Genomic DNA, 56623 nt, shown 5'->3' on the forward strand with positions numbered 1-56623 from the left:
CCGGCCGGCGGGGGCGGGAGCACGTTCGGCGCACCGGCCGGCGGGGGCGGGAGCACGTTCATGGACGCCTTCTTCGCCGAGTTCCCGCCGGCCCAGGCCGAGGCCGTACGCCGCGCGCTGCGCCTGGTCGCGGAGCGGGCCCGGTGACGCGGGTGAAGCGCCTGCTCAGAGGCGTCGCCTGGCTCGTCCTGCCCGCTGAACTGGCGCTCGTGGTCTGTCTGATGGCGGGGCTCCGGCCGCCCGCGCCGGTGATGGCCGCCGCCGAGGCGGCCGTCCTGCTCCTGCTGCTGGCCGAGGCCGCCGTGTTCCTCAGGCTGTGGCGCGGGGAGGGGCTGACACCGCGCGAGGCAGTCGGCGAACTGGTGCCGGAGCCGGTGCTCCGGCTGGCCGGGCACGAACTGCGGCTCATGTGGAGCCTGTTGCTCTGGGCGGCCCGGCGACGCGCCGGGGTCGGGCCGGGCGACCAGGTCTTCGGGCACGCCCGTGACCAGGCCGCGCTCCTCTTCGGCTTCGGCTTCGTCTGCGTCGTCGAGACCGTCGGGATGTCGTACCTGCTCGGTCCCTGGCCGGTGCTGCACGCCGTGGTGCTGGTCCTCGACGTCTACACCGTCCTCTTCGTCGTCGGTCTGCACGCGGCGTCCGTGACCCGGCCGCACACGCTGTCAGAGGACGTGCTGCGGCTGCGCCAGGCCGCCCACGTCGATGTGCGGATCCCGCTGGAGCGGATCGCGTCCGCCTCCTACGAGTTGATGTTCACGCACGACAAGAAGGAGGACGGCGTGCTCAACCTGCCCGTCGGTTCGCAGACTTCGCTCACCCTCGCGCTGACGGAACCCGTCGTGTCGGTGGGACTGCTGGGCGGGACGCGCGAGGTGCACACCGTGCGCTGCCACGCCGATGACGCCCGTTCGATGCTGCGGGCGGTCACGCGGGCGCGAACCGCACTTTCGCCGCCCCCGGGTCGGCCAGCGTGAGCCGTACCCGCAGTGCCTCGCCGAGCGGGAGTTCCGACCCGTCGCCGTCGACCGGGGCGACGACCGCGGGCTCGTCCAACTGGACCGTGCCGACGTCCGGTTCGCGCTCCCGCACGTCGACCACGAACCCGTCGAAGACATCGCCGATCCGGCCCGTCAGCAGCGCCGCCTCGACGGTGTCGACGCTCTGGCGCTCGACGTTGTTCGCGCGACGCGTCCCCTCGGCCATCTCCTTCGGTACGACGTCCAGGGACTCCCGTACCCATTCCGGGGGCTCCCGGCCCTCCACGGCGGCCAGGCACAGCTCGCCCGTGTAGCGGTCGACGAGTCTGCGCAGCGGTGCGGTGCAGTGCGTGTACACGTCGGCGACGGCGGCGTGCACGGACGGGTCGGGCAGGTGTCCGCCGCTGAACGCGCTGTAGCCCGCGCCGCGCAGCAGCGTCGTGCACTCCTGGAGGAACGCGGCGTGGCGGCGGTTCGACGGGTCGAGCGACCGGACGACCCGGGCGTAGGGGACATGGTGCGGCCAGGGGATGCGCAGGGCCCGGGCCGTCCTGCGCAGCCGGGCGACGGCTCCGCCCGGCGCGGTCGGCAGGGTCCGCAGGATGCCGGTCCCCGCGGTCACCATCAGCCCGGCCGCTGCCATGCCGGTGAGCAGGGAGATCTGGGCGTTCCAGCGCTCCACGGGGTACGGGGCGCGGAACTCCAGTGCGTACGAGTGGTCCTGGGCGACGATCTCCTGCTCGGGCAGGTTGAGCGAGATCCCGCCCCGCTCCACTTCCAGCTCCTCGCGCAGCAGCCCGATCTCCTTGAGCAGGGCCACCGGCTCCTCCGCCGCGCCCGAGTCGATCTGCCGCTGTACCCCTGCGTAGTCCAGCTTGGCGCAGCTGCGGACCAGGGCCCGCCGTACGCCGGTGGCGACGGTCCGGCCGTCCGCGTCCAGGTCGATGGTCCACAGCAGCGCGGGCGCGGTCTGCCCGGGCAGCAGACTCGCCGCACCCTCGGAGAGCACCGGCGGGTGCAGCGGCACCTTCTCGTCCGGGAAGTACAGCGTCTGCGTCCGCCGGTGCGCCTCGGCGTCGACAGCGCCGCCCGGCGGTACGAACGCGGCCATGTCGGCGATGGCGTAGCGCACCCGGTAGCCGCCGCCCGGCCGCCGTTCGAGATGCATCGCCTGGTCCAGGTCGGCGGCGGCCGGCGGGTCGACGGTGAAGAACGGGACGTCCGTCTCGTCCCGTTCCGGCAGCCGCGGGTCGCGTGCCGTCCGTTCCGCCTCGACCAGCACCTTGACGGGGAACCTCACGGGCACGCCGAGCCGGAGGCGCAGCGCGCACAGGCAGGCCAGCAGCGGGTCGTCGGCCGCGCAGGTCACATGCATACGACGGCGTGGCATGTGCCGAGCGTATGGCGGCGGCGACGGGGGTGCGACCGGGGCGCTGCCCGGCCCCGCGCCCCGGGTCCCGACTGCCCGCCTGCCCACCGGGCCGCCTGCCGCGGGCCCGGGCGGGGGCGGGCCCACGCCCAGGTGCCGCCGGATCGGCCCGGGCGGCGGGTCGTTGCGGCCGACTACGCTGGCGACGCGGGGCCGCACCCCCATTTCCGTACGTACGCAGAGGAGAAACGCCGTGCTCGTGCTGTTGCCGCCGTCCGAGGGCAAGGCCACTTCGGGGCGCGGGGCGCCGCTCAAGCCGGAGGCGCTGTCGCTCCCGGCTCTGGCCGCGGCGCGCACGCAGGTGCTCGACGAGCTCGTCGAGCTGTGCCTGGGGGACGAGGAGAAGGCCCGTGACGTCCTCGGGCTCAGCGAGGGCCTGCGCGACGAGGTGGCGAAGAACGCGGGGCTGCGCACCGCCGGGGCACGCCCGGCCGGCGAGATCTACACGGGTGTGCTGTACGACGCGCTCGGACTGGCCACCCTCGACGCCGCCGCGCGCCGGCGGGCCCGGAAGTCGCTGCTGGTGTTCTCCGGGCTCTGGGGTGCGGTCCGCGTCGACGACCGGATCCCCTCGTACCGCTGCTCGGTGGGCGTGAAGCTGCCCGGACTCGGGGCGCTGGGCGCGCACTGGCGGGCGCCGATGGCGTCCGCGCTGCCCGAGGCGGCCGGGGACGGGCTGGTCCTGGACCTGCGGTCGTCGGCGTACGCGGCGGCCTGGCGTCCGAAGGGCGAGGTCGCGGGCCGGACGGCGACCGTGCGGGTGCTGCACTCGCAGATCGTCGACGGGGTCGAGAAGCGTTCCGTGGTCTCCCACTTCAACAAGGCGACCAAGGGCCGGATCGTCCGCAGCCTGCTGGAGGCCGGCGCCGTGCCGAAGGGGCCGGGCGAGCTGGTGGAGGCGCTGCGCGACCTCGGGTACGCGGTCGAGGCGGAGGCCCCGGGAAGGCCCGGGAAGCCGTGGGCGCTCGACGTGGTGGTGACCGAGATCCACTGACGAGTCGGGGCGCATTGCACTGAGTGCAACGCTCGTTGCACGGGGCGTTGGGCGCGGGCAGGATGACGGCATGACCTCCGTGCTCGACCTGGCCCCCGTCGTCCCTGTCGTCGTCCTGGACGACGCCGCCGACGCCGTACCGCTCGCCCGTGCGCTCGTGGCGGGCGGACTGCCCGCGATCGAGGTGACGCTGCGGACCCCGGCCGCGCTCGACGCGATCCGCGCGATCGCGGAGGAGGTGCCGGGGGCGGTCGTCGGCGCGGGCACGGTCATCACGCCGGGGGCCGTGGCCGACGCGGCCGCGGCCGGGGCGCGCTTCCTGGTCAGCCCCGGCTGGACGGACGCGCTTCTGGACGCGATGGCGTCGTCGGGAGTGCCGTTCCTGCCGGGCGTGTCGACGGCGTCGGAGGTCGTGGGGCTGCTGGAGCGCGGCGTGCACGAGATGAAGTTCTTCCCCGCGGAGGCCTCCGGCGGCACGCCCTACCTCACGTCCCTCGCGGGCCCGCTCCCCCAGGCCCGCTTCTGCCCCACGGGCGGCATCACGCGCGCGTCCGCCGGCTCGTACCTGACGCTGCCCAACGTGGGCTGCGTCGGGGGTACGTGGATGCTGCCGCCGGACGCGGTCGCCACACGTGACTGGCACCGCGTCGAGACCCTGGCCCGCGAGGCGTCGGCGCTGCGTACGCCGGGGGCGTGACCGGCCGGCGCGGGCGGGCTCGGCACGCAGGCGTTTCGGTACGCGGCGGTCGCGGGGGCGTGATCGCCCCGGCGTTCCGCCGGCGCGGTCGGACGTGCATCGCGAGTTCGCGCCGCGGGTCTTCGCGCCGCGCGGCCATCCCGCCACGAGGGGCTTCCGCCGCGCTTGCCGACGTCGGGCGGGCCCGGGTCGCGCGGGGCGGGCGCGGGTCGCGAGCGTGAGCGCGGCGCGTCCGGGGCCTCACCTCATGCTCGGGCGTCCGATCACGCGCCCGGCGCGCCGCGACGTGTTCCACGGACCCTGCGGACGGCCCCTGCGCGCCGCGCGTGTGCCGCCGCGCCCTGCGCGGCCCGGCGGGAAGGGCTGAGGTCCCCGCCTGCGGCCGCGCGGCGACCGATCAGCGCAAGTGGCCCGTGTCGTTCAGCAGCCGCAGCGACGCGTTGCCGTCCGCGTAGTACGCCACCGCCGACACCGACGCCGCCGAGAGCTCCATGCGGAACAGGGACTCCGGGGGCGCGCCGATGGCCAGCCGGACCAGGGTCTTGATCGGGGTGACGTGCGTGACGACGAGCACCGTGCGCCCCTGGTACTCCCGCACCAGCCGGTCCCGCGTCGCCGCGACCCGCCGCGCCACCGTCGCGAAGCTCTCGCCGCCGCCCGTGGGTTCCGCCTTCGGGGACGCGAGCCAGGCGTCGAGGTCGTCGCCGTAACGCTCCCGGACCTCGGCGAACGTCAGGCCCTCCCAGGCGCCGAAGTCCGTCTCGCGCAGCCCGTCGTCGATCCGTACGTCGAGCCCGACGCGGGCCGCGACCGCCTCTGCGGTCTGCCGGCAGCGCTTGAGCGGCGAGGAGACGATCGCCTGGATCGTGCCGCGCGCCGCCAGAGCCGCCGCCACGGCCTCGGCCTGGCGCCGGCCGACCTCGGACAGTTCGTGGTCGCCGCTGCCGGAGAATCGCTTCTCCGGGGTCAGCGCGGTCTCACCGTGCCGCAGCAGGACGAACGTCGCCGGCGGCCCGAGGTCCGGGCCCCATCCGGCGCCCTCCACCTCGGTGGTCTTGGGCAGCGTCGCCTGTGCGGCCGCCGCACCGTCCGGCGTACGGGAACCGCCCGCCTCGGACAGGCCCGCGTTCCCGGTGCCGGACGCCAGTGCCGCCCGCGCCTTCGCCGCACCGGCCGCCGCGTCGCCGACGACCCGGGCGGCCCGGACGTCCTCGGCGGAGGTCGACAGCGCCGCCGAGGACGCCGACGGCTCCCACTGCCCGCCGCGCTTCCCCGCGTCCATGGCCTCGTTTGCCAGCCGGTCCGCGTGCTTGTTGCGCTCGCGCGGGATCCACTCGTACGTGACCTGCCCGAGCGGGAAGACCCGCGCCGCCTCAGCCGCGAGCGGCTTCATGTCCGGGTGCTTGATCTTCCAGCGGCCCGACATCTGCTCCACGACGAGCTTGGAGTCCATGCGGACGCGGACCCGCGCGTCGGGGTCGAGTTCCCTCGCCGCCTTCAGACCCGCGATCAGGCCCCGGTACTCGGCGACGTTGTTCGTGGCGACGCCGATGTACTCGGCCCGTTCCAGGAGCGGTTCCCCGCTTGCCGGGTCGAGGACGACCGCCCCGTACCCCGCCGGCCCGGGGTTGCCCCGCGAACCCCCGTCGGCCTCGACGACCAGCTCGCGCATCAGAGACCGGACTCCGACGTGCGGACGAGGATGCGGCGGCAGTTCTCGCAGCGCACGACCGTGTCCGGGGCGGCCGCGCGGACGTCGTTCAGCTCGGTGATGTTGAGCTCGATGTGGCAGCCCTCGCAACGGCGCTGGTACAGCCGGGCGGCGCCCACGCCGCCCTGCTGCTCGCGGAGCTTCTCGTACAGCTTCATCAGATCCGCGGGCACGGAGCCGGAGACGACCTCGCGCTCCTTGCCGACCGACGCGGACTCGCCGTCGAGCTCCTCGTACGCCGCGTCCCGGCGGGCCGTCGCGTCGTCGACCTTCGCCTCGACGGAGGAGACGCGCTCGGTCAGTTCGGCTACGCGTTCCTGTGCGGACTCGCGGCGCTCCATGACCTCGAGGACGACGTCCTCCAGGTCGCCCTGGCGCTTGGCGAGCGAGGCGATCTCCCTCTGGAGGTTCTCGAGGTCCTTCGGGGAGGTGATGGCGCCGGAGTCGAGGCGCTGCTGGTCCCGCACGGAGCGCTGGCGGACCTGGTCGACGTCCTGCTCGGCCTTGGTCTGCTCGCGGGCGCAGTCGCTCTCCTCCGTCTGCGCGGCGACGAGCAGGTCGCGCAGCTGCGTGAGGTCCTTGTTCAGCGACTCCAGTTCGGCGTGCTCGGGCAGCGACCTGCGCTTGTGCGCGAGCTGCGACAAACGCACGTCCAGGGCCTGGACGTCGAGGAGTCGGATCTGGTCGGCGGGCGCGGCGTTCAGTTGGGGGCTCCAGAGGTGTGGTGGGAGGACCAGGGGTCGGTGACCGTCTTCGAGACATGGACCCGCAGGTTCCAGCCGTGACGGTCGGAGATCTCGTCGAGCTGGGCGGCGGCCTGCTCGCACCAGGGCCATTCGGTGGCCCAGTGGGCGGCGTCGACCAGACCGAGCGGTGTCTGCTGCACGGCCTCGGACACCGGGTGGTGCCGCAGGTCCGCGGTGAGGAACGCGTCGACGCCGGCGGCGCGGGCGGCACCGAAGAGGCTGTCGCCGGATCCGCCGCTGACGGCGACCCGGCGGACGGTCGCCTCGGGGTCTCCGGCGACCCGGATGCCCTGCGCGGTGGCCGGCAGTCGCGCCGCGGCGCGGGCCGCGAACTCGCGCAGCGTCTCGGGGCGGTCGAGTTCGCAGATCCGGCCCAGGCCGTTCTCGGGCACGAGCGGGCCGGTGACGCGGAGGTCGAGGGCGCCGGCGAGGGCGTCGGAGACACCGGGATCGGCGGTGTCGGCGTTGGTGTGCGCGACGTGCAGGGCGACGTCGTGCTTGATGAGGGTGTGGACGACCCGCCCCTTGAAGTGGGAGGCGGCGACGGTCGTGGTCCCGCGCAGATAGAGCGGGTGGTGGGTGACGATCAGGTCCGCGCCGAGTGCGACGGCCTCCTCGGCGATCTCCAGGACGGGATCGACGGCGAACAGGACGCGGGTGACCTCGGCGTCGGGCTCACCGCAGACCGTGCCGACGGCGTCCCATTCCTCGGCCCGCTCGGGGGGCCAGAGGGCGTCGAGCTCGGCGATGACTTCAGACAGACGGGGCACGGAGGCAAGGCTACCTGCCCTCCGTGCCCCGCCGTCCGGCGCCGGGTGGCCCGGGACCTACTCGACCAGGTGGCCCCTGAGGTCGGCGAGGACCTCCTCGGCGGCGGTGACCCCGAGGCCGAGGTACCAGGTCTCGTCCGGGACGTCCTTGGCCCGGCCGCTCCCGACCGCCTTCAGGTTCTTCCAGAGCGGGTTGGACCGGGCGGTGTCGCGCTTGGTCTTGGCCGGGTCGCCGTAGACGCCGGTGAAGATCCAGTCGGCGTCGGCCTCGTCGATCTTCTCCGGACTGATCTCCGTGGCCAGGTCCTCGATCTGCTGGTTCGCGGGCCGCGGCAGACCGGCGTCGTCGAGGATCGTGCCGATGAAGGAGGCCTTGGCGTACAGGCGGATCCGGTCCGGCATGTAGCGGACCATCGAGACGGTCGGCTTGTCCGCGCCGATGTCGGTCCCGAGACGTACGGCGTTCTTCTCGTACGCGTCGAGCTTGGCCTCGGCGGCCGCCGTGCGGTCCAGGGCGGCCGCGTTGAGGAGGTAGTTCTCCTTCCACGTGAAGCCGGGGCGGATGGAGAAGACGGTCGGAGCGATCTGCGAGAGCTCCTTGTACTTGTCGGCGGCGCGGAGCCGGCTGCCGAGGATCAGATCGGGCTTGAGCTGCGCGATGGCCTCGAGGTTGAGGTTGTTGATGGTGCCGACGCTCCTGGGGCTTCCGGCGTCCTTCTTCAGGTACGAGGGGATGCCGTCGTCGCCCTCGGCCGGGGCGTAGCCGACAGGCTCGACGCCGAGGGAAACAACGTTGTCAAGCTCACCGACGTCGAGGACGACAACGCGCTTGGGGGCGGCCTTCAGTTCGGTGGTGCCCATGGCGTGGGTGAGCGTGCGCGGGAACTCGCCGGCGTTCGCGTCCGTGCCCATCGCCGCGGTCTTCGCCGCGGCGTCCCCGAAGTCCTTGCCGCCCTGCGCGACGGACTTCTTGCCGCTGTCGTCGGCCTTGGTCTTCCCGGCGCCGTCCCCGCCGCTTCCGCAGGCCGCGAGGGTGAGCGCGGCGGCGAGGGAGACGGCGGCGACGGTGCCGCGGCGGCGTGGGGACATCGGTGCTCCTGCGGTTTCGGAGAGGGACACGAGAACTACGAGAAGGGGACACAAGCGGACTGGGACAGTCCGACTTAGGTCCGCCTTACCTTAGCCCCCGCCCCCTGGAGCACAACGGCCACCCCTCCCTCAGGCAAATACGGATTCGGCCACCCTTATGTGTGAAGTGGGCCGACTCGCAGTGTTCGGCTGGAAGTGCGAAAACTAGCTTCGGTGGCCGGAGGTGACCATCCGATGACAGCGTGTGCCATCGAGGAAGCAGCGGAGCACGAGGCCGTACGGCCCGCCCCGCGGGCGGCGCTCACGGTCGGCGCGGGCGGCAGCTACGCTGCGCGGCTCGCAGGCGAGGGGGACGCCCTCTTCGCCGAGCGGTGGACGCTCGACGGTCCCGAGCCGTACGCGGTGCCGCTGCCGCTCGGCCAGCCCGAGGAGCCCGACACGGAACTGGTCCCGCTGGACGACGGCCGGGTGCTGGTCCACCGGCGGGTCGCGGGGCTCCGCTCGTTCTCCCTGCTCTATCCGACGGGCCCGGGCACGGGCGAACTGCCCCTGGGTTCCGTGGAGTCGGCGGAGCTGCGGCTGCTGCCGCCGCCGCCGGACGGCACCTGCGCCTATGCGCTGGCGCCGGGCGGGAGCTCGACCGCCGTGTGGCTGGTGGCGGGCGGGGCGTTCGGGCCCGAGCGGGTGGCGGAGGTGCCCGGCCGCTGTTCGGGCGGGGTGTGGCTGGACCGCACGGGCCGGATGCTGGCGCTGGACCGCGAACTGGACGGGATCACCAAGGCGGTGGTGGTCGATCTGGAGCGGGGCGGCGAGGTGGCCCCGCTGCTGCAGATCACGGACGAGAGCAACGACCGGCTGCTGCTCGCCGACGCGGAGAGCGGGCTGCTGATGATCCGCTCGGACGCGGCGGGCCACGACCGGCTGGGCTGGGGGGTGCTCGGGAGCCTGCAGCCCGCGCGGTTCCCGGAGTGCCTGAGGCTGCCCGACGCGGCGGTGACGCCCTTCGCGATCCAGCCGGGGCGGGTGCTGATACCGGAGAGCTGCGCGGTGGCGCTGCGGATCGACGCGGCGGCCGGCACATGGGTCGGGGTCTGGCGGCCGGCCGGGCGCCGCCTGCACCAACTCCCCGCCCCCGAAGGGTGGCTGGCGGGATCGGGGCAGTGGACCCGGGAGGGGGTGCTTCAACTGCCGTGCACGACGCCGGCGGTGGCGTGCGCGGTGGCCCGGTTGGAGCCTCCCGCGGACCCCCTTCCGCCCGGGCCTGCCACAGAACCGGCACAACCGGAATGCGCAGGTGGGGAACCGTACGGCGGTGCGGGAAGTCCTGCCATGTGCAGACCCGTGCCGTTGCAGCAGGCGCCTCTCACGGTGCGTGCGGCACGCGGTTAGACTCTGCGGCCGGGGGCTACGCAGCCGCACCGTACGGATGCCGACGGTGACGGCTCCCCCGGTGACACCACATTGGCGATGGAACAACGGGGTGAATTTCCCACATGTCTGAGGCCCGAACCGACACGACCCAGGCGCGTCCGCAGGGAGCGGCCGCGAACCAGGCCGAGGCCGTCGGCTCCGGCAAGCACCGGGGCGGTGCCGCTGCTTCGGAGGACACGACGTCTGCGGCACACGGCCGGCACCGCCGCCCGACGAAGGGCGAGGCGGCGTAGCAGCGCCGCGAGGCGCCATCGGGTGCGGGAGGGCCGCCACGGGAGCTCCGTGGCGGCCCTCCCGCACGTCCGCGTCGGGCCTGCCCGCGTAGGGCCGGGGCGGCACACCGGCGCGGCCGGCGGGCCGGCCGCCGGGCTGGGACGGGTCGCGCTGGGCCGGGGCCAGGCGTGTCCGCGCCGGGCTGGGCCGGGTCGCGCTGGGCTCGGCATGGTCGGCCTGCACGCGGCCGGTTCGAGCCAGGCCTGTCCGCGCGGCCTGCGCGCGCGGCCGGGGTCGGCCAGGTGGCTACGCCCGCTTCAGCGACAGCACCTCCGTGGCGGCGAAGGTCTCGTCCGGCGCCCGGTCCGCGTAGTACGGGCCGAGGACCCCGTCCAACTCCTCGTACGAGAAGGTCTCCTTGGCCGAGTCGAACTGCGCCGCGACCCTCGGGCGGTCGACGACCGCGACCATGCCGCCGTGGACGACGAGGAGCTGTCCCGTGATACGGGACGCGGCCGGCGACGCCAGATAGCCGACGAGCGGGGCGACGTGTTCCGGGGCGAGCGGGTCGAGTTCGCCGTGCGCCGGTTCGCCGAATCCCGCGAAGACGTCCTCGGTCATGCGCGTACGGGCCCGGGGGCAGATCGCGTTCGCGGTGACCCCGTACTTCCGCAGCGCCAGCGCCGTCGAGGTGGTCAGGCCGACGATGCCGCCCTTGGCCGCGGCGTAGTTGGGCTGACCGGCGGAGCCCGCGAGGAACGCCTCGGAGGAGGTGTTGACGACCCGGCCGTAGACCGGGCCGCCCGACGCCTTGGAGCGTTCGCGCCAGTGCGCCGAGGCGAAGTGGGTGGTGTTGAAGTGGCCCTTGAGGTGGACCCGGATCACCGAGTCCCACTCGTCCTCGCTCATCGAGAAGACCATCCGGTCCCGCAGGATGCCCGCGTTGTTCACGAGGACGTCGAGCTTGCCGTACGTGTCGGTGGCCAGCGCGACGAGGCCGCGAGCCGCCTCGAAGTCCGAGACGTCGCCGGTGTGGGCGACCGCCCGGCCGCCCGCCGCCCGGATCTCCTCCGCGACCCGCTCGGCGGGCGCGGTGGACGCCTCGCCCGATCCGTCTCGCCCCGGCTGCCCGTAGTCATTGACGACGACCGCCGCGCCGAGCCGGGCGAGTTCGAGAGCCTCGGCCCGGCCGAGGCCGCGGCCCGCACCCGTGACGACCGCGGACAGGCCCTGGAGTGGGAGTGGCATCGGGTTCCCCTCAGATCTCGATGCAGGTGCGCAGCGCCTCGCCCGTACGCATCTGGTTCAGGGCCTCGTTGATCTCCGCGAGCTGCACCCGGTGGGTGATGAGCGATTCCAGGTCGATCCGGCCGGCGCGCCAGAGCGCGATGGCCCGTTCGTAGGAGCGGAGTACATCGCCGCCGCCGTACATCGACGGCAGGATCCGCTTCTCGTCGAAGAACAGCTCGAACATGTTGAGCTGGAGGAAGTCGTCCATCGCCCCGGCGCCGACGATGCACAGGGTCCCGCCGCGCCGGGTCGTCTCGTACGCCGTCCTCGCGGTGGCCGACTTGCCGACGACCTCGAAGACGCAGTCGAAGCCCTCGCCGCCGGTGATCCGCTGCTTGGCGTCGGTGAGCGCGTCCGGCGAGACGGCCTCGGTGGCGCCGAAGGCCAGCGCCGCCTCGCGCCGTGAGGCCACCGGGTCGACGGCGACGATCTGGGCCGCTCCCTGCACCCGGGCGCCCTGGATCGTGGAGATGCCGACGCCGCCGCAGCCGATCACGGCGACCGACGAACCGGCCTCCACCCTGGCGGTGTTGATGGCCGCGCCGAGCCCGGTGGTGACGCCGCAGCCGATGAGCGCCGCGATCTCGTACGGGACGTCGTCGGGGATCTGCACGGCGCAGCCGGCGTCGACGACGACCTCCTCCACGAAGGTGCCGGTCCCTGCGAAGCCGAAGACGTCGCCGCCGGGGCGCCTGAAGTTGGGCGTCCCGGCGTTCATGAATCCGGCGAGACAGAGCTGCGTCTGACCGCGCCGGCAGGCCGGGCAGCTCCCGCAGGCGGGCAGCCAGCACATCAGCACCCGGTCGCCCGGCTTGACGGCGGTCACGCCGTCACCGACGTCGAGCACCTCCCCGGCGCCCTCGTGGCCGGGGATGAACGGCGCCGGCTGCGGCAGCACACCGCTCATCGCGGAGACGTCCGAATGGCACAGCCCGGTCGCCCTGACCCGGATCCTCACCTTGCCGGGGCCGAAGCCCACCGCCTCGACGTCGTCGAGGACGTCGAGCTTGTCCTGGCCGATCTCGTGCAGTACGGCAGCGCGCATGGTGCGCCCCCTTCGGGAGTCGGGCTTCGGTTCGGGCCTCGGGATCGGGCTGCGGGTCCGGGCTTCGGGTTCGGACTGGTGATCGGGGCCTCGTGATCGGGGCCTCGGAATCGGGCTGGGGGGTCGGAGACCTCGGGATCGGACCTCGCTGTTCAGGCGGCCGGGGTGCGCGTGCGTCAGGTGTGGTCGACGACGGTGTCCGCGAGCACCGGTGCGTCGTCCCGCTCCACGGCCGTCACCGTCGCCTGGACGCGGCCCTCGCCGCCCCACATGCGGATGCGCAGGGTCTCGCCGGGGAACACCACTCCCGCGAAGCGGGTGGAGTACGAGCGGACGCGGGTGACGTCCCCGCCGAGGAGCGTGTCGACGATCGCCTTGAGCGTCATGCCGTACGTGCACAGGCCGTGCAGGATGGGCCGGTCGAAGCCCGCGAGCTTCGCGAACTCCGGGTCGGCGTGCAGCGGGTTCCAGTCACCGGAGAGCCGGTAGAGCAGGGCCTGGTCCTCGCGTACGGGCCGTTCGACGGTCCGGTCGGGTTCACGGTCCGGCTGCCCGGTGCCGACGGAGGGGCCGCGTTCGCCGCCGAAGCCGCCCTCCCCGCGCACGAAGATCTGAGCGTCGCTCGTCCACAGGGGCCCGTCCTCGTCCGCCGCTTCGGAACGCAGCACGAGGACCGCGGCCTTGCCCTTGTCGTAGACGGCGGCGACGCGGGAGGTGCTGGTGGCCCGGCCCCCGACGGGGATGGGGCGGTGGAGGGTGATCGACTGGCCGCCGTGCAGCACGGCGGCGAGGTCGACGTCGATGCCCGGGGCGGAGAGCCCGCCGACCACGCCCATTCCCGCTCCGGCGACGGTGGCGAAGCTGGGCAGCACGTGCAGCCGGGACTCGAGGGTGTAGCGCAGTTCGTCGGGATCGGTTGCCGGTATGCCGGCGCCGAGACCGAGGTGGTAGAGCTGGATGTCCTTGTGGTCCCAGCTGATCTCGGCGCTGCGGGGCTCCGCGGCGATCGCCTTGGCGGCATCGATGGGCATGTGGATGCTGCTCCTTGGTTCCTTGGCTCCCGGAGGGAGTGGAAGACCTCGGTGCGGCCGTCCGCACCGTCGGCCGCACCGAGGCCGTACGGGGCCGGCCGCTTCCACGAGCCTGTTCTAGAACGCGTTCTAGGCCGGTTGGCCCCTATGTATAACGCACCCCCCATCACTTGTGAAGGCTACTGACGCAACGTCAGATCGGTGTGTCCGGGAGCCCTCCGGAGCCGGCGGGGACGCCGCCCAGGGGCCCGAGGGCGACCCCGGCGAGCGCCCGCACGGCGACGCCTCCACGAGGCCCTTCCGGAGCGCCACCCGCATCCACCCGCATCCACCCCGACCCGAACGCACACACCCGGCGCTCGGCAGGCACTTCGGCCATATCCTGATGTGATGGACGAAATGCCCCACGATCGACGGTCCGGCAAGTCCGTCCGGGTTCTGCTCGCGGAGGACCAGGGGATGAGCGGCCCGCTCGCGATGCTGCTCGGGATGGAAGAGGACATGGACGTCGTCGCGCAGGTGGCCGCGGGCGATGCCGTCGTCGACTCGGCGCTCGTCACCCGGCCGGACGTCGCCGTGCTGGACGTCGAACTGCCCGGTCTCAGCGGGCTGGACGCGGCAGCGCTCCTCCGGGACGAGGTGCCGGGCTGCCGGGTGCTGGTCATGACGACGTTCGCGAGGCCCGGCGCCCTGCGGCGCGCGCTGGAGGCCGGGGCGGCGGGGTTCGTCGTCAAGGACGCGCCGGTGGCGGAACTGGCCGACTCGATCCGCCGGGTGCTGCGCGGGGAGACGGTCGTCGACCCGGCACTGGCGGCGGCCGAGTCGGGAGCGACATGAGCCTCAGGCGCGCCGGGCACGTCCGGTGCGTCGGGCGCACCACGCGCAGTCGGTGCGTCGGGCGCAGCCGACGCGTTGGGCGGGGAGCCGAGTCCGCCGACGCCGCGGGAGCGGGATGTGCGCGGCTGCACCTGAGGGCCCGCGCCACATCTGAACCGGTCTCGGCGAGCGGCCGGCGCCGGGCCGGAGCCGGAGCCCGAACGGACCGGCGCCGGACCCCGTGCGGGCGTGGTCCCCGCGCCCGCGGCCCGTGTTCAGGCCTGGCGCACACGGTCCTTCGGCAGCCACAGCAGCATCATCAGCACGCCGCCCAACAGGATGCCCGTCCCGGTCCGGAAGGCCAGGGCGTACCCGGCCGTGAGCGCCTCGGGGGTCGTCGAGCCGCCGGTACGTGCCGCCGCCACCGTGGCGAGCACGGAGAGACCGAGCGCTCCGCCCATCACCCGTGAGGTGTTGATCAGGCCGGAGACGAGGCCCGCGTCGCCCGGTGCGGCGCCCGAGGTGGCCAGGGAGGCGAGCGGCGTGCCGGCGAGGCCCGCACCGGCCATCATCACGATACCCGGGAGCATGATCGCGGTCACGTACGAGCCGTGCGCGTCCATGGTGGACTGCCATCCGAAGCCGGCCGCGGACACCAGCACCCCGAGCACGGCGACTTGGCGCGCACCGGCGACCCGCATCAGCCGCGGGGCGAACTTGGAGCCGAGGATGACCGCGAGCGAGCTGGGCATCAGGGCGAGCCCGGCGGCCAGGGGGCTGTAGTGCAGCACGTTCTGGGCGTAGAGCGTCATGAAGTACCACATGCAGAACATCGCCGCCCCACAGCTGAACATCGCGGCGTTCGCGGCGGACACGCCCCGCATCCGGAACAGCTTCAGCGGCATCAGGGGCGCCTTCGTGCGGGCCTCGACCGCGAGGAAGGCGCCGAGCAGGACGGGTCCTGCGGTCAGCGGCAGCAGGGTCGAGGGAGCGGTCCAGCCGTCCTGTTCGGTCTGGACGATGCCGTAGGCGAGCGTCGCGAGCCCGGCCGTGACGAGGACGGCCCCCGGCAGGTCGAGCCGGCGCCGCTCCCCCGCGCGGCTCTCGCTGAGCCAGCATGCGCCGAGGCCGACGACGGCCGCGCCGATGGGCACGTTGATCAGCAGCGTCCAGCGCCAGGACAGGGTCTCGGTGAGCACTCCGCCGACGAGTCCGCCCGCCGCCCCGCCGCCCGCGCCGACGGCGGTCCAGGTGGCGATGGCCCGGGCACGGGCGGGGCCCTCCGTGACGGCCGAGGTGAGCAGCGTGAGCGTCGAGGGGGCGAGGACGGCCGCGCCCAGGCCCTGGCCGGCGCGCGCGGCGAGGAGTTGCCAGCCCTCCTGCGCGAGCCCGCCCGCCAGCGACGCGAAGGTGAACACCCCGAGCCCCACCAGGAACATCCGCTTGCGGCCGTACAGATCCCCCGCACGCCCGCCGAACAGCATGAAGCCGGCGACGACGATCGAGTACGCGTTGACGACCCACTGCAGCCCGGCGCTGCTCAGACCCAGGTCGGTCCGCATCGACGGCAGCGCAGTGTTGACGACGGACACGTCCAGCACGACGAGGAACTGCCCGGCGCAGGCCGCCAGCACCACGGCCCACATGCGCTGCTGGGTGCGGTCGGGGCGCCCCGCTGCCGCTATGGCGGGGTCTGAGATGCCGGACGGGGCGCGGTGGGCGTGGGTCATGAGCGTCATGCTCCCAGGCACCTGTTCATCCGTACATCCTGATTTCGACGGACGAGACCGGGGACTCCGGTCCTAGGTCGTGGCTGCCGAACCGCGCCGCCGGAGGCGTACGACGAGGGACGGGGTCGCCGTCCCGGGAGGGCTCAGGAGAGCCGGGCCAGGTCGATGCTCTCGCCGGGCGCGGGAGCCTTCGCGGTCACGGGCCGGTTCCAGTCGGTGAAGGTCGTCGTGACGGTGTTGCGGTCCGTGTTCCTCTGCACGAACCTGACCGGGCCGGACGCTCCCGGTTCGGACGTGCCGGGCCCGGACGTGCGCCCGCCGCCGGCCGTGCTGATCACCACCGACCCGGCCCTGCCGCTGACCGTCTCGGCCCGCTCGCCTTCGAGGGTGACCGGCTTGGCCCAGACGAAGGGGCCCTTGCCCACTTCCTCCGCGAGCGCCCGGTGAATGCCGTCGAGGTCGCACAGGGCGGCCATGTCGCGCAGCTGCTCGTGCTCTGTGCCGCCGCGCAGATAGCGGTTCTCGAAGGCCCGGGGCAGCTCGGCACCGTCGCCGAGCTGCGTCCTCCAGAAGCGGTCGTCCGGCTTGAGCCAGAGGGTCTTGCCGATCTTGATGATGTCGGCGGTGCCGTCCGCGGACGTGATCCGGCCCGCGCACCGGCCACGGCGGTCCATGGTGAGGTCGATGTCCGTCGCCTCGGGGCCGGTCTGTTCCATCCGCACGCGTACGGACGACGCCTTCCGCACGCCGTCCACGGCTTCGGAGGAGATCTCGTCGGGGCGCGTGTCCCGCTGCGGCTCACCGGCGCAGGCCGACGTTCCGAGGAGGAGCACCGAGAGGATCGCCGCGGCCGCGCCGCCGAACCTGAGTGGGTGCGTTCGTGACCTGACCCCGAGCTTCGTCTCCCCGTTCATGTCCACCCATCCTGCTGGGACGTGCGGAGGAGCGGCAACAGGCGCCGGACGAATGACACGATGCTGCACCCCTGCTTCCGCTTGCGGACGTTGTCGCAGGCCGCGGGCGTTCTCCGTGGTGCCATCGTTCCCGTACCAACACCGAGGAGCACGGGGGAGAGTGTGGCGAGCGACCCGGACGTGGTGATTGTCGGGACCGGGCCCAACGGTCTGGCGGCCGGGGTGACGATGGCCCGGGCGGGGCTGCGGGTCGACCTGTACGAGCAGGCGCGGAGCATCGGCGGCGGATTGCGCGGCGAGTCCCTGTTCGACTCGGACATCACCCACGACATCTGCGCGGCCGTGCATCCCATGGCCGTCGCCTCCCCCTTCCTGCGCGCCTTCGATCTTGCCGCGCGCGGCGTCGAGGCACTGGCGCCCGACGTCAGCTACGCCCATCCGCTGGACGGCGGAAGGGCCGCGCTGGCCCATCGCGGCCTGGAGGAGACGTGCGCCGGGCTCGGGCCCGACGGCCCGCGCTGGCGGCGGCTGATGGAGCCGCTGCTGGAGCACAGCGCCGGTGTGGTCGGCATGGTCCTGTCGCCGCAACGGGCGGTGCCCGGCGACCTCGCGGCCGCGTCCGCCTTCGCGCGGCGCGCGCTCGCGCACGGAACCCGACTGGCCGCGGCCGGCTTCCGCACCGAGGAGGCGCGCGCCCTGCTGACCGGGGTGGCGGCGCACGCGGTGGGGCCGCTGCCGAGCCTGGCGTCGGGCGCGGTGGCCCTGCTGCTCGGGCACCTGGCCCACAGTGGCGGGTGGCCCGTGCTCCGCGGCGGCAGTGCCCGCATGGCCGAGGCACTGGCCGATGACATCCGGGCACACGGCGGGGTCTTCCACACCGGTCGGCGCATCACCGACCTGCGCGAACTCGGCCGTCCCAGGGCCGTGTTGCTGGACCTGACGCCCAAGGGCCTCGCGGGTGTCGCGCCGGGGCTGCCGGCCGGGTACCGGCGCCGCCTGGCCCGCTTCCGGTACGGTCCCGGCGCCGCCAAGGCCGACTTCCTCGTCAGCGGCCCCGTCCCGTGGGCGGATCCCGCCGTCGGCAGGGCCGGTACCGTGCATCTGGGCGGCACTCAGGCGGAGATGTGGCGCCAGGAGACCCGTACCGCCCGCGGCACGGCGACGGACGAGCCGTTCGTGCTGGTCGTCGACCCGGCGGTCGCCGACCCCGGGCGGGCCGTGTCCGGCAAACGGCCGGTGTGGGCGTACGCCCATGTGCCGAACGGGGACCGCCGCGACGCCGTCGAGCTGGTCCGTGCGCGCATCGAGCGGTACGCACCGGGCTTCTCCGACACCGTCCTCGCGCAGCGGGGCATCAGCGCTCACGAGTACGAGAACCACAACCCGAACTACGTGGGCGGCGACATCGGCGCCGGAGCGATGACCCTGGTCCAGAGCGTGCTGCGGCCCACCGCGCGCCTCGACCCTTACACCACCCCGCTGCGCGGCGTGTATCTGTGCTCGGCGTCCACTCCGCCCGGCCCCGGGGTGCACGGGATGTCCGGCCATCTGGCGGCCCGTTCGGCGCTGCGCCGGGAATTCGGCATCCGTAAGGCGCCGCCACTGGGACCGGAATCGACCCCGCCAGCGGCACCAAAAAGACGGTCCGCCAACTGAGCGGCGGCCGACCGCCGAGAGGTGACATGAAGTTGCCAAGTACTTCCACTTGCTGAAGCGTTCGCACCTGGAATGAGGACCGCCGCGATGGAATGATTTCTCATGTCGGTGGTTCCCGGCCGGTTCCGGAGAAACGAGCAATCGAGGATCCTGCACCTGGCGGGAATTCACCCGTTCCAAGAAAGTGAAACAGGGGAGAGAAATGAAGAAGGGCATCGCGGCGGCCGCGCTCGTACTGGGCGGGGCTGCCATGGTGGTGACCACCCAGGCCTCGGCCCAGGCCCAGCCGGCCGTGCCGTCCACCCCGGTGGTGCAGCAGGCCGCCGCCGTCAACGCCGAACCCGCCATGAAGCCGGCCGCCATCGGCGGTCTGGTGAAGGTGGCGGGCAAGGCCGTGGGCAAGGCCGCCACCAAGGCCGGCAAGGCCGCGAAGAGCGCTGCCGAGAAGGGCTACGTCCACGCCAAGGCCGCGGGCAGCACCAAGGCCATCCGCAACTCGGTCGGCAACATGGTCCGCATCGCCAGCCTCGGCGCGTCTCCGGCCAAGACCGGCGCCGCGCAGGTCGAGTCCGTCGAATCGATCTTCGACAAGTGACGGACCACTCTGTGGCCAGGAGGGCGGCGCTGCTGGTCGGCGCTGCCCTTCTGGGCGTGTACTTCGCACTGGCCGCCTTTTCCCAGGCACCGCTCAGCCCGGCCAAGATCCGATACGGTGACAAGGCCAACACCGTACTCAGCCCCTATTTCACGCAGGACTGGTTGCTCTTCGCCCCCGAACCGCTGGCCGACGACCGCGGAATTCTCGCCCGGGCTTCCTGCCCCGACGGAACTCAAACTCCCTTCTACGACGTGACGAATCCCTATATCGAGCGCACACAGAAGGACAGGTTCTTTCCCTCGCGCATGTCCCGGCTGGTCTCCGGCGGAATGCAGTCCATGGAGAATACGGACCCGTTCCTGAACCGGGTGCGCCAGCAGGAGGCGGAGCGCGACAAGCCCGTCCTGCCTCCCCTCCCCTTCGAGGAGCGCAGCCGGGAGAGTGCCGTGCGGTTCCTGGCCCGCTACTCCCTCACGCAGATGCCGGGCGCGTGCGACGGCAAGCCCGAGAAGGTCCAGGTGCGGTTGTACGTGCACGAGTTCCGCCCCTGGTCCAAGCGCAACGACCCCGAGGCGAAGGAACCTGTGCACGCCGAGGACCTGAACTGGCTCAAGGTGGGTGAGCTGCGATGAAGGGGATGAAGGGCCGGTTCGCCGGCTTCACCGCGCTGCTGGACCGCCTGAGCGGCTCCCCCGCCGCCGTGGCGGGGGTGTCCGGGACACGGGCCCTGATCGGGTTCATCGGCTTCATGTTCTACGCCAGCAACTACGGTGAGCGGGACTACCTGTTCGGCCCGCACGGCGTGTACCTGTGGCAGGACTTCATCGACGGCGTACAGGAGAACGGCACGTTCAGCCTGTACGCGCTCAGCACGTCGGGGGCGTGGTTCGAACTCGTCTTCCACCTGGGCATGATCGCCGCATTGGCGGTCACCTTCGGGGTCGGCGGCCGGCTCGTCCTCGCCGTGCACTGGGTCTTCCTGTGGTCGGTGTACCAGCGCATACCGCTGATCCTCGACGGCGGCGACAACCTCGCCTACATCGTGCTGCCCATGCTGCTGCTGACCAACTGCTACGACCGGTTCTCCTTCTCCACCGGTCTGGTGCGGCGCTGGGCCGACCGCGTGCCGGGCGTGGTGCGCGCGATGTCACCCGCGCTGCACAACCTGGGCGTCGCCGCCGTCGCGGGCCAGATCTGCCTGGTCTACGTCGTCAGCGGCCTCTACAAGGTCCAGGGCAGGATGTGGCAGGACGGCACGGCCCTCTTCTACGTGCTGCGCATCCCCGAGTTCGAGTGGCCGGGGGTCTCCCGGCTGCTCTACGAGAACGACATGCTGGTCATGGCGGGCACCTACGGTGCCACCCTCTTCATGGTCTACTTCCCGCTCGGCGTCCTGGTGCCCAGCCTGCGGCCGTGGGCCGCGCTGGGTTCCATCGGTCTGCACCTGTCCATCGCGCTGCTGATGGGGCTGACCAGTTTCGCGCTGACCATGGTGGCGTGCGACCTGATCTTCCTCAGCAAGGGAGTCGAGGCGGGTCTGCGGCGCGCCCGGGCAACCGGCCGGCGCCTGGGCGGCGTCCTACGGGACCGGAAGATGTGGCCGGAAAGGGACGCCCCACCCGTCGCGGCCGAACACACGGGCAACACTGGGGTCTTGACGCGTACCGCCGAGAAGATGGGTTCGATCAGTGGCAGCACAGAGCAGGCCGACCACAACGCCGCACGGACAGCCTGACGAGTCACCGGACGAGGGCAGGATGGTCGGGCTCTTCTGGATGGACCGGGACGGGTGCTGGCTCGGCGCCCCGGCCGGTGCGGAGGGAACCGGCGTACGCCTGACGGACGAAGGACTGACGCCCGTCGGCGCACCGGCGTCCGGCACGCTGGGCTGGGCCGGGATCGAACGCGTCAGCGTGCCGGACGCGCCCGCCCGCTCGGGACTCCGGCGGGGCCTGCGCACCGCGATCGACGTGGCGACGAGCATGGCGGGCTTCGGCGGCCCGGACAGCGGGCACCAGATGACGGTGTGCGTGACCCACGCCGACGGGCAGAGCGACTACGCCGTTCTCTCGGCCGCCGCACCGGCCTACACCGAGCGGGAGGTCGAGCTCTCCCACCGGGTTCTGGCCCGGTTCGTCGCCGGCGAGCTGCGACCGTCGGTGCTCATGGACTGGTGGCGGTCCGCCGGTTCCCGCTCCGGCCCGAAGCCGCAGGAGCGGGAGGCCGTCCTGGAGCGGCTGCTGACCCCGGCGGGACCGTGAGTCCGCTGCTGCCCCGGCGCGCCGTGCCCGAATGCGTGCTGCGCCCGGGGCGTGAGCCCGGCACGTCGCACGGCCACGCCGCGGACGTGTTCGTCGAGATCGGCTCGCTCACGAAGGTGCTCACCGGAACGGCCCTGATGCGCCTGGCCGCGGCCGGGCTCCTGGACGTGGACGACCCGGTGGAGCGGTGGCTGCCGGCGGCGCCGGCGTCCGGCATCACCCTGCGGCACCTGATGGAACACACCTCCGGACTGCCCCGCACGCCCCCGGGGGTGAAGGGCCTCAGCCGCGACCCGTACGCCGCGTTCACCCCGCAGGCGCTCGGCGACACGCTGCCCCGGCTCGACCGCCTCGCGACGAGCCCCGCCGGCCGGCGGCAGGAGTACTCGAACTTCGGGTACGCCGTCCTGGGAGCGGCTCTCGCATCCGCCGCGCAGCGGCCGTACCCGGAACTGCTGCGGCAGCACGTCCTGGAGCCGCTGGGCGTCGCCGACGAGGTGGCCGTCGCCCCGCCGGCCGACCGCGCCCTGCGGGCGAAGGGCCGCTTCGGCGGCCACCGGGCCGGCTGGACGATGAGCGGGGCCATCCTGCCGGCCGGTGGTCTGTGGGCCACCCCCCGCGCCCTGGCCGCCGTGGTGAGCGGTCTGCTGGTGGAGCAGAGGCTCGGGGGTCCCTCCCCCGCGTGGCAGACGGCGGGCCGGCTGCTGTGGCACAACGGAGCCACGCGGGACGCTTCCGTCTTCGCCGGGGCGTTCACCGACACCGGGGACTGGGTGCTCGTGCACCGCCTCGGCGGCTCACCGGACGACACCGACCGGCTCGGCCTCGAACTCCTCGCCGAGGAACGGCCAAAGGAGCCGGCGACGGAGCGGAGCACGCAGTAGAGCGTGTTGCGAAAGTCCCTCCTGGCCCGCCCTGCGGGTGGACGTGAGCCACTTTCACAACACGCTGTGGCAGGACCCGGCTTCCCCGGAGCCCTGGCGGCCCCGGGATGCCCGGCCGGCCCCGGAGCGAACAGCTGTGCTCCGGGGCCGGTCCGCATCAGATCCAGCCGCGCTCGCGCGCGATCAGGGCCGCCTGTGCCCGGTTGCCCGCGTCGAGGACCGCCAGCAGATCCGCGATGCGCCGACGGTACGTCCGCACCGAGACGCCCATGGCCCGTGCTCCGATCTCGTCCTTGCTGACCTGGCACATCAGCGTGAGGATCTGCCGCTCGCCGTCCGTGGGAGCCGAGGGCGCGACCGGGTGTTCGAGGTCGGCGGGCTTCCGGGCGCCGTCCCAGATCCTGTCGAACAGGGCGCAGACACTCTTGACCACACCGCCTTCCTGGACCACCAGGACGTCGTGCGAGGCCTCCCCGGCGTCCTCGGGCACCATCGCGATCCGTCCGTCGTACACGAGCATGTGCTCGTCGAGCCGGTCCACCACCCCGACCACCGCCCCGTGCTGGGCGAGGCTCCTGATCCGGGACAACGCCGGCCCTTGGCGCAACGCCTCGCTCGCCACGACGACGCGCACGCGCACCCCGCGCCGCAGGGCGCGCAGGAGCGCCGGATGCCCCTGGTCGGCGTACGGCTGGACGGACAGGATCTCCCTGCGGGCGAGCAGGGTCAGACGGTCGACCCGCTCGCGCACGGCCACGGGGTCCCGCAGCCGCTCGATGCCGTGCGCCGGGAAGGCGCCCGGCCCCTGCGCGGCCCGCAGTTCCCCCACCAGCCGGCGTGACTGGGTGATGCCCCGCAGTTCCTGGTGCAGTTGCTGGAGGCGCAGATCGGTGAGCCGGTCGATGGCGGCCTCCGGCGCGATCGCGAAGACCTCCTCCCCTTCGGCCACCTCCAGCAGGCCCAAGTGGCACAGCCGCTCCACCGCTTCGTGAACCGCCGAGCGGGACATGCCCCCGATCTCCGCCCGGGCCGCTGCCTCGCCGGGGTGATGCAGGAAGTACTGATAGAGGTCACCTTCTTGCGCCGAGAGCCCAAGAATTGACATATCGACTTTGTACAAGGATTCCCCCATGTTGAAAAACTTCAGTCGAGGAGCGCTCGCGCCCGACCCGCGGTGGTCAACCCGCGCAAGATGTGTCGGTGCCGCGCAGCGCCCACCGAAGAATCTACCGATGGTTCCGCTTCTGTCAGCACGCGGTGATGATGATCACTGGCCTCTTCGCCCGTTGCACACCGCGGCGCCACGAACACCCTGCGATCTTTTCGCAACCCCCTCAACTCACGCCGCCGGGACACGACTTGGACGAGGGTGAGACAGCGGTACGAAGACCGCGCTCGTGGGCGCCGCCACGGACCTCGTGCGCGGCGTTCCGGGTGGAACCCGTCCGGCCCGGCACGCCGGTGCCCGCCTCCTCAGCCCCTCCGCAGCACCGTCACCACCGCGGCCCCGCCCAGCCCGATGTTGTGCGCGAGCCCCGTGCGCGCGCCGTGGACCTGGCGCGGCCCCGCCTCGCCGCGCAGCTGCCAGGTGAGTTCCGCGACCTGGGCGAGGCCGGTCGCGCCCAGGGGGTGGCCCTTGGAGATGAGGCCGCCCGAGGGGTTGACCACCCAGCGGCCGCCGTACGTCGTCGCCCCGGACTCGACGAGCTTTCCGGACTCCCCGTCCGGGCACATGCCGAGCGCCTCGTACGTCAGCAACTCGTTGATCGAGAAGCAGTCGTGCAGTTCGACGACATCGACGTCCTCGATGCCGAGTCCGGACGCCTCGAAGGCCCCCCGGGCCGCGGCCCGGGACACGGGCGTGCCGACGACGTCGACGCAGGAGCCCGTGGCGAAGGAGTCCGCGGTGTCGGTGGCCATCGCCTGCCCGGCGATTTCGACGGCCTTGCCGTGGAGGCCGTGTTCGACGACGAACCGCTCGGAGACGACGACGGCCGCTGCGGCCCCGTCGGAGGTGGGCGAGCACTGGAGGCGGGTGAGCGGAGGATGGACCGGCTTGTCGGCGAGGATCTCGTCCACCTCGTACACCTCGCGGAACTGGGCGTACGGGTTGGCCGCCGAGTGCCGGTGGTTCTTGGCGGCGACCGCGGCGAGCTGCCGCTCGGTGGTGCCGTGGCGCTCCATGTGCTCGCGGGCCGCGTTGCCGAAGATCTGGGCGGTGGGCGGTGTCCGCTCGAAGCCGTGGGCGGCGGCCATGATCCCGTAGTGCCGGGCCACGGGTGAAGTGGCGAAGTCCCCGCCGTCCGCACCCCCGCCGAGCGCTCCCTTCTTCATCTGCTCGAAGCCCAGCGCCAGTACGCAGTCGCTCAGCCCGCCCGCGACGAACTGCCGTGCCAGCATCAGGGCGGTGGAGCCGGTGGCGCAGTTGTTGCTGACGTTGTAGACGGGGACGCCGGTGAGGCCGAGCTCGTACACGGCGCGCTGTCCGGCCGTGGAGGGCTGGAAGCAGTACCCCACCGGGATCTGCTGGACGAGCTCGTACGGGATGCCGGCGTCGGCGAGGGCCGCGGTGGCGGCCTCCTTCGCCATGTCCGGGTACCGCCAGTCCTTCGACTCGGGCTTCTCGAACTTCGTCATGCCGACGCCGACGATGTAGCTCTTCACCGGGAGGACTCCTTCGGTCTCGGGGCGATCAGGGGCGGGGCGATCAAAGGCAGGACGACCACGGGCGGGGAGCTCGAGGGGGCGGTCGGGGGCGGGGCGACAGTCCCCGGGCTGTCGGTCCCCGGCCTGTCAGTCCCGGCCTGTCAGTCCCGGGCTGTCAGTCCCGGGGCAGTCCGAGCAGGCGCTCGGCGACGACGTTGAGCTGGACCTGCGTGGTGCCGCCGGCGATCGTCAGACAGCGGGACATCAGCACTTCGTGCACGGCCCGTTCGCCCGGCCCCTCGCGTACCGCGCCCTCCGGGCCGAGCAGTTCGAGAGCCAGTTCGGCGACCTTCTGCCGGTGCACGGTCTGGACGAGTTTGCGCACCGAAGCGCCCGGCCCCGGCTCCATGCCGTCGACCTGCAGGAGCGTGGTCCGCAGCCAGATGCAGCCGAGCGCGTGGGCCTCGGCGGCAAGGGCGCCGATCCGGGCGCGGCAGGCGTCGTCGAGGCCGGGGCTCAGCGCGATCAGCTCCTCGAGACCCGTGCCGAAGGTCAACTGGTCCGCCATGTGGACGCGTTCGTTGCCGAGGGTGTTGCGGGCGACGCGCCAGCCGTCGTTCACCTCGCCGACGACGGCGTCGGCGGGCAGCACAGCGCCGTCGAACCAGACCTCGTTGAACAGCGCCTCGCCGGTGATCTCCCGCAGCGGCCTGATGTCGATGCCGGCGGTGGCCTTCATGTCGACGAGGAAGTACGTGAGGCCCTTGTGCCTCGGCGCCTCGGGGTCGGTACGGGCGAGGAGGATGCCGTGGTCGGCGCTCCGCGCGGCGCTGGTCCACACCTTCTGGCCGGTGATCCGCCACCGGCCGTCGGGCAGGCGCTCGGCGCGGGTGCGCAGGCTCGCCAGGTCGGAGCCGGCGGCGGGCTCGCTGAAGAGCTGGCACCAGCGGAGCTCGCCGCGCAGGGTCGGCAGCACATAGCGGGCCCGCTGCTCGTCGGTGCCGTGGGCGATGAGGGACGGCACCACCCAGGTGGCGATGCCCAGGTCCCCGATGCCGACGCCGGCGGCCCGCAGCTCCTCCTGGACGGCGAGTTGCCGCAGCGGGCCGGCGCCGAGGCCGTACGGGGGCGGGAGGTACGGAGCGGCGTGGCCGTTGGCGGCGAGTACGCGACGGGCGTCGGGCGGGTCCAGCCCTCGGGCGGGGGCGATGGCCTCCCGGGCCTGCGCCTTGAACGGCTCGGCCTCCGGCGGGAGTTCGACACGCAGGTCGCGGCGCGCGCCGTCGGCGGCGAGCCGTACCGCGCGCAGCCGGTGTGCGTCGCCCGGCCCGAGGAGCTGCCGGGCGACGAGGGCTCGGCGCAGATGGATGTGGGCGTCGTGTTCCCAGGTGAACCCGATGCCTCCGAGGATCTGAATGCAGTCCTTGGCACAGCTGTACGCGGCGTCGAGGGCGGTCGCCGCGGCGAGCGCGGCGGCGAGGCCGGCTCCGGCGCTTGCGCCGGAGCCTCCGCGGGGGCTCACCTCGGGCCCTCCGCCGGCGCCTCGCTCGGCGGCGCGGGCGGCGTCCCAGGTGAGGGCACGGGCCTGCTCCACGCGGACGAGCATGTCCGCACACAGGTGCTTGACGGCCTGGAAGCGCCCGATGGGCCGCCCGAACTGCTCGCGGACCTTCGCGTACTCGGTGGCGGTGTGCAGCGCCCACCCGGCCGTGCCGCAGGCCTCGGCGGCGAAGAGCACGGCCGCGAGGTCCGCCACGAGCCCGGGTGGGGCGTCGAGGACGCGGTCCGCGGGGACGGTGACCCCGTGCGCGGTGACCTCGGCGGTGGGCCGGGTCGGGTCGGCGCTCTCCTGTGCGCGTACGGCGAGGTCCCCGGCGTCCACGGCGAGCAGGACCGGGCCGGGGCCCGCGGCGAGGACGAGCAGATCGGCCTCGGCACCGCCGAGCACCGGCGGCGCGGTGCCGTCGAGGAGGCGGTCTCCCCCGGCGGCGGCCGACGCGGTGAGGCCACCGGCGCCGAGCGCCACGGCGCCGATGCGGCGGCCGTCGGCGAGCGCGGCCGCCAGGTCCGGACGTCCCGCGCGTTCCAGTACGGCGGAGGCGAGCACGTTCGGCAGGTACGGACCCGGCAGCGCGGCCCGGCCGGCCTCCTCCAGGACGACCGCGATATCGAGCAGCGTGCCGCCCCCGCCGCCGCACTCCTCCGGCAGATGCACGCCGTGTAGGCCCTGTTCCGCGGCACCGTCCCAGTAGCCGGGCCTGCCCCCGTCCGCGGACCCGGGCGCGTCGAGCAGCTTGCGCACGGCCTCCGGCGGTACGGCGCGCGCGAGCAGTCGGCGCACGGAGTCCGCCAGGGCACGCTGTTCGTGAGTGATCGCGATGCTTCCGCTCCCCATGGAGCCGGAGAGTAGAACACGTTCCAATCTGACGGAAGGTCAGATGCGTGACCGAATCGGCGCGCGGCCGGAAGACGTCGCCTGTCCGTGAACCTGCCGAATTCCAGGTCGACCCTGCAGCGGCCCGATCGCCGAGGGCCGGTTGCCGCGAGCCCGGTCGGCGGGCTGTACTGGAAGCCGGCGTGACGTTGAGCAACCCGGCTGCGGCCGGCTTCGCTCGACACCCTGGACTTCACAGACGAACAGAGCCACCGGGCGTTCGGCTTCGAGCTCGTCGACATCCCCGCCGGCGACCTGGCCGACCCGCGGTCAGGGCGGTGATCGCGCGGCCGGACTCATGAGCGACATCGCCGTCCATTGGCGAAGGCGCACCGGGCCGCGCGGCAGCGCGGACGCGCCCCGAGCGGGCGGGCCCGGAGCCGTCCCGGCCGGGCCCACGGGAGCGCCGGTGCCGCCGGTACGAGCGGCGCCACCGGCACGGCGGCGGCCACCGATGCCGAGAGGGCCGGAGACGGCCGGAGCGGCCACGCGGGTTTCAGACGGGGAACGAGAACGCCCGGCCGCCGCCCTCCTTGACCGCCTCCACCGCCGCCTGGTGCACGGCCCGGCCGGCGTCCTCGTCGTCGGCCGGCACGGGGCTGCCCTGCACGGCGTACCAGTCGGTCGCCCCCGTGTGCTGCACGGTCACCTGGGCCAGGCCGTCGATCCATGTCGTGTGCACGGTCACGTCCCCCGTGATGGGGCCACCCTCCGTGGTCATGACCCCGCCGGTGCCGGCGATGATCCCCTGAGTGGTCCACGTCGCCCAGGTGTCCATGGCGCCTCCGCAGCAGTCGTCGTCCCGGGCGGTCGCCGGGCAGCTCTCGTGCGTCTGTCCATCGTGTCCCCAATCCGGCCGGAGCACCCGTCGGCGCCCGGTGGCCATGTGCCGGGCCCCGTTCAGCCGGCCGGGGCGCCGCCCATGGTGCGGAGCATCGCCCGCCCTCCGGTACGGAGGAAGCGCACCACGAACGCCGCCGCGAGCAGCAGGAAGACGATGTTGAGCCACGTCGTGTAGTCCCAGGAGACCCCTTCGTCGGGGACCCTCGCGGACGCCCGGTCGGGGATGATCCCGAGGGCGCCGAAGACGAACTCCACGGAATAGGCGGCGGCGACGATCGCGGCGTAGAAGGTGCCCAGGATGAACGCGGCCGTCCGCACCCCGTAGTACTTCCGGTAGATGTTCAGGATCGGCACGATCAGCAGGTCCGCGAAGATGAAGGCGATCACGCCGCCGAAGCTGATGCCGCCCTGCCACAGGACCACGGCGAGCGGCACGTTTCCGACCGAGCAGACGAACGACGCGATGGCGACGACGGGCCCGACGAGCGGGCCCCAGAGCTTCGCGAGCAGCGGATGCTCCTCGAAGAACAGCGCGCTCCAGAACGCGTCCGGCACCCACGCGGCGACGGCTCCCGCGATGAGCAGGCCCAGCACGAGGTCGCGCAGGATCGCGGCCCACTCCATGACGAACACGTGCGACGTGGCGGTGAAGCCCGCCGGGGACAGCAGGCGCTCCCGGAAGGATCCGTCGCCCTGGATGGACATGTCCATCGCCGCATGCCCCTCCATCGAGCCGGACAGCCCGCGCTCCGCCTGCGCCCTCGCCTCGCGCACCAGCCGCTCACTCAGGAACAGCCGGAAAAGCACGGCCAGCACCACGATCATGACCGGCCCGCCCACGAACTCGGCCGCTGTGAACTGCCAGCCCAGGAGCAGCGCCAGGATCACGCCGAGCTCCACGACGAGGTTGGTCGAGGCGATCTCGAAGGCCATGGCGGCGGTGAAGTTCGCACCCTTGCGGAACAGCGACCGCGCCAGCGCGACGGCGGCGTACGAGCACGACGACGAGGCCACGCCGAGTCCGGCCGCCACCGACAGGCTGCGGGGGCCGTCGTCGCCCAGCAGCGACACCACGGTGGCCCTCCGGACGACCGCCTGCACGACGGCGGACAGCGCGAAGCCCAGGATCAGGGCCCACAGGATCTCCCAGGCCATGGATCCGGCGAGGGACAGGGCGTGCAGTACGGCGCGGAGCGCGGCATCCATGCGGGTCAGCCTGGCGGTACGGGCGGTCGGTGCGGCGCGCTGACACGTCGGCGGGGCGCGCCCCCGCCCGGATGGCGGCCCGCCCGGGCCCCCTACGATGTGACCGCCGAGTAGCCCCGTGCCGCCCGCCCCGTCCTGCCCGCCCGCCCCGCCACGTCGCCGGAGGAACCCATGGCCCCCGCCGCACCCAAGCCGGAGACCCTCGCCGCGTTCGAGGCCGCCAAGGGCTTCATGCCCGCCGGGGAGGGCCTCGCCCTGTACGCGGCCGCCGTGGCGGCAGGGGAGCTCGGGCTGCCGCTGCTGGAGGTCGGGACGTACTGCGGGCGGTCGACGATCCTGCTCGCGGACGCCGCCCGCGAGGCGGGCACCGTCGCGGTCACCGTCGACCACCACCGGGGCAGCGAGGAGCAGCAGCCGGGCTGGGACTACCACGACCCGGGGCTGGTGGATCCCGAGGTGGGGCGGATGGACACGCTCCCCGCCTTCCGCCGCACCCTGTACGCGGCCGGGCTGGAGGACCACGTGATCGCCGTCGTGGGGCGGTCGCCGCAGGTGGCGAAGGTGTGGGGCCGCGAGGTGGGCCTGGTCTTCATCGACGGCGGGCACACCGACGAGCACGCCACGAACGACTACGAGGGCTGGGCGCCGCACGTGGCCGAGGGCGGTCTGCTGGTCGTCCACGACGTGTTCCCGGACCCGGTGGACGAGTGGACGGGCCAGGCGCCCTACCGGATCTACCGCAGGGCGCTCGCCTCCGGCGCCTTTACCGAGGTCTCGGCCACCGGCTCGCTGCGCGTGCTGCGGCGCACGAGTCCCGGAATCTGAGGTACCGCACCCGTCATCCCCTAGCATCGCGACGTGCCGTACGACCTGAACCAGCCGCCATCCGGCCAGCACCGGCCCCGCCGTCTCCCGCCCCTGGCCCGGGGCGGGGCGTTCCTCACGATCGCCGCGCTGACGGCGGTGACGCTCTCCGGGTGCGGCGGTTCGAGCGGCCCCGGCGCCGCGCCCGTACCCGGCGGGCCGGAGGCGACCGGCGCCACGGCGTCCGCGGCTCCGTCCGCTTCCGCCTCCACGGCCGGCGGCCCCGGGACGCCCGGAGAGTCGGGCACTCCGGGGACGCCGTCGGACGCCAAGCCCTCCACTCCCGCCAGTGGCCCGCTCGCCGGGAAGGTCGTCGTGATCGACCCGGGTCACAACCCGGGAAACTTCCGGCACGCCCGCGAGATCAACCAGCTCGTGGACATCGGGACGAACCGCAAGGAATGCGATACGACGGGCACGTCCACCAACGACGGTTACACCGAGGCCGCATTCACCCTCGATGTTTCACACCGTCTTCGCACACTGCTGGAGAAGCAGGGCGCAACGGTGCGATTCACCCAGGACGACGACCGGCCGTTCGGTCCCTGCGTGGACGAGCGGGCCCGGATCGGCAACAAGGCCGCCGCCGACGCCGTGGTCTCGATCCACGCCGACGGGTCGGGCAGCGGCAACCGCGGCTTCCATGTGATCCACCCCGCCCTGGTCGAGCACGGCGCCGCCGACACCACGGAAATCGTCGGCCCGTCCCGGGAACTGGCCGAGCGCATCGCCGGGAAATTCGTGCGCGCCACGGGCAGCGCACCCTCCAACTACGTGGGCGGCGGCACCGGGTTGAACGAGCGCGGGGACCTCGGGGGACTGAATCTGTCGACCGTTCCCAAAGTGTTCATCGAATGCGGGAACATGCGTGACGCGAAGGACGCGGCCCTGCTGACGAGTTCGCAGTGGCGTCAGAAGGCGGCGCAGGGGATCGCCGAAGGCATCGGCAGCTACCTGCTGGGGTAGACCGGGCATCGGACCTACCGGCCGGGGCGGACGGGACGGGCGATAGATTCGTCTCCGCCGGGGACGGGGGTCGCACACCGGCTTCCACCGGCACCCGTACGATGGGGCCACCCCCGAGCTTCCGCGCCGTGCACCGCCGACCGGCGGCACCGACGACCGCCACGACGAGACGCAACCGACTAAGGACTACACGTGAACATCCGCTCCCTCACTCGAGGCGATGGCGTGGTGATCGGAGCAGCGGTGGTGCTGTTCATCGCCTCGTTCCTCGACTTCGTCAGCGTCGACTGCCCGCGCGGTATCGACTGCTCCTCGGCGGACCTGCCGAACGCCTGGGACTCGCTGGGCACGGTGATGTCCATCTACCTCGCCGGGATCATCGCCGCGGGACTGATCATCGTCGGCCGCGCCATGCCGGGGCGCAAGGTCCTCGGCCTGGACATCGCGCAGTTCGGCGTCGCCCTGAGCGTCTTCGCCCTCTGGACGATGTTCTGGACGATCATCGACATCACGGGCGACGCGGGCGCCGGCGCGATCCTCGGCCTGCTCGGCACCCTGCTGCTGGCCGCGGGCGCGATCGCCACTCCGCTCGTCCCCGCCCTCAAGGCCCCCCTGGTCGGCGCACCCAGGCCGCAGACCCCGCAGCCCTACGGCGCCCAGCCGCAGGGTGGTTACGGCTACCCCGGCGCCCAGCAGCAGCCCTACGGCGGCCAGCCGGGGCAGCAGCAGCCGTACGGTGGCCGGCAGCCCGGCCCCGCGCAGGGACAGCCGCAGGGCGGTCCGGCCCCGGAGTTCTCGCCGTTCTGGTTCGCGGTGCCGGTGGCCCGGCCGCTGTACGCGGAGGACGGCTCCCCGACGCCGATCGCCGAGCTGGCGCCCGGCACCTGGTACCTCGCGGTCGACCAGCGCGGCCCCGCCCTGGTGGCGCAGACGCAGGACGGCCGGCGCGGCGTCCTGCAGGACACCACGGGCATCCAGCGCGGCTGACCCCGTCCCGCCCGGCGCACAGCGCGGCCCCTCGCCCTTCCGGGCGGGGGGCCGTTGCCGTACAGTCGCCCGTACACAGCGAACTGACGATGCGTCAGAAATGCCCGGAGAGGGGCTGGGGTCATGCGGCTCGGACTCGCGCTCGGCTACTGGGGGCGCGGTCCTGACCCCGCGCAGACCGAACTCGCCGTGGAGGCGGAGCGACTCGGCTACGACTCCGTCTGGACGGCCGAGGCGTGGGGCTCCGACGCGTTCACGCCGCTCACCTGGATCGCCGCGCGGACGAAGCGGATCCGGCTCGGCACGGCGGTGGCGCAGATGGCGGCCCGTACGCCCACCGCCACCGCCATGCACGCTCTCACGCTCGACCATCTCTCGGGCGGGCGGATGCTCCTGGGCCTCGGGCTGTCGGGGCCGCAGGTCGTCGAGGGCTGGTACGGGCGGCCGTTCCCGAGGAGCCCGCTGACGGCGACCCGGGAGTACGTGGACGTCATCCGCCAGGTCCTGCGCCGCGAGGGCCCCGTGGAACTCGACGGCCGCTTCCACACCCTCCCGTACGCCGGGGAGGACGGCACCGGTCTCGGCAAGGCGCTCAAGCCGATCACCCACCCCCTGCGGGCCCGGGTGCCGTTGCTGCTGGGGGCCGAGGGCCCGAAGAACATCGCGCAGACGACCCGGATCGCGGACGGCTGGCTGCCGCTGTACTGGACGCCGCTGCGGACGGAGGTCTACGAGGCGTCGCTCACCGAACTGCCCGAGGACTTCATGATCGCGCCGATGGCCCGCGCCCACGTCTGCGACGACGTCGCCCAAGGGCTGCTCCCGGTCAAGGCGATGCTGGGCTTCTACATCGGCGGCATGGGCCACGCCGCCCGCAACTTCCACGCCGATCTGATGGCGCGCATGGGCTACGAGGCCGAAGCACGGCACATCCAGCGGCTGTTCGCCGAGAACCGCCGGGATGAGGCGGTGCTCGCCGTCCCCGATGCCTTCGCCGACGAGATCTCGCTCGTCGGGCCACGGGAACGCATCGCCGAGCGGCTGGAGTCATGGCGCAAGGGCCCGGTCACCGACCTGCTGGTGACGGCGCCGGACCCCCGCACCCTGAGAGTCTTGGCCGAGCTGAACTCCTGAGCCCTGACGGCCTTGGCGGCACTCAACTCCGGGGCCCTGCCCGGAAACCGGCGCCGTCCGCGCGGAGGGGGCAGGGCGCGGTGCGCCCGGCGCATGCGCTCGGGGAGGCGGAGGGTCCGCACCGTACCGAGCTGCGCCGGACAGGCCCGACGACCCGGGGAGTGGCGTGCCGGGCGGGAACGGGCGGGCGGCGTGCGCGGCCCGGACGGCGCCGGCTCACGCGGGGCCGCCGCCATGCCCAAGGGCTGTCCCGTAGTCACCGGCGGATCAGCGCGCGGCGTCAGATGCGGTGCATCGTAGGGCGGAGGGCCGCCCTCATGCCGGGCGTATTCAGGCGATCCGACAACGCAGCGAGGTGCCGTAGCCGTCGTCGTGCGCCCGCTGGGGATGACGGGACAGCCCTTACAGGCGCCCGCCCGTCAGCCGGGTGACCGGGCCGTGGCCGCTGCGTTCCGAGCGCCGGCCCGCCAGGTAGGAGACCGCGCCCAGGGCCGTGGCGCCGGCCGTGGCGCCCGCCGCGATGAGCTTGCGGGCCTTGAGGACCGTCCATGCGGTCGTGGCCACGGACGCCACCTGCCCGGCGGCCGTACCGGCACCCTTGAGGGCGGTGGTCGCCACGGAGCCCGCCGTGGTCGCGGCGCGTCCGATGCCGCTGCCCGCCGACTTGGCGGCATGTGCCGCACCGCTCCCCGCGTCCTCGGCGGCACGGCCGGTGGCCCTGCCCGCGGATTCCGCCTTCGACGCGGTGCTCTGCGCGGCCTTCGCCGAGGACTCCTTGGCCTTGGCGGCGGTCGCCTTGGTCGCCTTGGTGGCACGGGTCGTCGTGCCGCTGCCGTTGTTGTTCGCGCTTGAGTTGGTCATGGCGTTCGAATTGCCGCTTCTGCCGGACGCAAACGGGGCGGCGTCGAACGGCCCGGTTCCCGGGACGTGTTCGGACTGCAGGCGCTCCCCGGCCCGGTACGGGCCCGGCCGGCGGTGGCTCCGCCCGTCGGCCGCGGCGGCCGCGGCTCAGCCGCCGCTCAGCTGCGTGGCCGAGGGGACCTTCTCCTTCACCACCGCACCGGCGCTCTGACCGGCGTCCTTGACCTGGTTGACGACGTTCTCGAAGGCACCGATGTCGGCGTCGCCCACCTGTCCCTTGCGGATCTTGGATCCGAGGCCCTTCAGCGACTCGATGCCCGCGGTGACCGGAGCGATCGCCTTCGCCAGCAGCGGATCGCCCTTGGCGTTGTTCGCGGCCGCCTTGAGCCTGTTGTAGGCGAACGCGCCCGCCAGGCCCGCCTTCACGAGCGCGACCTTCTGGCCGTCGGCGCCCTTCTGGAACTTCCCGGCCCGGTACGGCTTGACGATCCACTGGTAGACCGCGCCCGCCGCGAGCCCGGCGTTCGCCACGAACCGGGTCTTGGCGAACTTCTGCGCCTCCACGGCGTCCGTGGGCGTCGCAGCGGCGCCCGCCTCGTCCTCGCCCCCGCAGGCCGCGGTGGCGCCCAGCAGCGTGCAGCAGAGCAACAGGGCGACGGCCGCCCGGCGCAACCGCCGGCCCGTCCTGGTGCACGCCCGGCGGGCGGTCGTCGTTGCCGGAGTCGGCATGGCAGTCCTCCCTGACCTCCCCGAGCTCCTGACCTCCCCTTTGTCCGGCCTCCCGGGTCCGGCCTCCCCGGACCGCCGCTCCCCGAGGCCTCTCGCGCCAGCGTCACCCGGCACCGGCCGTTGCGCCACTCGGGCGAATCCGCCCCGGGTTTGGTTCAACGGAGAACGGCAATCCGGTTGCCATGTCTCCCCGCAGAAGTGGTAGCAACCAGGCGGCGACGATCATCATGGTGGTCGCCGATGTGATGGCCGTCATCATCGGCCTGTGGATCCTGATGTACCTGCTGGACGCGAACCGCGCCAACGACCTGGTCATCCTGATCCGGGACGTGGCCGGCTGGCTCGCCGGCTGGTCGCACGATCTGTTCACGTTCGACGAGGCGTGGGCGCGGGTGGTGGCGGGCTACGGCCTCGCCGCGGTCGTGTACCTCTTCGTCGGACACGCCGTGGCGGGCCGGCTGCGCCGCCACAGCTGACCCCCTCCCCCGCGCGGCCGCCGCACCTACCGGCAGCACTCCGGTTCGAGGCCGCGCGGCAGCCGCTCCCCGCCGAACACCGCGGTGGTCGCCTCGTCGCCCCCCAGGGCGGCCACCGCGAGCAGCAGCGAACCGGCGGTCCACGTGGTGAGTTCCTCCGGCCACACCGCGCGGTTGCCCTCGAAGACGTAGCCCGTCCAGTACATGCCGCCCTCGGCGCGCAGGTGCTGGATGGACTGCAGGATCTCCAGCGCCCGGTCGGACTCCCCCACCGCCCAGAGTGCCAGGGCCAGTTCGCAGCTCTCGCCGCCCGTCACCCACGGGTTGGGCAGCACGCACCGCACGCCGAGTCCGGGGACCACGAACGCGTCCCAGCGCGCGTCGATCCTGGCCTTCGCCTCGTCGCCGGTGAGGGCGCCGCCGAGGACCGGGTAGTACCAGTCCATCGAGTACTGCGACTTGTCGAGGAAGCGGTCCTGGTGCCGGCGGATCGCGTGCCCGAGGGCCCCCGTCGCCAACTCCCAGTCCGGCTGGGGCTCCTCGCGCTCCTCGGCGATGGCGAGGGCACAGCGCAGGGCGTGGAAGATCGACGAACTCCCGGTCAGCAGCGCGTCGTCGACCGCCGCGCCGCCGTCCTCCGGTGCCTCGCGCTTCCAGCCGATCTGGCCGCCGGGCTGCTGGAGGCGGAGCACGAACTCGATCGCCGCGTGGACGGACGGCCACATCCGGTCCAGGAACACGTCGTCCCCGGTCGCCAGGTAGTGGTGCCAGACGCCGACGGCCAGGTAGGCGCAGAAGTTGGTCTCACGGCCCCGGTCGGTGGGCCGGTCGGCCTCGCCGTCGTGGTACGCGGCGTACCAGGAGCCGTCCTCGTTCTGATGGCGTGCCAGCCACTCGTAGGCACGGGCCGCCGCGGTGTGCTCGCCCGCCGCGTCCAGGGCCATCGCGGCCTCGGTGTGGTCCCACGGGTCGAGGTGGTGCCCCCGGAACCACGGGATGGCCCCGTCCTCGCGCTGGACGGAGAGGATGCCCGCGACGGTCTCGGCGGCCTGTTCGGCGGTGAGGACTCCGGGCAGGACGAGATGCTCGGTACGCCCTTGGCGGCGCCAGGGCACGGTCACGCGTCGGCCTTCGGCAGGTGGGGCTTGGTCGCGTACGCCACGAAGCTCTTGCCGACGAGCGGATTCAGAGCCTGCTCGGCGACCCTGGTGACCAGGGGCTTCTTCATGATGTCCCAGACCAGGAGCTTGTGGTAGGCGCGCACCGGCAGAGCCTTGTCGTTGTCGACACCGAACGCGCACTTCAGCCACCAGTACGGCGAGTGCAGGGCGTGCGCGTGGTGGGTGCCGTACGGCTTGAGGCCCGCCTCGCGCATCCTGCCGAGGAGTTCGTCGGCCTTGTAGATGCGGATGTGCCCGCCCTCGACCTCGTGGTACTCGTCGGACAGCGCCCAGCAGATCTTCTCGGGGCCGTATCGGGGCACGGTGACGGCGATCCGGCCGCCGGGCTTGAGCACCCGGACCATCTCGGCGAGGACGCCCTTGTCGTCCGGGATGTGCTCCATCACCTCGGAGATGATGACGACGTCGAACGACTCGTCGGGGAAGGGCAGGTTGAGCGCGTCGCCCTCCATCGCGGTGGCGCTCGCGCCCTCGGGCGCCTCGCCGGCCTCCTTCATCGCCGCGAACCACTTGGCGACCTCGCGGATCTCCTCGCCGTTCTGGTCGAGGGCCACGACCCGGGCTCCGCGCCGGTAGCACTCGAACGCGTGCCGGCCGGCACCGCAGCCGAGGTCCAGCACGCGGTCGCCCGGGGCGAGCGGAAAGCGGGAGAAGTCGACGGTCAGCACGAGGTCTGCCCTTCCGGATGGGTCACGGCGCCCTCGCTGGGGGCGCGCCTTGCAGATGGTGCGGGCCCGCCGTCCGCACCCGCGGAGCGGATACTCGCCCGCCGCGCGGAACGCCGGGTGTTCATCGGGCACCGGCCGGGGCCGGACGTGCCGCGATGGCCTCGCGGTAGAGCTGCGCCGTGCCCTGGGCCGCGCGGGCCCAGGTGAAGCGGGACAGGACGCGGGCCCGCCCGGCCGTGCCGATGCGGCGGCGCAGGTCGGCGTCCCCGAGGAGCCGGCCGAGCGCGCCGGCGAGGGCGTGGGCGTCGCCGGGCGGCACGGCGAGGCAGGTCTCGCCGTCGGGGCCGGTGACCTCCGGGATGGCGCCGCCGGTCGTGGCGACCAGCGGGGTGCCGGTGGCCATCGCCTCTGCGGCCGGCAGCGAGAAGCCCTCGTACAGCGACGGCACACAGGCCACCTGGGCGCTGCGCACGAGGTCCACCAGCTCCTGGTCGGAGATGCCCTTCACGAACCGGACGGCGTCACCGAGCCCGCACCGCTCGATCATCCGGGCCACGGGTCCGTCCTCGGCGCGCTTGCCGACCACGACGAGATGGGCGTCCGGCTGCTCGGTACGGAGCTTGGCGAGCGCCTCCACGAGGTACACCAGGCCCTTGAGGGGCACGTCGGCGCTCGACGTCGTCACGATCCGGCCGGGCACCTCGGCCACCGACGGGTCCGGCGAGAAGAGATCGGTGTCGGCACCGATGTGCACGACTCGCAGCCGCTCCGGCCGCACGCCGAGGTGCTCGACGATCTCCTGTTCGGAGGAGCCGGAGACGGTGAGGACGGACGGCAGCCTGCGCGCGACCCGCTTCTGCATCCGGGTGAAGCCGTACCAGCGGCGCACCGACGCCCGGCGGCGCCAGTCCGGCGCGGCGTCGAGCTCCAGCTGCCGGTCGACGGTGATGGGGTGGTGGATGGTGGTGACGAGCGGTGCGCCGAGGTCGCCGAGCAGCCCGTAACCGAGCGTCTGGTTGTCGTGGACGACGTCGAACTCGCCCCGGCGCGCGAGCAGGTGGCGCCGTGCGCGCAGCGAGAACGTCAGCGGCTCAGGGAAGCCGCCGGTCCACATCGTGGCGACCTCGACCCCGTCGATCCAGTCGCGGAACTCGTCGCGCCCGGGGGTGCGGAAGGGGTCGGGCTGGCGGTACAGGTCGAGGCTGGGCAGCTCGGTGAGCGGCACGCCCTCGTCGAGGACGGGGAAGGGCTGGGCGCCGATCACCTCGACGCTGTGGCCCAGGCGGGCGAGCTCCCGCGACAGATGGCGCACGTAGACGCCCTGGCCCCCGCAGAACGGGTTGCCCTTGTAGGTGAGGAGCGCGATGCGCAGCGGTCGGTCACCGGCACCGGACGCACCCCCACGGGGCCCGGCCGCTATGGCCTCAGCGGTCACCTACGGCCCCCTTCTCACTCCACTTTCGCCGGAGCGTAACCGCTCGCGCTAATCTAGAACAAGTTCCACACTTGATCGTTCTTGATCGCTCAAGGAGCATCGAATCTACCGGCAGGTAGCGCTGCTGTGAGGCCCGGAGCAGGTGATTCGCGCCACGGCGCGGGGCCCTGCCATGCTGGGCCCTCCGCAGCTCCCGAAGCGGGAACGCAGCACGGATCGGGACAGCGGGCCGGGAAGGGCCCCTGGAGCGGGGACGGGGACGGAAGAGATGAGCGCGGAAGCCAGGCCGGCGGTCCCGGCGGCCCCACCGCTGACGGAGCGCCAGGAGGCCAGGCGCCGCCGCATCCTGCACGCCACTGCGCAGCTGGCCAGCCGGGGCGGCTTCGACGCCGTGCAGATGCGCGAGGTCGCCGAGGCCGCCGGGGTCGCGCTCGGCACGCTGTACCGCTACTTCCCCTCCAAGGTGCACCTGCTCGTGGCCACCATGCAGGACCAGCTCCAGCATCTGCACACCACCCTGCGCAAGCGCCCACCGGTCGCGGACGGCGCGGCGCAGCGAGTCGCCGAGACCCTGATGCGGGCGTTCCGCGCGCTGCAGCGCGAACCCCATCTGGCGGACGCGATGGTGCGGGCGCTGACGTTCGCCGACCGCAGCGTCAGCCCCGAGGTCGACACGGTCTCGCGCCAGACCACGGCGATCATCCTGGACGCGATGGGCCTGGAGAACCCGACGCCCGAACAGCTCTCCGCCGTCCGGGTCATCGAGCACACCTGGCACTCGGCCCTGATCACCTGGCTGTCGGGTCGCGCCTCGATCGCCCAGGTGAAGATCGACATCGAGACGGTCTGCCGCCTGATCGACCTCACGGACCCGGAGCGCCGGCCCACCGCGTGAAGCGCGGGCCCGCTCCGCGCGATCGCGGCCCGCCCCGACCGCGCCCTCGTGGCACCGGACCGCTGGAGGCTACTCCTCGGGTGGGAACACCGCCTCACCACTCCCCGGCAGCCGGATCGAGATCGCCTCGACCGGGCAGCCCTCGGCAGCCGTGAGGATGTCCTCGTTTGCGTCGGTCTCCGGTTCGGTGGGGTGCGATTGGCGGGCGGCGTCCAGCTTGAAGCCGTCCGGCGCGTTGTTGACGCACATTCCCGAACCGATGCACACACCCCGGTCGACCTCGACCTGCCAGCGGTCACCCATCAGCTCTCGCTCCCGTATCCCGACGGCAAATGCACCATTTTGTGCTCAAAGTACTCACCGTATCCCTCGGGACCGAACTCCCGCCCCAGCCCGGAGTTCTTGTATCCGCCGAACGGGCCAAGCATGTCGAGGCTGAACGTGTTGACGTTGTGGGTACCGGTCCTGACCCGCCTGGCGAAGTCGATGCCGTGCTCGACGTCGGCCGTCCAGACGCTGCCGCTGAGTCCGTACTCGGAATCGTTCGCGATGGCGGCGGCCTCGCTCTCGTCCCCGTACGGCAGCAGGCAGACGACGGGGCCGAAGATCTCCTCGCGTGCGATCCGCATCGCGTTGTCGACACCGCCGAGGAGGGTCGGCTCGACGTACCAGCCGCGGTCGAGGCCGGCCGGGCGGCCGCCGCCGGCGAGGACCTTGGCGCCCTCCTCCTGACCGAGCGCGATGTAGTCGAGCGACCTCTGCCGCTGCCGGCGGGCGACGAGCGGGCCGACCTGGGTCGCGGGGTCCAGCGGGTCGCCGGTCACCAGCGCCCCGGCCGCCGCGGCGAAGGCGTCGGCGAACTCGTCGTAGCGGGTGCGCGGGACGAGGATGCGGGTCTGGGCGACGCAGGCCTGGCCGTTGTTCATCCAGGCCGCGGGGACGATGCCCTGCACCGACGCCTCCAGGTCCGCGTCCGGGAGGACCACCGCGGCGGACTTGCCGCCGAGCTCCAGGGTGACGCGGGTGAGGTTGCGGGCGGCGACCTCCATCACGCGCCTGCCGGCCGCGACCGAGCCGGTGAAGGAGACCTTGTCGACGCCGGGATGCCCGACGAGGTACTCGCTGACCTCGCGGTCGGCGGGAAGGATCGACAGGACGCCCTCGGGCAGTCCGGCCTCACGGGCGATGTCGGCCAGGATGTAGGAGTCCAGCGGCGACTCGGGCGAGGGCTTGAGGACCGCCGTGCAGCCGGCGAGCAGGGCGGGGGCGAGCTTGGCGGCGGCGACGAACTGCGGGACGTTCCACGGCACCACGGCCGCGACCACGCCGACCGGTTCGCGCCGGACCAGGAGCGGGCCCAGGACCCCGCCGCGCCGCTCCTCGTAGGTGAAGTCGCGGGCGACGGTGACGGCGGCGTCCCAGACCATCACGGCCCCGAGCGCCTGCGCCAGGACGCTCCAGGAGTACGGCGAACCGTTCTGCGAGCTGATCGAGCGGGCGATCTCCTCGTGCCGTACGGCGATCGCGTCCTTGATCCTGCCGACGACCTCGATGCGCTCCTCGATCGTCGTCCTCGGCCAGGGACCGCGGTCGAAGGCGGCCCGTGCGGCTGCCACGGCACGGTCCACGTCGGCCTGCGAGGCGTGCGGGACGCGCCCGATGACCTGCTCGGTGTGCGGCGAGACGACCTCGATGGTGTCCGTGCCGCGGGGATCGACCAGTTCCCCGCCGATGAAGAGTTTTCCGTGCTCGACCAGTTCGGTCATGACGACTGCCTCCCGCGACCCCGGCTCTCCGAGCCCTCCAACTTTCCTGACGGTGTTTCAGAAATGCCAACCGCATGAACAGATACCAGTTCCCGCCGGAGGAGTCCACGGCCGGAACCCGCCCCCGGGAAGGAGGCGCGCGGACACGGATCCGATCCCGGAGGCGACCTCGGACGCGGACCGACACCACCGGCCGCGACCCCGCACACCGCCGAACCCTTTGCAATAAGGTCGACTTGGGCGACCATTGGAACGGGTTCTCGTTCCTGGGCCCGGCCGCGAGGATGGGGAGCCGATGACGCGGGTGACGGAGCACGGCGGCGGTGTGTGGTCCCTCAAGGTCCCCATCCCGGACAACCCCCTGGGCCACACCCTGGTCCACGTCCTCGACACCGGCCGCGGGCCCGTCCTCGTCGACACCGGATGGGACGACCCCGCGTCCTGGACGGAGCTCTCGGACGGCCTCGCCGAGCTCGGCCTCGCGCCGGTCGACGTCCACGGCGTACTCGTCACCCACCACCACCCCGACCACCACGGGCTGTCCGGCAGGGTCCGCGAGGCGTCCGGCGCGTGGATCGCGATGCACGCGGCGGACATCGCCGTCCTCCGCCGCACGCGGGAGGCCCGGCCCGGGGCCTGGCTCGACTACCTGGCGGGGAAGCTCGCCGCCGTCGGGGCGCCGGAGGAGCACCTCGCCCCGCTGCTCGCGGCCCGCGAGAGCGGCCGGGCGCGGACCCTTCCCGGGCTGCGGGCGGCCCTCCCCGACCGCGAGATCGCGCCCGGCGAGCTGCTGGACCTCGCCGGGAGGCGGCTGCGGGCGATCTGGACTCCCGGCCACACGCCCGGCCATGTGTGCCTGCACCTGGAGGAGGACCATCCGGCGAACCTCCCCGGCCGGGGCCGCCTGTTCTCCGGCGACCATCTGCTCCCCGGCATCAGCCCCCACATCGGCCTGTACGAGGATCCCGACGACTCCACGGTCACCGACCCCCTCGGCGACTACCTGGACTCCCTGGAACGCGTGGGCCGTCTCGGCGCCGCCGAGGTGCTCCCGGCGCACCAGCACCCCTTCACCGACGCCACGGCCCGGGTCCGGGAGCTCCTCGCCCACCACGAGGAGCGGCTGACCGGGCTGCTGTCCCTCCTCGCCGCACCGCTCACCCCCTGGCGGCTGGCCGAGCGCATGGAGTGGAACCGGCCGTGGGACGAGATCCCCTACGGCTCCCGCACCATCGCCGTCTCGGAGGCCGAGGCCCATCTGCGGCGCCTGGTGAAGCTGGGCCGCGTGGAGGCGGTGCCGGGCAGCGACCCGGTGGCGTACGTCGCGGTGGGCTGAGCCGGCGGGGTGCGGGCGACGGCGGGCCCGGACCGCACCGGGGCCCAGGTGAACCGGACTCTCACGCCGGGGGTGACGGACCCGCCGGGATTCGCACGGACCGGACCCGTCGCGGAAGCCGCCGGGCTGAACCGAGCCCGCCCCAGCCGGAGCGCCACCCCGGTACCGCCGGGTCCCGCCAAGATCCACCGCGAGGCACGGTGGGCACGGCCGCGGGGGCTCAGGCCGCACCCGGCCGCCCGTCCTGAAGGGCGAGGATTACGGGCCGGTAGAGTGTGCGAGTCGTCATCACACCCGTACGGGGGGAAGCCGGTGCGAATCCGGCACTGACCCGCAGCCGTGAGCCGCCCGCAGGCGGTGAGTCGGAATGCCCCGTGCCGGCCGTGACCGGCTCATGCCATCGGGACCGGCCCGCTGGCAGGCACCGTCGAGGAATACGGGGCCGGAGCCTGGTACCCCAGCGTGCCTGTGCCCGGCTCCCCGCAGGAGAGGCCCAGCCCGCCATGTCCGTTCGCCGCAGCGCAGCAGCGCTCGCCACCGCTTCCGCCGTGTTCTGCGTGGCCGCTGCCCCGGCCGCGACGGCCGCCCCCACGCCCTCTCCGTCCGCCGCGCTCCCGGCCGGGCTGTACGGCACGAAGGACCCGACCTACGACGGTGTGTGGCGGCAGTCGCTGGCGCTGCTCGCCCAGGACGTCGTCAAGACCGTGCCCGCCGAGCAGGCCGTCGACTGGCTCACCGCGCAGCAGTGCGAGAACGGCGGCTTCGCCTCCTACCGTGCCGACGTGTCCAAGCCGTGCGACGCGAAGACGATGCTGGACACCAACGCCACCGCCGCCGCCGTGCAGGCGCTGCGCGCCCTGGGCGACCACGGGGACGCCGTGGACAAGGGCCTCGAGTGGCTGAAGTCGGTACAGAACGAGGACGGCGGCTGGAGCTACAACCCCGGCATGCCGTCCGACGCGAACTCCACGTCCGTCGTGATCGGCGCCTTCGCCGCGGCCAAGGCCCGCCCCGGCGAGGTGAAGTCGAAGAGCGGCAAGAGCCCGTTCGACGCGCTGGTCACGTTCGCCCTGCCGTGCGCGGACAAGGCCGGCGGCGGCGCGTTCGCCTACCAGCCGGACAAGGCCGGCAAGCTCCTCGCGAACGGCGACGCCACCGCGGCGGCCGTACTCGCCGGGCTGGGCCGCGGACTGGTCGTGTCCGGCCCGGAGGCGGACGGTTCCCCCGCCGTCTGCGACTCCCCGGCGAAGGCCACCCCCGAGCAGTCGGCCCGCAACGGCGCCGCGTACCTGGCCGGCGCGCTGGCGAAGACCGGTCACCTGGACTCGCCGCCGCTGCCGGGCGCCACCGACCCCGCTCCGCTGCCGGACTTCGGCAACACCGCGGACGCGGTCCTCGCGCTCTCCGCCGCCGGGCACGGCGACAAGGCGGACAAGTCGGTCCAGTGGCTGGAGAAGAACTCCGCCGCGTGGGCGAAGGACGGCGGCCCGGCCGCGTACGCGCAGCTGATCCTCGCCGCGCACGCCCACGGCGACGACCCTCGGAACTTCGGCGGCGCCGACCTCGTCCGGCAGCTGAACGAGACCGGCCCCGCGCCGCTCTCCACCACCGCGCCGCCCGCACCCCGGGCGCAGGGCGACGCGGGCGAGGAGAACAAGGGCGGCGACAGCGCCGGAATCTGGTGGATCGTCGGGGCCGGTCTCGCCGCGGGTGCCGGCATCGGCATCCTGATCAGCGGCCGCAGGAAGAACAAGCAGCAGTGATCCGCAGGCGAGTGACCGCGCTCCTCCTCGTGCTCGGCGCCGTGCTCACGGTGCCGGGCACGGCGGGGCAGGCCCAGGCGGCCGGTTACCGGTACTGGTCGTTCTGGCAGTCCGGCGCCTCGGCCTGGGGCTACGCCACCCAGGGCCCGACGACGGCGCGGCCCGCCGACGGCTCGGTGGACGGGTACCGCTTCTCCGTCAGCGCGGACTCGCAGGACTCGGCGAAGCCGCGTACCGCCCCCTCCTTCACGGAGCTCTGCGCGGCCACGCCCGCGAAGCCCGGAACCAAGCGGGTGGGGGTCGTGATCGACTTCGGCACCGAGGCGGACGCCCCGTCCGGCGAGAAGCCCCCGTCCACGCCGGTCTCCGGCTGTGCCGCGGTCCCCCCGGACGCGTCGAGCGCGGACGCCCTGGCCGCGGTCGCCAAGCCCCTGCGCTACAACTCGGGCGCGCTGCTGTGCGCGATCTCCGGATATCCGAGGACGGGCTGCGGCGAGCAGGTCGCTGCCGGAGACCCGGCGCCCGAGGAGCCCGGCACGTCCTCGCCGTCGGCCGGGAAGGCCGCCGGGACGGCCGGGCGGGCGACCGACGAGGGCCCCTCTCTCGGGCTCTTCGCCGGTATCGCCGCCGTCCTCGCACTGGGCGGGGCGGCTTTCCGGCAGTCGCGTCGCCGCGGATGACCGGTCCGCCTGTGCCCGCGCCGCCGGACGGTCCCGAGCAGCCGGCCGGACACCGGCTGCTCGGCGGCGTCCCGCGCCCCCGGCCGGCCGGCCCGGAGCCGGGCACACACCCGGGCCCCGGAAGCGGGCGGAGCGACGAGAGCGGTGCCGCGCACGGACGCGGTGGCAACGCATCCGCGGAAGGCGAACGCGGTGCGCGCGAAATCGGTGCGCGCCGGCCCGGGGAGACCGAACGCGCTGCGGGCCGGGCCGCGGAGGGCCGACGCGGTGAGAGCGGGGGCCGTGGGTTCGGCCGTGCCCCGCGGGAGCGCCGGCCGCTCGGCGGGGCCTTGCGCGCTCCGCGCGCCGGGCGGAGCAACGCGCTGCACGCCGGGGCCTGGTGGGTCTGGGCGCTCGGCCTCGCCACCGCCGCGTCGCGGACGACCAATCCCCTCCTCCTCGGGATGCTGGTGGGCGTCGCCGGGTACGTCGTGGCGGCCCGGCGCACCGACGCGCCCTGGGCGCGTTCGTACGGCGCCTTCGTCAAGCTCGGTCTCGCCGTGATCGTCGTCCGGCTGGTGTTCTCCGCCGTGCTCGGTTCGCCCGTCCCTGGCACCCACGTGCTGCTCACGCTGCCCGAAGTGCCTCTGCCGGACTGGGCGCAGGGCGTCAGGCTGGGCGGCCGGGTGACGGCGGAGCAGCTGGTGTTCGCGCTGTACGACGGGGCCAAGCTGGCGACCCTGCTGATCTGCCTCGGCGCGGCGAACGCGCTCGCGAACCCGGCCCGGCTGCTGAAGTCGCTCCCGGGCGCGCTGTACGAGGCGGGGGTCGCGGTCGTCGTCGCCATGACGTTCGCGCCGAACATGGTCGCCGACGTCCTCCGGCTCCGTACCGCGCGAAGGCTGCGCGGCCGGCCGACCGGCGGGGTGAAGGCCGTCCTGCAGATCGGGCTGCCGGTGCTGGAGGGGGCGCTGGAGCGTTCGGTCGCGGTCGCCGCTTCCATGGACGCGCGCGGGTACGGCCGTACCGCGCAGGTGCCGCCCGCCGTGCGGCACACCACCACCGCGCTCACCCTCGGCGGGCTGCTCGGCGTGTGCGCCGGATCGTACGGGCTGCTCGCCGCGGAGGGCGCGGGGTACGGACTCCCCGTGCTGCTGGGCGGCTTCGCGGCGGCGCTGGGCGGGCTGTGGCTCGGCGGCCGGCGCCAGGTCCGCACCCGCTACCGCCCGGACCGGTGGGGTCCGCGGGCCTGGCTGGTGGCGGGGTCCGGTGTCGTCGTGGCCGCGCTGATGATCCGCGCGGGCACGTACGAGCCCCTCGCGCTGCATCCCGGTGTCGTACCCCTGACCGCGCCGTCCCTGCCGCTGTGGCCCGCCGCGGCGGTGCTGGTGGGCCTGCTGCCCGCGTTCGTCGCCCCCGTTCCGCCGAAGGAGTCCTCGTCATGATCCGCTTCGAGAACGTCTCGGTGACGTACGGCGACGCCGGGGCGCCGCCGACGGTCTCCGGGGTGGACCTCACCGTCCCGGAGGGCGAGCTCGTCCTGCTGGTCGGGCCCTCGGGGGTCGGCAAGTCGACCCTGCTGGGGGCGGTCTCGGGGCTGGTACCGCACTTCACGGGCGGAACGCTGCGGGGCCGGGTGACGGTCGACGGACGCGACACCCGCACCCACAAGCCGCGCGAACTCGCCGACGTCGTCGGCACGGTGGGCCAGGATCCGCTCGCGCACTTCGTCACCGACACGGTGGAGGACGAACTGGCCTACGGCATGGAGTCGCTGGGGCTGGCGCCCGCCGTGATGCGCCGCCGGGTGGAGGAGACGCTGGACCTGCTGGGGCTGGCGGAGCTGCGCGACCGTCCCCTGGCGACGCTCTCGGGCGGGCAGCGGCAGCGGGTCGCGATCGGGTCCGTGCTGACCCCGCACCCGAAGGTACTGGTTCTCGACGAGCCGACGTCTGCGCTCGACCCGGCCGCGGCGGAGGAGGTGCTGGCGGTGCTCCAGCGGCTCGTCCACGACCTCGGGACCACGGTCCTGATGGCCGAGCACCGGCTGGAGCGGGTGGTGCAGTACGCGGACCGGGTCGTCCTGATGCCCGCGCCCGGCGAGCCCTCGGTCACGGGCGCCCCGGCCGACGTCATGTCCTTCTCCCCGGTCCGTCCCCCGGTCGTCGCCCTCGGGCGCCTCGCGGGCTGGACCCCTCTCCCCCTCTCCGTCCGCGACGCCCGCCGCAACGCGGGGGAACTGCGCACTCGGCTGGAAGGCGTGTCGCCGCCGGCGCGCGTCTCCGGTCCGGCGGCGCGTGCGGTGGACGCCTCTGCGGCCCGTGCGGTGGACGCCGCTGCGGCCGATCCCGCCGCGCGGGACGGCAAGGGAGACCTCGTGGCCGGAAGCGGGCCGGGGGCGGGTGTCCGCGCCGGGCGGGCCCCGGCGGCCGAGGCGGACCGCCCGGAGGCGGCCGGCGGCATCGAGCGGACCGCTCCCCGCTCGGCACCGGCCGGGGCGGGCGCCGCGGCAGCGTCCGCGCGGGGCCTGGCGAGCCCCGCCGCGTCCGGCCCCGCCTCTCGCCGACGGCCGGGCGCCCGGGGACGGACGGCCGCGCTGTTCCGGTGGCTCGGGCGAGGGCGCTCGGCACGGGGCGGGGAGCCGGCCGGCCGGCCGCACGACCCGGCCGTGCTCGCGGAGGTCGCGCGGCTCGGGGTGCGGCACGGGCGGATCGAGGCGTTGCGGCGGGTCGATCTGTCGGTCGCGCCCGGGGAGACCGTCGCGCTCATGGGCCGCAACGGTGCCGGGAAGTCGACGCTGCTGGGCAGCCTCGTGGGAATGGTCGAGCCGGCCTCCGGGACGGTCCGGGTCGGCGGGCGCACACCGCACCGCACCCCGCCGGCCGAGCTGGTGCGACGGGTCGCGCTCGTACCGCAGGAGCCGCGGGACCTGCTGTACGCGGACACGGTCGGCGCCGAGTGCGCCGCCGCGGACGCGGACGCCGGGGCCGAGCCCGGGACCTGCCGGGGGCTGGTCTCCTCACTGCTGCCGGGAGTGGCGGACGACACCCATCCCCGTGATCTGTCCGAGGGGCAGCGGCTGGCGCTGGCCCTCGCGATCGTGCTGACCGCCCGCCCGCCGCTGCTGCTGCTCGACGAGCCGACCCGCGGGCTCGACTACGCGGCGAAGTCGCGGCTCGTCGCCGTGCTGCGCGGACTGGCGGCCGAGGGCCACGGGATCGTGCTGGCCACCCATGACGTGGAGCTCGCCGCCGAGATCGCGGACCGTGTGGTGATCCTCGCGGGCGGCGAGGTCGTCGCGGACGGCCCGACGGCCGACGTGGTCGTCTCGTCACCCGCCTTCGCCCCTCAGGTCGCCAAGATCCTCGCCCCCCAGCCGTGGCTCACCGTCGCCCAGGTGGAGGCCGCCCTGTGAGCGAGGACAAGGCCACCCACCGGCACGACCGGCGCGGCCGCCACGAGTTCGCGACCCGGCCCGCCCGCCCCGTGCGTCTCGGCCCCCGCGCCGTCACGGCACTCGCCCTCATCAGCGCGATCGGCGTCGTCGCCTTCGGCTGGCCGCTGCTCGCCGACTCGGACGCCGCCCTCTCCGGCCACGCCCAGGACGCTCCCTGGCTGTTCGCGGCCCTGCTCCCCCTCCTCGTCGGTGTGGTGGTCGCCACCATCGCCGACGGCGGGATGGACGCGAAGGCCGTCGCCATGCTCGGTGTGCTCGCCGCGGTCGGTGCGGCGCTGCGGCCGCTCGGCGCCGGCACGGCGGGGCTGGAGCCGATGTTCTTCCTGATGGTGCTGAGCGGCCGGGTTCTCGGTCCCGGCTTCGGCTTCGTACTCGGCTCGGTGACGATGTTCGCGTCCGCGCTGCTCACGGGCGGGGTCGGGCCCTGGATGCCGTTCCAGATGCTGTCGATGGGCTGGTTCACCATGGGCGCCGGCCTGCTGCCGGGTGCGGAACACCTCAGGGGCCGTGCGGAGCTGCTGATGCTCGCGGGGTACGGTTTCGCCGCGGCCTTCGCGTACGGCACGGCCATGAACCTGTACGGCTGGACCATCGTGCCGGGCCTCGCCTCCGGCATCTCGTTCCAGGAGGGCGCGCCGGTGGCCGAGAACCTGGTCCGGTTCGGCGCGTACGTCCTCGCCACCTCCCTCGGCTGGGACCTGGGCCGGGCGGCCCTCACCGTCGTGCTGACCCTCGCGGTCGGCCCGACGCTGCTGAAGGCGCTCCGCCGGGCGACCCGACGGGCCGCGTTCGAGGCCCAGGTCACATTCGAGGCGGCCAAAACCTCTCCGGAGGGGTGAGGCGGCCCACAGGACTTTGGTCCCAAAACTATCGGCGTTCGTAGCCGTTCCCCGAGGACGCGGTTTCCCGACGCACCACCCCCTGGCTGCACATAAACCGCATATGTCCGGTTTAGGACCTTCGACCCTCGATGCCCCCTCTACGTCGTAATCACGGCGTGAGCCCGGTCACGGCACAGGGCCCCCGGGGCTGGCTACAACTGTTCCCGTCGCAAGGTGCAGCAGGGCCTGGAAGCCCGGCACACGAGCCCGGCTCGGCCCGCCCCTCGCGACCCGGAGTCCCCGAACGTTAGGTAAGCCCTTGTCCCGCTCGCTGATCACCCGCATCTCCGCCCGCAGCAAGTCCCTCGCCGCCGGTACCGCCGTGCTTCTGGGTACGGCCGGCGCGGTCATGGGGACGACGTCGACGGCCTCGGCCGCGACGCCGCAGGAGATCGCGAAGCAGATGATGCCCGCCGCGCAGTTCCAGTGCTTCGACAAGATCGTCTCGCACGAGTCGAACTGGAACCACACGGCCACCAACGCCTCCTCCGGCGCCTACGGCCTGGTCCAGGCCCTGCCCGGCGGCAAGATGGCCTCCGCCGGCGCCGACTGGAAGACCAACCCGAAGACCCAGATCAAGTGGGGTCTGGAGTACATGAACGAGCGCTACGGCAGCCCGTGCGGCGCCTGGAACTTCTGGCAGGCCAACCACTGGTACTGAGCCGACCGGACGGCGGACGACGGACTGCCGCGCACGGCGGACCCCGGCCCCGGCCCGACGCTCCACGCGTCGGACCGGGGCCTTCGCCGTACCCGTGGGATCCGGCGTCCGCCGGCCCACGGCAACCGGAGTGATCAGAGCCGCTGCAGAATCGTCCCCGTCGCCAGCGCCCCGCCCGCACACATCGTCACCAGAGCGAACTCCCTGTCCGTCCGCTCGAGTTCGTGCAGGGCGGTCGTGATGAGCCGCGCGCCCGTCGCGCCGACGGGGTGCCCCAGCGCGATGGCCCCGCCGTTGACGTTGACCTTCTCCAGATCCTGGTCGAAGACCTGCGCCCAGCTCAGCACGACGGAGGCGAACGCCTCGTTGATCTCGACGAGGTCGATGTCCTTGAGCGACATGCCCGCCTTCCCCAGCACCGCCCGTGTCGCGTCGATCGGCCCGTCGAGATGGAAGTGCGGGTCCGCCCCGACCAGCGCCTGAGCGACGATGCGGGCGCGCGGCTTCAGCTTCAGCGCCCGCGCCATGCGCTTGGACGCCCACATGATCGCCGCCGCGCCGTCGGAGATCTGCGAGGAGTTCCCCGCGGTGTGGACGGCCGTCGGCATGACCGGCTTCAGCCCTCCCAGCGCCTCCATCGAGGTGTCCCGCAGGCCCTCGTCCCGGTCGACGAGCCGCCACATGCCCTGTCCGGCGTGCTGCTCCTCCTCGGTCGTGGGCACCTGGACCGCGAACGTCTCGCGCTTGAAGCGCTCCTCCGACCAGGCCACCGCCGCCCGCTCCTGGGAGATCAGGCCGAGGGAGTCGACGTTCTCGCGGGTGAGTCCGCGATGGCGCGCGATGCGCTCGGCGGCCTCGAACTGGTTGGGCAGGTCGACGTTCCACTCGTCCGGCCAGGGCTTGCCGGGGCCGTGCTTGGAGCCGCTGCCCAGTGGTACGCGCGACATGGCCTCGACGCCGCAGCTGATGCCGACGTCGATGACCCCGGCGGCGATCATGTTGGCGGTCATGTGCGCGGCCTGCTGCGAGGAGCCGCACTGGCAGTCGACGGTCGTCGCGGCGGTCTCGTAGGGCAGCCCCATGGTGAGCCAGGCGTTGCGCGCGGGGTTCATGGACTGCTCGCCGACGTGGGTGACGGTGCCGCCGACGATCTGCTCGACGCAGTCGGCGTGGATGCCGGTACGGCCGAGCAGTTCACGGTAGGTCTCGCCCAGCAGATAGGCGGGATGCAGATTGGCGAGCGCGCCACCGCGCTTGCCTATGGGTGTGCGTACGGCTTCGACGATGACGGGTTCCGCGGCCATGAGCTCGTCCTCTCCTCAGCGCCGGCGCGGGGTGTCCCGGTACCCCGCACGCAAAAACCGCAAGAAGAACTAGTACGCGTTCTAGTTCTCTAGCAGTCTTATGAGGGTTACCTCGGGTACGCAAGGCTCCTGCACGCAACAGTTCCCGCCACGAGTCTTGCCAGTTGTAGAACCGGTTACTACCTTGCGGGCAATTCTGATGGGTCGTCAGAACCTTGCAGCCGCCGCACAGCTGTCCAGCCGCGAGACCTGGAGTTGCCGATGCCCTGCCCCCATCTCCCCGAAGGGTTCGACGCCACCGACCCCGATCTGCTGCAGAGCCGTGTCCCCCTCCCCGAGTTCGCCCGGTTGCGGCAGACGGCCCCCGTCTGGTGGTGCGCGCAGCCACGCGGCATCACCGGCTTCGACGACGAGGGCTACTGGGTCGTCACGCGGCACGCGGACGTCAAGTACGTCTCCACCCACCCCGAGTTGTACTCCTCCAGCGAGAACACCGCGGTCATCCGCTTCAACGAGCACATCAGCCGGGACCAGATCGAGGTTCAGCGGCTGATCATGCTCAACATGGACCCGCCCGAGCACACCCGGGTACGCCAGATAGTCCAGCGCGGCTTCACCCCGCGCGCCGTGCGCGGCCTGGAGTCGGCGCTGCGGGACCGCGCCCGGCGCATCGTCGAGGAGGCGAGGGCGAGCGCGGGCGGCAGCGCCGACGGCAGCTTCGACTTCGTCAACCGGATCGCCGTCGAACTCCCGCTGCAGGCCATCGCCGAACTCATCGGCGTACCGCAGGAGGACCGCGCCCGGATCTTCGACTGGTCCAACAAGATGGTGGCGTACGACGACCCGGAGTACGCGATCACGGAGGAGATCGGCGCCGAGGCCGCCATGGAACTCATCGGCTACTCGATGAACCTGGCCGCGGCCCGCAAGGAGTGCCCGGCGAAGGACATCGTCACCCAGCTGGTCGCGGCCGAGGGCGAAGGCAACCTGTCCTCCGACGAGTTCGGCTTCTTCGTACTGCTGCTGGCGGTGGCGGGCAACGAGACGACCCGCAACGCGATCAGCCACGGCATGCACGCCTTCCTCACCCACCCCGACCAGTGGGAGCTCTACAAGCGCGAGCGCCCGGCGACCGCGGCCGAGGAGATCGTCCGCTGGGCCACTCCCGTGGTCTCCTTCCAGCGGACGGCGACCCAGGACACCGAGCTCGGCGGCCAGAAGATCAAGAAGGGCGACCGGGTGGGCCTCTTCTACTCGTCCGCGAACAACGACGCCGAGGTCTTCGAGAACCCGGGGACCTTCGACATCACCCGCGACCCCAACCCGCACCTCGGCTTCGGCGGCGGGGGCCCGCACTTCTGCCTCGGCAAGTCCCTGGCCATCCAGGAGATCGACCTCATCTTCAACGCCGTCGCCGACACCCTGCCGGACCTGCGCCTGGCCGGCGCACCGCGGCGGCTGCGCGCCGCGTGGCTGAACGGGATCAAGGAACTCCGGGTGGGCGTCGGCGGCTGAGGCGCAAGGGCCCACCGGCCGCCGCGCACAGTCGGCGAGGCCCGCATCCCGGGTGGCCGCATCCGTGGCGCAGGCGAACCGGTCACGCATCCGTGGCGCAGGCGAACCGGCCACGGCGCGGCCACGACGCACGCCCCGCACGCGAACCGGTACGGCGCGGCCACGACACACGCCCCCGCACGCGGGAGACGGGGGCCATCACTCCTGCGCCCGCCCCCGTCTCCCGCCCGGCCGGCCCGGCCGTCACCGGGTTCGGCCCGGCCCGGCGCGGGCGGCTCAGGCGGCCCCGTACGGTCGAGTCGCCCCCCGGTTGCGGTGATCTTATGATGGGTGATCCCTGTATCGACCATTTCACCGAAGGGGCCGTTTCACCTCGTTCGCCGAGAAGTCAGAGGTGGCTGCGGATGATCCGTCTCAGAGTCGTGCCGGCGATCCTCGCCGCCCTGCTGCTGGTCGCCACGGGCCTCTCCGGCGCACAGGCGCGGACCGTGCGTCAGGAATTCGATCCCGCCCTCGTGGAAGCCCTCGACAAGGCCGTCACCGACACCATGGCCAAAGAACGGATTCCGGGCGTGATCGTCGGCGTCTGGATTCCCGGCCGCGGTACGTACGAGAAGTCGTTCGGCGTGGCCGACAAGTCGTCCGGCACACCCATGAAGACCGACCTGCACATGCGGATCGGCAGCGTCACCAAGACCTTCACGGTCACGGGCCTGCTGCAACTGGTCGACCAGGGCAGGGTCGGGCTCGACGATCCCGTCGGCAAGTACGTCGACGGCGTCCCGGGCGGCAACCGGATCACCCTGCGCCAGCTCGCCGACATGCGCAGCGGCCTGTTCAACTACACCGAGGACGACAAGTGGGAGAAGTCCCTGGAGGCCGATCCCCAGCAGACGTTCACCCCGCAGCAGCTCCTCACGTACGCGTTCGCCCATCCGCCGAACTTCCCGCCCGGCTCCGAGTGGGAGTACAGCAACACCAACACGGTGCTGCTCGGGCTGGTGATCGAGAAGGTCACCGGGCAGCAGCTGGAGGACTACCTCCGGCAGCGCGTCTACGCCCCGCTCGAACTCGGCCGGACCTCGTTCCCGACGGACGACGCCATGCCGGAGCCCTTCGCCCACGGCTACACCGCCTACACGAAGTCCGGTGCCGCGACGGCCACCCCGTCCGGCGGCACGGTCGACGCCACCCACTGGAACCCGTCCTGGGCCTGGGCGGCCGGCGCCATGATCTCCGACCTCGACGACCTGCACACCTGGCTGCCCGCGCTGGCCGACGGCCGGCTGCTCAACCCCGCCACGCAGAAGGAGCGTCTGCGGTTCGGGCCGACGAGCATCCCGCAAGTCCAGTACGGGCTGGGCATCATGCGGGTGGGCGGCTGGATCGGCCACAACGGGGAGCTCCCCGGCTACGAGACGCTCGCCCTGCAACTGCCGTCCCAGCGCGCCACACTCGTGATCCTGGTCAACTCCGACACCGACTACCGCGGCCAGTCCCTGAGCACGATGCTCGGGCGCGCGGTCACCGAGATCGTGACACCGCGCAACGTGTTCGACCTGCCGGCCGCGCCGCAGTCCGAGAAGAGCAGCCCACCGCCGTCACGGATGCCGTCACCGACGTCGTAGTGCCGCGTCGGGCAAGGTCTGCCCGTCAAGGAGCGGCGCGAACGTCGCCTGATGCGGCACTAGCGGACGCGCCGCGCGCGCAGGGCGACGACCGTCCCGGCGGCACCGGCCAGCAGCAGACCGCCCACCACCAGCGGCGCGGCGGACAGCCCGGGCGCGGCGGGCTCGGCACCCGCGGCGGCCGTGGACGGGGTCCGGTTCGTGGCGCTCGTGGCGCTCGTGGCGGGGTCAACGGCGCCGGGCGTGGGCGGTGCCGGGTCCGCTCCAGCCGTCGTGGGCCGTGCGGTGCCGGGCGTGGCGGGTACCTCGGATCCGGTGCCGGCCGGCGGGGCGGCCGGTGAGGCGGGGGTCCCCGGGGAGACGGTGATCTCCTCCTCGTCACGGCCGAGCCCGGGATATCCGGCCTCCACGGTGACCTTCCAGCTGCCGGGCGGCAGCGCCTCGGCGGTGTTCCAGCCGGTCCTCGTCGCGGGGTCGCGGACCAGCTTCCAGGGGCCGGCGGTCCGTCCGTCCGCGGCGGTCGCGTTGACGGTCGCCGCGATCCGACCGTCGACGGGGTCGTTGTCGTTCTCCCAGACGACGGTCGTCCGCACCCTGCCGAAGTCGTGTCCGGTGATCTCCACCTTCAGCGTGTCCCCATGGGCCTGGGCGTTGGCGGCGGCGGTCAGGGCGAAGGCGGGTCCGGCCAGGGCGGCCGCGAGGACGGCACGAACGGTTCGGTGCATGGCGATGGGCTCCAGGGTGCTTGCGGCGGGTGGGATGAGGGCGGCCGACGGGCACTTGTGCCCGCCGGCCGCCACGTCCGTCGTGCGGTGCGGAACGGGCCGGGAAGGCTCAGGAGGCCTTCTGGACCGTCCACACCTGCGCCGGCGCACCGGCGGCGTGCTGGAGCTCGATCAGCCACGACCCGTAGTACGGACGGTTGCTGACGCCGAGGACGTAGCCGCTGTCACCGGCGGAGACGGTCACCCCGCCGCCGGCGGCCGCGATCCGCCACCGCTGGGACGCGATGTCCCGGCAGGGCTGCTGCGCCACCCACATCCCCGGGCCGGGGGTGCCGCCGACCTGGAGGCACTTGCCCGAGACGGCGGAGCGGATGCGGCTCTGACCGCCCGCCGCCTGGTCGAAGTACCACTGCTGCTGGGCGTATCCGGTGCGCTGGGAGCCCACGAGGACGGTGTTGTCCGCGCTGTACCCGCCCCAGATCTCGGCGGCCGTTCCGGTGGCGCCGTTGGTGAGCAGCTGGCGGGTGCCGGGCGTCGGGGTGGTCCCGCCGCCACCGCCACCGCCACCGGTGGTGCGGAAGGCGGTCGTCCTGCCCCGCCCGCTGTCCCGGCCGGAGGCGTCGCGCACCGACACGGACACGGTGTAGCCGGTGCCGGGCCTCAGGTTGTAGAGCCGGGCGCTGGTCGTCTGCACCCAGCCGAGCGGCTGGTCGCCGAGGAATACCTGGTACCAGACCGCCCCGCTCACGGCCGGCCAGCTCGCGACGGCGGAGTCGGGCGCGATCTGTCCGACGGTGACGGCCGGTCCGGTGCCGGAGCCGTTCGTCGGGGTCGGTGTCGGTGTCGGCCTGGGCGTGGGGGTGGTCGGGCCCGGGTTCGGCGTGGTGCCGGTGGCGGCGCGCATCAGGAACTGGTTGTCGGCGATGTTCCAGTGCGTGGCCAGATAGCTGCCCGGCCGGGGGTTGGTGTGGAAGTAGTCGTCGTGGTTGCAGTCCAGCCGGTTCTCGTACTTCCCGTCCTGGCAGATGCTGCGCATCTTCGGGTAGTACGGGCTGTCCGAGTAGCACATGACGTCCCACTCGTCGGTGCAGTGCGCGCCGCGCGAGGTGTTGGGGGCGCTGTTGTTCACGGCCCCCAGGTTGTGGCCGAGTTCGTGCGCGGCGGTGTGGCCGCCCCAGCATCCGGTGTCGGTACGGCCGTAGGACGGGCCGAAGTTGCTGAGGTTGCTCTGTCCGGGACGCTCGTCGCCGGCGAAGGTGCCGATGCCGCAGTAGACCTGCGAGTCCGCGAAGATCATGTACTTGCGGTCGCGGCGGTCGAG

The 56623-nt window shown here is 73.2% G+C and carries 51 protein-coding genes, 1 pseudogene and 1 riboswitch (1 of these 53 cut by a window edge); of the genes and pseudogenes, 27 read left to right on the forward strand and 25 right to left on the reverse strand.

Translation table 11 applies throughout. The features are described from left to right. Positions 1-143 precede the first annotated feature (143 nt). The gene (locus BLT82_RS26995; RefSeq protein ID WP_093659387.1) at positions 144-974 is read left to right on the forward strand and encodes a hypothetical protein; all 831 of its coding nucleotides are present in this window, start codon (positions 144-146) and stop codon (positions 972-974) included. Here the strand turns inward: BLT82_RS26995 and BLT82_RS27000 are convergent. Further along, positions 925-2367, reverse strand: coding sequence for an RNB domain-containing ribonuclease (locus tag BLT82_RS27000; protein ID WP_093659389.1), 1443 nt, complete (start codon positions 2365-2367; stop codon positions 925-927). The genes BLT82_RS26995 and BLT82_RS27000 overlap by 50 nt on opposite strands. A 232-nt stretch (positions 2368-2599) precedes the next feature. Between BLT82_RS27000 and yaaA the strand changes: the two genes are divergently transcribed. Together yaaA and eda are read left to right on the forward strand one after the other, a co-directional pair. Beyond that, the gene (yaaA, locus tag BLT82_RS27005; RefSeq protein WP_093659391.1) at positions 2600-3400 is read left to right on the forward strand and encodes a peroxide stress protein YaaA; all 801 of its coding nucleotides are present in this window, start codon (positions 2600-2602) and stop codon (positions 3398-3400) included. Positions 3401-3470: 70 nt separating this feature from the next. Further along, a complete protein-coding gene (eda, locus tag BLT82_RS27010) occupies positions 3471-4097 on the forward strand; it encodes a bifunctional 4-hydroxy-2-oxoglutarate aldolase/2-dehydro-3-deoxy-phosphogluconate aldolase (protein ID WP_093659393.1) in 627 nt (208 codons plus the stop codon). 397 nt (positions 4098-4494) lie between these two features. Here the strand turns inward: eda and BLT82_RS27015 are convergent, their stop codons facing one another. The 4 genes from BLT82_RS27015 to BLT82_RS27030 are packed head-to-tail and all read right to left on the reverse strand — an operon-like array spanning position 4495 to position 8413. Then, positions 4495-5769, reverse strand: coding sequence for a bifunctional RNase H/acid phosphatase (locus tag BLT82_RS27015; RefSeq protein ID WP_093659395.1), 1275 nt, complete (start codon positions 5767-5769; stop codon positions 4495-4497). After that, positions 5769-6512 carry a zinc ribbon domain-containing protein gene (locus tag BLT82_RS27020; RefSeq protein WP_208868055.1) on the reverse strand — a complete coding sequence of 248 codons (744 nt, stop codon included), beginning with the start codon at positions 6510-6512 and terminating at the stop codon, positions 5769-5771. Before BLT82_RS27020 ends, BLT82_RS27015 begins: the two co-directional genes overlap by 1 nt. Further along, a complete protein-coding gene (locus BLT82_RS27025; RefSeq protein WP_093659397.1) occupies positions 6509-7324 on the reverse strand; it encodes a Nif3-like dinuclear metal center hexameric protein in 816 nt (271 codons plus the stop codon). Before BLT82_RS27025 ends, BLT82_RS27020 begins: the two co-directional genes overlap by 4 nt. Before the next feature lie 57 nt (positions 7325-7381). Then, a complete protein-coding gene (locus tag BLT82_RS27030) occupies positions 7382-8413 on the reverse strand; it encodes an ABC transporter substrate-binding protein (RefSeq protein ID WP_093659399.1) in 1032 nt (343 codons plus the stop codon). Between the two features lie 234 nt (positions 8414-8647). On the opposite strand from BLT82_RS27030, the gene BLT82_RS27035 reads away from it, so the two are divergent. Together BLT82_RS27035 and BLT82_RS37315 are read left to right on the forward strand one after the other, a co-directional pair. Continuing rightward, entirely contained in the window at positions 8648-9802 is a 1155-nt protein-coding gene (locus BLT82_RS27035; RefSeq protein ID WP_208868047.1) for a hypothetical protein, read from the forward strand. A gap of 104 nt (positions 9803-9906) precedes the next feature. Next, positions 9907-10077: a hypothetical protein gene (locus tag BLT82_RS37315; protein WP_167746101.1), complete on the forward strand. Its 171-nt coding sequence runs from the start codon at positions 9907-9909 to the stop codon at positions 10075-10077. Positions 10078-10363: 286 nt separating this feature from the next. On the opposite strand, the gene BLT82_RS27040 is transcribed toward BLT82_RS37315, so the two are convergent. From BLT82_RS27040 to BLT82_RS27050, 3 genes are all read right to left on the reverse strand, one after another. Further along, complete coding sequence (locus tag BLT82_RS27040; protein ID WP_093659403.1) at positions 10364-11305, reverse strand: 3-oxoacyl-ACP reductase; 942 nt, start codon at positions 11303-11305, stop codon at positions 10364-10366. 10 nt (positions 11306-11315) lie between these two features. Continuing rightward, positions 11316-12392: a Zn-dependent alcohol dehydrogenase gene (locus tag BLT82_RS27045; protein ID WP_093659405.1), complete on the reverse strand. Its 1077-nt coding sequence runs from the start codon at positions 12390-12392 to the stop codon at positions 11316-11318. A gap of 176 nt (positions 12393-12568) precedes the next feature. Next, entirely contained in the window at positions 12569-13423 is an 855-nt protein-coding gene (locus tag BLT82_RS27050) for a MaoC/PaaZ C-terminal domain-containing protein (protein WP_093659407.1), read from the reverse strand. Between the two features lie 399 nt (positions 13424-13822). Here BLT82_RS27050 and BLT82_RS27055 point away from each other — a divergent pair. Further along, a pseudogene (locus BLT82_RS27055) lies at positions 13823-14254 on the forward strand (response regulator); the annotation flags it as partial. A 260-nt stretch (positions 14255-14514) separates the two neighbouring features. On the opposite strand, the gene BLT82_RS27060 reads toward BLT82_RS27055, so the two are convergent. Together BLT82_RS27060 and BLT82_RS27065 are read right to left on the reverse strand one after the other, a co-directional pair. Continuing rightward, positions 14515-15978, reverse strand: coding sequence for an MFS transporter (locus tag BLT82_RS27060; protein ID WP_093659411.1), 1464 nt, complete (start codon positions 15976-15978; stop codon positions 14515-14517). A gap of 134 nt (positions 15979-16112) precedes the next feature. Continuing rightward, positions 16113-16883 (reverse strand): hypothetical protein, encoded by a 771-nt coding sequence (locus BLT82_RS27065; protein WP_093659413.1) that lies wholly within the window; start codon positions 16881-16883, stop codon positions 16113-16115. 162 nt (positions 16884-17045) lie between these two features. On the opposite strand from BLT82_RS27065, the gene BLT82_RS27070 reads away from it, so the two are divergent. The 6 genes from BLT82_RS27070 (at position 17046) to BLT82_RS27095 (ending at position 22282) form a co-directional block, all read left to right on the forward strand. Beyond that, positions 17046-18539 carry a phytoene desaturase family protein gene (locus tag BLT82_RS27070; protein WP_280142501.1) on the forward strand — a complete coding sequence of 498 codons (1494 nt, stop codon included), beginning with the start codon at positions 17046-17048 and terminating at the stop codon, positions 18537-18539. A gap of 202 nt (positions 18540-18741) precedes the next feature. Next, positions 18742-19134, forward strand: coding sequence for a hypothetical protein (locus tag BLT82_RS27075; RefSeq protein ID WP_093659417.1), 393 nt, complete (start codon positions 18742-18744; stop codon positions 19132-19134). Beyond that, the gene (locus tag BLT82_RS27080) at positions 19131-19769 is read left to right on the forward strand and encodes a DUF5819 family protein (RefSeq protein ID WP_143041547.1); all 639 of its coding nucleotides are present in this window, start codon (positions 19131-19133) and stop codon (positions 19767-19769) included. Before BLT82_RS27075 ends, BLT82_RS27080 begins: the two co-directional genes overlap by 4 nt. Continuing rightward, a complete protein-coding gene (locus BLT82_RS27085; protein ID WP_093659421.1) occupies positions 19766-20872 on the forward strand; it encodes an HTTM domain-containing protein in 1107 nt (368 codons plus the stop codon). Before BLT82_RS27080 ends, BLT82_RS27085 begins: the two co-directional genes overlap by 4 nt. A gap of 22 nt (positions 20873-20894) precedes the next feature. Then, complete coding sequence (locus tag BLT82_RS27090) at positions 20895-21398, forward strand: hypothetical protein (RefSeq protein WP_093659423.1); 504 nt, start codon at positions 20895-20897, stop codon at positions 21396-21398. Next, positions 21395-22282, forward strand: a complete 888-nt coding sequence (locus tag BLT82_RS27095) for a serine hydrolase domain-containing protein (protein ID WP_244529647.1) — start codon at positions 21395-21397, stop codon at positions 22280-22282. Before BLT82_RS27090 ends, BLT82_RS27095 begins: the two co-directional genes overlap by 4 nt. A gap of 157 nt (positions 22283-22439) precedes the next feature. On the opposite strand, the gene BLT82_RS27100 is transcribed toward BLT82_RS27095, so the two are convergent. The 5 genes from BLT82_RS27100 to BLT82_RS27120 all read right to left on the reverse strand — a co-directional run bounded on the left by BLT82_RS27100 (position 22440) and on the right by BLT82_RS27120 (position 29411). Further along, positions 22440-23387 (reverse strand): helix-turn-helix domain-containing protein, encoded by a 948-nt coding sequence (locus BLT82_RS27100; RefSeq protein ID WP_143041548.1) that lies wholly within the window; start codon positions 23385-23387, stop codon positions 22440-22442. A gap of 368 nt (positions 23388-23755) precedes the next feature. Further along, complete coding sequence (locus BLT82_RS27105) at positions 23756-24946, reverse strand: thiolase C-terminal domain-containing protein (protein WP_093659427.1); 1191 nt, start codon at positions 24944-24946, stop codon at positions 23756-23758. 157 nt (positions 24947-25103) lie between these two features. Further along, positions 25104-27323, reverse strand: coding sequence for an acyl-CoA dehydrogenase family protein (locus BLT82_RS27110; RefSeq protein ID WP_093659429.1), 2220 nt, complete (start codon positions 27321-27323; stop codon positions 25104-25106). 535 nt (positions 27324-27858) lie between these two features. Next, entirely contained in the window at positions 27859-28140 is a 282-nt protein-coding gene (locus tag BLT82_RS27115) for a hypothetical protein (protein ID WP_093659431.1), read from the reverse strand. A gap of 122 nt (positions 28141-28262) precedes the next feature. Then, positions 28263-29411 carry a permease gene (locus BLT82_RS27120; protein WP_093659433.1) on the reverse strand — a complete coding sequence of 383 codons (1149 nt, stop codon included), beginning with the start codon at positions 29409-29411 and terminating at the stop codon, positions 28263-28265. 171 nt (positions 29412-29582) lie between these two features. Here BLT82_RS27120 and BLT82_RS27125 point away from each other — a divergent pair, with 171 nt between their 5' ends. The 4 genes from BLT82_RS27125 (at position 29583) to BLT82_RS27140 (ending at position 33362) form a co-directional block, all read left to right on the forward strand. Then, a complete protein-coding gene (locus BLT82_RS27125; RefSeq protein ID WP_093659435.1) occupies positions 29583-30236 on the forward strand; it encodes a class I SAM-dependent methyltransferase in 654 nt (217 codons plus the stop codon). A 33-nt stretch (positions 30237-30269) separates the two neighbouring features. Next, positions 30270-31241 carry an N-acetylmuramoyl-L-alanine amidase gene (locus BLT82_RS27130; protein WP_093659437.1) on the forward strand — a complete coding sequence of 324 codons (972 nt, stop codon included), beginning with the start codon at positions 30270-30272 and terminating at the stop codon, positions 31239-31241. Between the two features lie 192 nt (positions 31242-31433). Beyond that, a complete protein-coding gene (locus BLT82_RS27135; protein ID WP_208868048.1) occupies positions 31434-32228 on the forward strand; it encodes a DUF5336 domain-containing protein in 795 nt (264 codons plus the stop codon). 123 nt (positions 32229-32351) lie between these two features. Further along, positions 32352-33362: an LLM class F420-dependent oxidoreductase gene (locus BLT82_RS27140; protein ID WP_093659439.1), complete on the forward strand. Its 1011-nt coding sequence runs from the start codon at positions 32352-32354 to the stop codon at positions 33360-33362. Between the two features lie 402 nt (positions 33363-33764). On the opposite strand, the gene BLT82_RS27145 is transcribed toward BLT82_RS27140, so the two are convergent. Continuing rightward, positions 33765-34223 carry a hypothetical protein gene (locus BLT82_RS27145; protein WP_093659441.1) on the reverse strand — a complete coding sequence of 153 codons (459 nt, stop codon included), beginning with the start codon at positions 34221-34223 and terminating at the stop codon, positions 33765-33767. Between the two features lie 147 nt (positions 34224-34370). Then, positions 34371-34952, reverse strand: a complete 582-nt coding sequence (locus tag BLT82_RS27150; RefSeq protein ID WP_093659443.1) for a hypothetical protein — start codon at positions 34950-34952, stop codon at positions 34371-34373. Positions 34953-35134: 182 nt separating this feature from the next. On the opposite strand from BLT82_RS27150, the gene BLT82_RS27155 reads away from it, so the two are divergent. After that, complete coding sequence (locus tag BLT82_RS27155; RefSeq protein WP_093659445.1) at positions 35135-35428, forward strand: hypothetical protein; 294 nt, start codon at positions 35135-35137, stop codon at positions 35426-35428. 26 nt (positions 35429-35454) lie between these two features. On the opposite strand, the gene BLT82_RS27160 is transcribed toward BLT82_RS27155, so the two are convergent. The 3 genes from BLT82_RS27160 to BLT82_RS27170 all read right to left on the reverse strand — a co-directional run bounded on the left by BLT82_RS27160 (position 35455) and on the right by BLT82_RS27170 (position 38712). Then, positions 35455-36549, reverse strand: a complete 1095-nt coding sequence (locus tag BLT82_RS27160) for a glucosidase family protein (RefSeq protein WP_093659447.1) — start codon at positions 36547-36549, stop codon at positions 35455-35457. Continuing rightward, the gene (locus BLT82_RS27165) at positions 36546-37277 is read right to left on the reverse strand and encodes a class I SAM-dependent methyltransferase (RefSeq protein ID WP_093659449.1); all 732 of its coding nucleotides are present in this window, start codon (positions 37275-37277) and stop codon (positions 36546-36548) included. The genes BLT82_RS27160 and BLT82_RS27165 overlap by 4 nt, the downstream gene beginning before the upstream one ends. Before the next feature lie 121 nt (positions 37278-37398). Next, the gene (locus BLT82_RS27170; protein WP_093659451.1) at positions 37399-38712 is read right to left on the reverse strand and encodes a glycosyltransferase family 4 protein; all 1314 of its coding nucleotides are present in this window, start codon (positions 38710-38712) and stop codon (positions 37399-37401) included. Positions 38713-38980: 268 nt separating this feature from the next. Between BLT82_RS27170 and BLT82_RS27175 the strand changes: the two genes are divergently transcribed. After that, on the forward strand, positions 38981-39607 hold the full coding sequence (locus BLT82_RS27175) for a TetR family transcriptional regulator (RefSeq protein ID WP_093659453.1): 627 nt from the start codon (positions 38981-38983) through the stop codon (positions 39605-39607). 69 nt (positions 39608-39676) lie between these two features. Here the strand turns inward: BLT82_RS27175 and BLT82_RS27180 are convergent, their stop codons facing one another. Further along, positions 39677-39910: a ferredoxin gene (locus BLT82_RS27180; RefSeq protein ID WP_093659455.1), complete on the reverse strand. Its 234-nt coding sequence runs from the start codon at positions 39908-39910 to the stop codon at positions 39677-39679. Next, a complete protein-coding gene (locus BLT82_RS27185; RefSeq protein WP_093659457.1) occupies positions 39910-41373 on the reverse strand; it encodes an aldehyde dehydrogenase in 1464 nt (487 codons plus the stop codon). Before BLT82_RS27185 ends, BLT82_RS27180 begins: the two co-directional genes overlap by 1 nt. A gap of 295 nt (positions 41374-41668) precedes the next feature. Between BLT82_RS27185 and BLT82_RS27190 the strand changes: the two genes are divergently transcribed. The 7 genes from BLT82_RS27190 (at position 41669) to BLT82_RS27220 (ending at position 50130) form a co-directional block, all read left to right on the forward strand. Beyond that, the gene (locus BLT82_RS27190; RefSeq protein ID WP_093659459.1) at positions 41669-42709 is read left to right on the forward strand and encodes an MBL fold metallo-hydrolase; all 1041 of its coding nucleotides are present in this window, start codon (positions 41669-41671) and stop codon (positions 42707-42709) included. Between the two features lie 302 nt (positions 42710-43011). Continuing rightward, a riboswitch (cobalamin riboswitch) is annotated at positions 43012-43082 on the forward strand. Positions 43083-43212: 130 nt separating this feature from the next. After that, a complete protein-coding gene (locus tag BLT82_RS27195; protein ID WP_093659461.1) occupies positions 43213-44472 on the forward strand; it encodes a prenyltransferase/squalene oxidase repeat-containing protein in 1260 nt (419 codons plus the stop codon). Further along, positions 44469-45152 carry an SCO2322 family protein gene (locus BLT82_RS27200; protein WP_093659463.1) on the forward strand — a complete coding sequence of 228 codons (684 nt, stop codon included), beginning with the start codon at positions 44469-44471 and terminating at the stop codon, positions 45150-45152. The genes BLT82_RS27195 and BLT82_RS27200 overlap by 4 nt, the downstream gene beginning before the upstream one ends. 329 nt (positions 45153-45481) lie before the next feature. Further along, positions 45482-46576: an energy-coupling factor transporter transmembrane component T family protein gene (locus BLT82_RS27205; RefSeq protein WP_093659578.1), complete on the forward strand. Its 1095-nt coding sequence runs from the start codon at positions 45482-45484 to the stop codon at positions 46574-46576. Further along, a complete protein-coding gene (locus BLT82_RS27210) occupies positions 46573-48546 on the forward strand; it encodes an ABC transporter ATP-binding protein (protein WP_093659465.1) in 1974 nt (657 codons plus the stop codon). The genes BLT82_RS27205 and BLT82_RS27210 overlap by 4 nt, the downstream gene beginning before the upstream one ends. Then, positions 48543-49427 (forward strand): ECF transporter S component, encoded by an 885-nt coding sequence (locus BLT82_RS27215; RefSeq protein WP_404205371.1) that lies wholly within the window; start codon positions 48543-48545, stop codon positions 49425-49427. The genes BLT82_RS27210 and BLT82_RS27215 overlap by 4 nt, the downstream gene beginning before the upstream one ends. A 301-nt stretch (positions 49428-49728) precedes the next feature. Beyond that, positions 49729-50130 carry an aggregation-promoting factor C-terminal-like domain-containing protein gene (locus BLT82_RS27220; RefSeq protein ID WP_093659467.1) on the forward strand — a complete coding sequence of 134 codons (402 nt, stop codon included), beginning with the start codon at positions 49729-49731 and terminating at the stop codon, positions 50128-50130. Positions 50131-50264: 134 nt separating this feature from the next. Here the strand turns inward: BLT82_RS27220 and BLT82_RS27225 are convergent, their stop codons facing one another. Continuing rightward, positions 50265-51434 (reverse strand): steroid 3-ketoacyl-CoA thiolase, encoded by a 1170-nt coding sequence (locus BLT82_RS27225; RefSeq protein ID WP_093659469.1) that lies wholly within the window; start codon positions 51432-51434, stop codon positions 50265-50267. Positions 51435-51695: 261 nt separating this feature from the next. Here BLT82_RS27225 and BLT82_RS27230 point away from each other — a divergent pair, with 261 nt between their 5' ends. Both BLT82_RS27230 and BLT82_RS27235 read left to right on the forward strand, forming a co-directional pair. After that, on the forward strand, positions 51696-52949 hold the full coding sequence (locus BLT82_RS27230; protein ID WP_093659471.1) for a cytochrome P450: 1254 nt from the start codon (positions 51696-51698) through the stop codon (positions 52947-52949). 404 nt (positions 52950-53353) lie between these two features. Then, positions 53354-54577 carry a serine hydrolase domain-containing protein gene (locus tag BLT82_RS27235; protein WP_093659473.1) on the forward strand — a complete coding sequence of 408 codons (1224 nt, stop codon included), beginning with the start codon at positions 53354-53356 and terminating at the stop codon, positions 54575-54577. A 59-nt stretch (positions 54578-54636) separates the two neighbouring features. Here the strand turns inward: BLT82_RS27235 and BLT82_RS27240 are convergent, their stop codons facing one another. Next, complete coding sequence (locus BLT82_RS27240) at positions 54637-55302, reverse strand: hypothetical protein (protein ID WP_143041549.1); 666 nt, start codon at positions 55300-55302, stop codon at positions 54637-54639. A 109-nt stretch (positions 55303-55411) separates the two neighbouring features. Beyond that, positions 55412-56623, reverse strand: the 3' portion of a protein-coding gene (locus tag BLT82_RS27245; protein ID WP_244529648.1) for an RICIN domain-containing protein. Its footprint extends 867 nt past the window's final position; 1212 of the gene's 2079 nt are visible here — the last part of the coding sequence; its start codon lies beyond the right edge, outside the window — the gene reads right to left on this strand; its stop codon occupies positions 55412-55414.

The organism is Streptomyces wuyuanensis (assembly GCF_900103455.1).
GTDB lineage: Bacteria > Actinomycetota > Actinomycetes > Streptomycetales > Streptomycetaceae > Streptomyces > Streptomyces wuyuanensis.

Excerpts from the sequence above, each read along its gene's own strand:
- BLT82_RS27000 (WP_093659389.1), bottom strand. The coding sequence starts at position 2,367 with ATGCCACGCCGTCGTATGCATGTGACCTGCGCGGCCGACGACCCGCTG.
- eda (WP_093659393.1), top strand. The coding sequence starts at position 3,471 with ATGACCTCCGTGCTCGACCTGGCCCCCGTCGTCCCTGTCGTCGTCCTG.
- BLT82_RS27015 (WP_093659395.1), bottom strand. The coding sequence starts at position 5,769 with ATGCGCGAGCTGGTCGTCGAGGCCGACGGGGGTTCGCGGGGCAACCCC.
- BLT82_RS27030 (WP_093659399.1), bottom strand. The coding sequence starts at position 8,413 with ATGTCCCCACGCCGCCGCGGCACCGTCGCCGCCGTCTCCCTCGCCGCC.
- BLT82_RS27035 (WP_208868047.1), top strand. The coding sequence starts at position 8,648 with ATGACAGCGTGTGCCATCGAGGAAGCAGCGGAGCACGAGGCCGTACGG.
- BLT82_RS37315 (WP_167746101.1), top strand. The coding sequence starts at position 9,907 with ATGTCTGAGGCCCGAACCGACACGACCCAGGCGCGTCCGCAGGGAGCG.
- BLT82_RS27040 (WP_093659403.1), bottom strand. The coding sequence starts at position 11,305 with ATGCCACTCCCACTCCAGGGCCTGTCCGCGGTCGTCACGGGTGCGGGC.
- BLT82_RS27045 (WP_093659405.1), bottom strand. The coding sequence starts at position 12,392 with ATGCGCGCTGCCGTACTGCACGAGATCGGCCAGGACAAGCTCGACGTC.
- BLT82_RS27050 (WP_093659407.1), bottom strand. The coding sequence starts at position 13,423 with ATGCCCATCGATGCCGCCAAGGCGATCGCCGCGGAGCCCCGCAGCGCC.
- BLT82_RS27060 (WP_093659411.1), bottom strand. The coding sequence starts at position 15,978 with ATGACGCTCATGACCCACGCCCACCGCGCCCCGTCCGGCATCTCAGAC.
- BLT82_RS27065 (WP_093659413.1), bottom strand. The coding sequence starts at position 16,883 with ATGAACGGGGAGACGAAGCTCGGGGTCAGGTCACGAACGCACCCACTC.
- BLT82_RS27075 (WP_093659417.1), top strand. The coding sequence starts at position 18,742 with ATGAAGAAGGGCATCGCGGCGGCCGCGCTCGTACTGGGCGGGGCTGCC.
- BLT82_RS27085 (WP_093659421.1), top strand. The coding sequence starts at position 19,766 with ATGAAGGGGATGAAGGGCCGGTTCGCCGGCTTCACCGCGCTGCTGGAC.
- BLT82_RS27090 (WP_093659423.1), top strand. The coding sequence starts at position 20,895 with ATGGTCGGGCTCTTCTGGATGGACCGGGACGGGTGCTGGCTCGGCGCC.
- BLT82_RS27100 (WP_143041548.1), bottom strand. The coding sequence starts at position 23,387 with ATGTCAATTCTTGGGCTCTCGGCGCAAGAAGGTGACCTCTATCAGTAC.
- BLT82_RS27110 (WP_093659429.1), bottom strand. The coding sequence starts at position 27,323 with ATGGGGAGCGGAAGCATCGCGATCACTCACGAACAGCGTGCCCTGGCG.
- BLT82_RS27115 (WP_093659431.1), bottom strand. The coding sequence starts at position 28,140 with ATGGACACCTGGGCGACGTGGACCACTCAGGGGATCATCGCCGGCACC.
- BLT82_RS27120 (WP_093659433.1), bottom strand. The coding sequence starts at position 29,411 with ATGGATGCCGCGCTCCGCGCCGTACTGCACGCCCTGTCCCTCGCCGGA.
- BLT82_RS27125 (WP_093659435.1), top strand. The coding sequence starts at position 29,583 with ATGGCCCCCGCCGCACCCAAGCCGGAGACCCTCGCCGCGTTCGAGGCC.
- BLT82_RS27140 (WP_093659439.1), top strand. The coding sequence starts at position 32,352 with ATGCGGCTCGGACTCGCGCTCGGCTACTGGGGGCGCGGTCCTGACCCC.
- BLT82_RS27145 (WP_093659441.1), bottom strand. The coding sequence starts at position 34,223 with ATGACCAACTCAAGCGCGAACAACAACGGCAGCGGCACGACGACCCGT.
- BLT82_RS27150 (WP_093659443.1), bottom strand. The coding sequence starts at position 34,952 with ATGCCGACTCCGGCAACGACGACCGCCCGCCGGGCGTGCACCAGGACG.
- BLT82_RS27155 (WP_093659445.1), top strand. The coding sequence starts at position 35,135 with ATGTCTCCCCGCAGAAGTGGTAGCAACCAGGCGGCGACGATCATCATG.
- BLT82_RS27175 (WP_093659453.1), top strand. The coding sequence starts at position 38,981 with ATGAGCGCGGAAGCCAGGCCGGCGGTCCCGGCGGCCCCACCGCTGACG.
- BLT82_RS27180 (WP_093659455.1), bottom strand. The coding sequence starts at position 39,910 with ATGGGTGACCGCTGGCAGGTCGAGGTCGACCGGGGTGTGTGCATCGGT.
- BLT82_RS27185 (WP_093659457.1), bottom strand. The coding sequence starts at position 41,373 with ATGACCGAACTGGTCGAGCACGGAAAACTCTTCATCGGCGGGGAACTG.
- BLT82_RS27190 (WP_093659459.1), top strand. The coding sequence starts at position 41,669 with ATGACGCGGGTGACGGAGCACGGCGGCGGTGTGTGGTCCCTCAAGGTC.
- BLT82_RS27195 (WP_093659461.1), top strand. The coding sequence starts at position 43,213 with ATGTCCGTTCGCCGCAGCGCAGCAGCGCTCGCCACCGCTTCCGCCGTG.
- BLT82_RS27210 (WP_093659465.1), top strand. The coding sequence starts at position 46,573 with ATGATCCGCTTCGAGAACGTCTCGGTGACGTACGGCGACGCCGGGGCG.
- BLT82_RS27225 (WP_093659469.1), bottom strand. The coding sequence starts at position 51,434 with ATGGCCGCGGAACCCGTCATCGTCGAAGCCGTACGCACACCCATAGGC.
- BLT82_RS27230 (WP_093659471.1), top strand. The coding sequence starts at position 51,696 with ATGCCCTGCCCCCATCTCCCCGAAGGGTTCGACGCCACCGACCCCGAT.
- BLT82_RS27235 (WP_093659473.1), top strand. The coding sequence starts at position 53,354 with ATGATCCGTCTCAGAGTCGTGCCGGCGATCCTCGCCGCCCTGCTGCTG.
- BLT82_RS27240 (WP_143041549.1), bottom strand. The coding sequence starts at position 55,302 with ATGCACCGAACCGTTCGTGCCGTCCTCGCGGCCGCCCTGGCCGGACCC.